Annotated in this window: 61 protein-coding genes and 3 pseudogenes (1 of these 64 cut by a window edge); 33 read left to right on the plus strand and 31 right to left on the minus strand. The window is 65.0% G+C overall.

The features are described 5' to 3' along the window. From ACLQI9_RS11590 to ACLQI9_RS11610, 5 genes are all read left to right on the plus strand, one after another. A partial coding sequence (locus ACLQI9_RS11590) for a carboxymuconolactone decarboxylase family protein (RefSeq protein WP_442391698.1) occupies positions 1-284 on the plus strand: 284 nt, incomplete at its 5' end. Positions 285-305: 21 nt separating this feature from the next. Next, a complete protein-coding gene (locus ACLQI9_RS11595; protein WP_442377746.1) occupies positions 306-1,655 on the plus strand; it encodes a glutamine synthetase family protein in 1,350 nt (449 codons plus the stop codon). 2 nt (positions 1,656-1,657) lie between these two features. Beyond that, a complete protein-coding gene (locus ACLQI9_RS11600; protein WP_442377744.1) occupies positions 1,658-2,812 on the plus strand; it encodes an amidohydrolase family protein in 1,155 nt (384 codons plus the stop codon). Between the two features lie 48 nt (positions 2,813-2,860). Continuing rightward, on the plus strand, positions 2,861-3,181 hold the full coding sequence (locus tag ACLQI9_RS11605; RefSeq protein WP_442377742.1) for a hypothetical protein: 321 nt from the start codon (positions 2,861-2,863) through the stop codon (positions 3,179-3,181). 177 nt (positions 3,182-3,358) lie between these two features. Beyond that, positions 3,359-3,736 carry a hypothetical protein gene (locus ACLQI9_RS11610; RefSeq protein WP_442377740.1) on the plus strand — a complete coding sequence of 126 codons (378 nt, stop codon included), beginning with the start codon at positions 3,359-3,361 and terminating at the stop codon, positions 3,734-3,736. Positions 3,737-3,745: 9 nt separating this feature from the next. Here ACLQI9_RS11610 and ACLQI9_RS11615 read toward each other — a convergent pair. Both ACLQI9_RS11615 and ACLQI9_RS11620 read right to left on the minus strand, forming a co-directional pair. Then, positions 3,746-3,862 (minus strand): annotated as a pseudogene (locus ACLQI9_RS11615) (nuclear transport factor 2 family protein); the annotation flags it as partial. 96 nt (positions 3,863-3,958) lie between these two features. Next, on the minus strand, positions 3,959-4,480 hold the full coding sequence (locus ACLQI9_RS11620) for a hypothetical protein (protein WP_442377739.1): 522 nt from the start codon (positions 4,478-4,480) through the stop codon (positions 3,959-3,961). A gap of 544 nt (positions 4,481-5,024) precedes the next feature. Here ACLQI9_RS11620 and ACLQI9_RS11625 point away from each other — a divergent pair. After that, a complete protein-coding gene (locus tag ACLQI9_RS11625) occupies positions 5,025-5,333 on the plus strand; it encodes a hypothetical protein (protein WP_442377737.1) in 309 nt (102 codons plus the stop codon). Between the two features lie 300 nt (positions 5,334-5,633). Here ACLQI9_RS11625 and ACLQI9_RS11630 read toward each other — a convergent pair whose 3' ends face one another. After that, positions 5,634-6,077 (minus strand): nuclear transport factor 2 family protein, encoded by a 444-nt coding sequence (locus tag ACLQI9_RS11630; protein WP_442377735.1) that lies wholly within the window; start codon positions 6,075-6,077, stop codon positions 5,634-5,636. 278 nt (positions 6,078-6,355) lie between these two features. Here ACLQI9_RS11630 and ACLQI9_RS11635 point away from each other — a divergent pair, with 278 nt between their 5' ends. The 3 genes from ACLQI9_RS11635 to ACLQI9_RS11645 are packed head-to-tail and all read left to right on the plus strand — an operon-like array spanning position 6,356 to position 9,245. Next, positions 6,356-8,119, plus strand: a complete 1,764-nt coding sequence (locus ACLQI9_RS11635; protein ID WP_442377805.1) for a CocE/NonD family hydrolase — start codon at positions 6,356-6,358, stop codon at positions 8,117-8,119. 56 nt (positions 8,120-8,175) lie between these two features. Next, entirely contained in the window at positions 8,176-9,069 is an 894-nt protein-coding gene (locus ACLQI9_RS11640; RefSeq protein WP_442377733.1) for a dienelactone hydrolase family protein, read from the plus strand. After that, positions 9,045-9,245, plus strand: coding sequence for a hypothetical protein (locus ACLQI9_RS11645; protein ID WP_442377731.1), 201 nt, complete (start codon positions 9,045-9,047; stop codon positions 9,243-9,245). Before ACLQI9_RS11640 ends, ACLQI9_RS11645 begins: the two co-directional genes overlap by 25 nt. A 13-nt stretch (positions 9,246-9,258) precedes the next feature. Here ACLQI9_RS11645 and ACLQI9_RS11650 read toward each other — a convergent pair whose 3' ends face one another. From ACLQI9_RS11650 to ACLQI9_RS11665, 4 genes and pseudogenes are all read right to left on the minus strand, one after another. Continuing rightward, positions 9,259-10,575, minus strand: coding sequence for a cytochrome P450 (locus tag ACLQI9_RS11650; RefSeq protein ID WP_442391703.1), 1,317 nt, complete (start codon positions 10,573-10,575; stop codon positions 9,259-9,261). A 78-nt stretch (positions 10,576-10,653) separates the two neighbouring features. Further along, complete coding sequence (locus ACLQI9_RS11655) at positions 10,654-11,157, minus strand: nuclear transport factor 2 family protein (RefSeq protein WP_442377729.1); 504 nt, start codon at positions 11,155-11,157, stop codon at positions 10,654-10,656. Positions 11,158-11,182: 25 nt separating this feature from the next. Further along, complete coding sequence (locus ACLQI9_RS11660; RefSeq protein ID WP_442377727.1) at positions 11,183-11,638, minus strand: SRPBCC family protein; 456 nt, start codon at positions 11,636-11,638, stop codon at positions 11,183-11,185. Positions 11,639-11,734: 96 nt separating this feature from the next. Next, positions 11,735-12,158: pseudogene (locus ACLQI9_RS11665) on the minus strand (DUF6188 family protein). A gap of 403 nt (positions 12,159-12,561) precedes the next feature. On the opposite strand from ACLQI9_RS11665, the gene ACLQI9_RS11670 reads away from it, so the two are divergent. Both ACLQI9_RS11670 and ACLQI9_RS11675 read left to right on the plus strand, forming a co-directional pair. Then, complete coding sequence (locus tag ACLQI9_RS11670) at positions 12,562-12,957, plus strand: helix-turn-helix domain-containing protein (RefSeq protein ID WP_442377801.1); 396 nt, start codon at positions 12,562-12,564, stop codon at positions 12,955-12,957. Beyond that, entirely contained in the window at positions 12,950-13,531 is a 582-nt protein-coding gene (locus ACLQI9_RS11675; RefSeq protein ID WP_442377725.1) for a hypothetical protein, read from the plus strand. Before ACLQI9_RS11670 ends, ACLQI9_RS11675 begins: the two co-directional genes overlap by 8 nt. A 28-nt stretch (positions 13,532-13,559) precedes the next feature. On the opposite strand, the gene ACLQI9_RS11680 is transcribed toward ACLQI9_RS11675, so the two are convergent. Next, positions 13,560-14,540 carry an esterase family protein gene (locus tag ACLQI9_RS11680; protein WP_442377723.1) on the minus strand — a complete coding sequence of 327 codons (981 nt, stop codon included), beginning with the start codon at positions 14,538-14,540 and terminating at the stop codon, positions 13,560-13,562. Between the two features lie 324 nt (positions 14,541-14,864). Between ACLQI9_RS11680 and ACLQI9_RS11685 the strand changes: the two genes are divergently transcribed. Next, the gene (locus ACLQI9_RS11685; protein ID WP_442377721.1) at positions 14,865-16,079 is read left to right on the plus strand and encodes a DUF7159 family protein; all 1,215 of its coding nucleotides are present in this window, start codon (positions 14,865-14,867) and stop codon (positions 16,077-16,079) included. A gap of 101 nt (positions 16,080-16,180) precedes the next feature. On the opposite strand, the gene ACLQI9_RS11690 is transcribed toward ACLQI9_RS11685, so the two are convergent. The 5 genes from ACLQI9_RS11690 to ACLQI9_RS11710 form a co-directional block, all read right to left on the minus strand. Beyond that, positions 16,181-17,047 carry an SAM-dependent methyltransferase gene (locus tag ACLQI9_RS11690; RefSeq protein ID WP_442377799.1) on the minus strand — a complete coding sequence of 289 codons (867 nt, stop codon included), beginning with the start codon at positions 17,045-17,047 and terminating at the stop codon, positions 16,181-16,183. Positions 17,048-17,210: 163 nt separating this feature from the next. After that, the gene (locus ACLQI9_RS11695) at positions 17,211-18,083 is read right to left on the minus strand and encodes an LLM class F420-dependent oxidoreductase (protein WP_442377720.1); all 873 of its coding nucleotides are present in this window, start codon (positions 18,081-18,083) and stop codon (positions 17,211-17,213) included. 12 nt (positions 18,084-18,095) lie between these two features. Then, entirely contained in the window at positions 18,096-18,635 is a 540-nt protein-coding gene (locus ACLQI9_RS11700) for a YceI family protein (protein ID WP_442377797.1), read from the minus strand. Between the two features lie 5 nt (positions 18,636-18,640). Beyond that, a complete protein-coding gene (locus tag ACLQI9_RS11705) occupies positions 18,641-19,654 on the minus strand; it encodes an alcohol dehydrogenase catalytic domain-containing protein (RefSeq protein ID WP_442377718.1) in 1,014 nt (337 codons plus the stop codon). A gap of 16 nt (positions 19,655-19,670) precedes the next feature. Next, on the minus strand, positions 19,671-20,930 hold the full coding sequence (locus ACLQI9_RS11710) for a cytochrome P450 (RefSeq protein WP_442377716.1): 1,260 nt from the start codon (positions 20,928-20,930) through the stop codon (positions 19,671-19,673). Positions 20,931-21,263: 333 nt separating this feature from the next. On the opposite strand from ACLQI9_RS11710, the gene ACLQI9_RS11715 reads away from it, so the two are divergent. Together ACLQI9_RS11715 and ACLQI9_RS11720 are read left to right on the plus strand one after the other, a co-directional pair. After that, entirely contained in the window at positions 21,264-21,701 is a 438-nt protein-coding gene (locus ACLQI9_RS11715) for a hypothetical protein (protein ID WP_442377714.1), read from the plus strand. A 45-nt stretch (positions 21,702-21,746) separates the two neighbouring features. Continuing rightward, the gene (locus tag ACLQI9_RS11720; RefSeq protein ID WP_442377712.1) at positions 21,747-21,974 is read left to right on the plus strand and encodes an Rv1893 family protein; all 228 of its coding nucleotides are present in this window, start codon (positions 21,747-21,749) and stop codon (positions 21,972-21,974) included. Positions 21,975-21,996: 22 nt separating this feature from the next. On the opposite strand, the gene ACLQI9_RS11725 is transcribed toward ACLQI9_RS11720, so the two are convergent. After that, on the minus strand, positions 21,997-23,127 hold the full coding sequence (locus tag ACLQI9_RS11725) for a nitronate monooxygenase (protein ID WP_442377710.1): 1,131 nt from the start codon (positions 23,125-23,127) through the stop codon (positions 21,997-21,999). 91 nt (positions 23,128-23,218) lie between these two features. Beyond that, on the minus strand, positions 23,219-23,692 hold the full coding sequence (locus tag ACLQI9_RS11730; RefSeq protein ID WP_442377708.1) for a hypothetical protein: 474 nt from the start codon (positions 23,690-23,692) through the stop codon (positions 23,219-23,221). 87 nt (positions 23,693-23,779) lie between these two features. On the opposite strand from ACLQI9_RS11730, the gene ACLQI9_RS11735 reads away from it, so the two are divergent. Continuing rightward, entirely contained in the window at positions 23,780-24,517 is a 738-nt protein-coding gene (locus ACLQI9_RS11735; protein WP_442377706.1) for a glucose 1-dehydrogenase, read from the plus strand. A gap of 3 nt (positions 24,518-24,520) precedes the next feature. Here ACLQI9_RS11735 and ACLQI9_RS11740 read toward each other — a convergent pair. Both ACLQI9_RS11740 and ACLQI9_RS11745 read right to left on the minus strand, forming a co-directional pair. Beyond that, positions 24,521-25,416, minus strand: a pseudogene (locus tag ACLQI9_RS11740) (TIGR03619 family F420-dependent LLM class oxidoreductase). Beyond that, positions 25,416-26,180, minus strand: a complete 765-nt coding sequence (locus ACLQI9_RS11745; RefSeq protein ID WP_442377795.1) for an HAD family hydrolase — start codon at positions 26,178-26,180, stop codon at positions 25,416-25,418. The pseudogene ACLQI9_RS11740 and the gene ACLQI9_RS11745 overlap by 1 nt, the downstream one beginning before the upstream one ends. Positions 26,181-26,256: 76 nt before the next feature. Between ACLQI9_RS11745 and ACLQI9_RS11750 the strand changes: the two genes are divergently transcribed. The 7 genes from ACLQI9_RS11750 to fadD1 are packed head-to-tail and all read left to right on the plus strand — an operon-like array spanning position 26,257 to position 32,743. Then, positions 26,257-27,435, plus strand: a complete 1,179-nt coding sequence (locus ACLQI9_RS11750; protein ID WP_442377704.1) for an acyl-CoA dehydrogenase family protein — start codon at positions 26,257-26,259, stop codon at positions 27,433-27,435. A gap of 13 nt (positions 27,436-27,448) precedes the next feature. After that, positions 27,449-28,579 carry an acyl-CoA dehydrogenase family protein gene (locus tag ACLQI9_RS11755; protein WP_442377702.1) on the plus strand — a complete coding sequence of 377 codons (1,131 nt, stop codon included), beginning with the start codon at positions 27,449-27,451 and terminating at the stop codon, positions 28,577-28,579. Beyond that, positions 28,576-29,076: a MaoC family dehydratase gene (locus ACLQI9_RS11760; RefSeq protein ID WP_442377700.1), complete on the plus strand. Its 501-nt coding sequence runs from the start codon at positions 28,576-28,578 to the stop codon at positions 29,074-29,076. The genes ACLQI9_RS11755 and ACLQI9_RS11760 overlap by 4 nt, the downstream gene beginning before the upstream one ends. 8 nt (positions 29,077-29,084) lie before the next feature. After that, a complete protein-coding gene (locus ACLQI9_RS11765) occupies positions 29,085-29,552 on the plus strand; it encodes a MaoC/PaaZ C-terminal domain-containing protein (protein WP_442377698.1) in 468 nt (155 codons plus the stop codon). After that, the gene (locus tag ACLQI9_RS11770; protein WP_442391699.1) at positions 29,549-30,751 is read left to right on the plus strand and encodes a thiolase family protein; all 1,203 of its coding nucleotides are present in this window, start codon (positions 29,549-29,551) and stop codon (positions 30,749-30,751) included. The genes ACLQI9_RS11765 and ACLQI9_RS11770 overlap by 4 nt, the downstream gene beginning before the upstream one ends. Positions 30,752-30,753: 2 nt before the next feature. Further along, entirely contained in the window at positions 30,754-31,173 is a 420-nt protein-coding gene (locus tag ACLQI9_RS11775; protein ID WP_442377694.1) for a Zn-ribbon domain-containing OB-fold protein, read from the plus strand. Further along, entirely contained in the window at positions 31,166-32,743 is a 1,578-nt protein-coding gene (gene fadD1, locus ACLQI9_RS11780) for a fatty-acid--CoA ligase FadD1 (RefSeq protein ID WP_442391700.1), read from the plus strand. The genes ACLQI9_RS11775 and fadD1 overlap by 8 nt, the downstream gene beginning before the upstream one ends. Before the next feature lie 9 nt (positions 32,744-32,752). Here the strand turns inward: fadD1 and ACLQI9_RS11785 are convergent, their stop codons facing one another. The 3 genes from ACLQI9_RS11785 to dtd form a co-directional block, all read right to left on the minus strand. Next, positions 32,753-33,649, minus strand: a complete 897-nt coding sequence (locus tag ACLQI9_RS11785; RefSeq protein WP_442377690.1) for a class I SAM-dependent methyltransferase — start codon at positions 33,647-33,649, stop codon at positions 32,753-32,755. Positions 33,650-33,659: 10 nt separating this feature from the next. Next, entirely contained in the window at positions 33,660-34,565 is a 906-nt protein-coding gene (locus tag ACLQI9_RS11790; RefSeq protein WP_442377688.1) for an anti-sigma factor RsbA family regulatory protein, read from the minus strand. Positions 34,566-34,766: 201 nt separating this feature from the next. Further along, positions 34,767-35,198 carry a D-aminoacyl-tRNA deacylase gene (gene dtd / locus ACLQI9_RS11795; RefSeq protein WP_442377686.1) on the minus strand — a complete coding sequence of 144 codons (432 nt, stop codon included), beginning with the start codon at positions 35,196-35,198 and terminating at the stop codon, positions 34,767-34,769. 39 nt (positions 35,199-35,237) lie between these two features. Between dtd and ACLQI9_RS11800 the strand changes: the two genes are divergently transcribed. Then, positions 35,238-35,555, plus strand: coding sequence for an MTH1187 family thiamine-binding protein (locus ACLQI9_RS11800; protein ID WP_442377684.1), 318 nt, complete (start codon positions 35,238-35,240; stop codon positions 35,553-35,555). A 110-nt stretch (positions 35,556-35,665) separates the two neighbouring features. Continuing rightward, positions 35,666-36,946, plus strand: coding sequence for a competence/damage-inducible protein A (locus tag ACLQI9_RS11805; protein WP_442377793.1), 1,281 nt, complete (start codon positions 35,666-35,668; stop codon positions 36,944-36,946). A 10-nt stretch (positions 36,947-36,956) separates the two neighbouring features. Here the strand turns inward: ACLQI9_RS11805 and ACLQI9_RS11810 are convergent, their stop codons facing one another. Next, a complete protein-coding gene (locus ACLQI9_RS11810; RefSeq protein ID WP_442391701.1) occupies positions 36,957-38,243 on the minus strand; it encodes an MFS transporter in 1,287 nt (428 codons plus the stop codon). 42 nt (positions 38,244-38,285) lie between these two features. After that, positions 38,286-39,200 carry an alpha/beta fold hydrolase gene (locus ACLQI9_RS11815; RefSeq protein ID WP_442377680.1) on the minus strand — a complete coding sequence of 305 codons (915 nt, stop codon included), beginning with the start codon at positions 39,198-39,200 and terminating at the stop codon, positions 38,286-38,288. Positions 39,201-39,362: 162 nt separating this feature from the next. Between ACLQI9_RS11815 and ACLQI9_RS11820 the strand changes: the two genes are divergently transcribed. Both ACLQI9_RS11820 and ACLQI9_RS11825 read left to right on the plus strand, forming a co-directional pair. Next, positions 39,363-40,430: an amidohydrolase family protein gene (locus tag ACLQI9_RS11820; RefSeq protein WP_442377678.1), complete on the plus strand. Its 1,068-nt coding sequence runs from the start codon at positions 39,363-39,365 to the stop codon at positions 40,428-40,430. A gap of 177 nt (positions 40,431-40,607) precedes the next feature. Beyond that, positions 40,608-41,192 (plus strand): XRE family transcriptional regulator, encoded by a 585-nt coding sequence (locus ACLQI9_RS11825; RefSeq protein WP_442377676.1) that lies wholly within the window; start codon positions 40,608-40,610, stop codon positions 41,190-41,192. A 19-nt stretch (positions 41,193-41,211) separates the two neighbouring features. On the opposite strand, the gene ACLQI9_RS11830 is transcribed toward ACLQI9_RS11825, so the two are convergent. Further along, complete coding sequence (locus ACLQI9_RS11830) at positions 41,212-42,429, minus strand: acyl-CoA dehydrogenase family protein (protein ID WP_442377674.1); 1,218 nt, start codon at positions 42,427-42,429, stop codon at positions 41,212-41,214. 113 nt (positions 42,430-42,542) lie between these two features. Between ACLQI9_RS11830 and ACLQI9_RS11835 the strand changes: the two genes are divergently transcribed. Beyond that, positions 42,543-43,784: an esterase/lipase family protein gene (locus ACLQI9_RS11835; protein ID WP_442377672.1), complete on the plus strand. Its 1,242-nt coding sequence runs from the start codon at positions 42,543-42,545 to the stop codon at positions 43,782-43,784. A gap of 4 nt (positions 43,785-43,788) precedes the next feature. Here the strand turns inward: ACLQI9_RS11835 and ACLQI9_RS11840 are convergent, their stop codons facing one another. From ACLQI9_RS11840 to ACLQI9_RS11860, 5 genes are all read right to left on the minus strand, one after another. After that, positions 43,789-44,292 (minus strand): hypothetical protein, encoded by a 504-nt coding sequence (locus tag ACLQI9_RS11840; protein WP_442377670.1) that lies wholly within the window; start codon positions 44,290-44,292, stop codon positions 43,789-43,791. Between the two features lie 40 nt (positions 44,293-44,332). Next, positions 44,333-44,791 (minus strand): STAS domain-containing protein, encoded by a 459-nt coding sequence (locus ACLQI9_RS11845; RefSeq protein ID WP_442377668.1) that lies wholly within the window; start codon positions 44,789-44,791, stop codon positions 44,333-44,335. 188 nt (positions 44,792-44,979) lie between these two features. Further along, positions 44,980-45,474 carry an SRPBCC family protein gene (locus tag ACLQI9_RS11850; protein WP_442377666.1) on the minus strand — a complete coding sequence of 165 codons (495 nt, stop codon included), beginning with the start codon at positions 45,472-45,474 and terminating at the stop codon, positions 44,980-44,982. Next, positions 45,474-46,115, minus strand: coding sequence for a nitroreductase family protein (locus tag ACLQI9_RS11855; protein WP_442377664.1), 642 nt, complete (start codon positions 46,113-46,115; stop codon positions 45,474-45,476). Before ACLQI9_RS11855 ends, ACLQI9_RS11850 begins: the two co-directional genes overlap by 1 nt. 41 nt (positions 46,116-46,156) lie before the next feature. Next, complete coding sequence (locus tag ACLQI9_RS11860) at positions 46,157-46,639, minus strand: carboxymuconolactone decarboxylase family protein (protein ID WP_442391702.1); 483 nt, start codon at positions 46,637-46,639, stop codon at positions 46,157-46,159. Positions 46,640-46,767: 128 nt separating this feature from the next. Between ACLQI9_RS11860 and ACLQI9_RS11865 the strand changes: the two genes are divergently transcribed. The 3 genes from ACLQI9_RS11865 to ACLQI9_RS11875 are packed head-to-tail and all read left to right on the plus strand — an operon-like array spanning position 46,768 to position 49,652. Continuing rightward, on the plus strand, positions 46,768-47,466 hold the full coding sequence (locus ACLQI9_RS11865; RefSeq protein ID WP_442377660.1) for a hypothetical protein: 699 nt from the start codon (positions 46,768-46,770) through the stop codon (positions 47,464-47,466). Positions 47,467-47,473: 7 nt separating this feature from the next. After that, positions 47,474-48,919, plus strand: coding sequence for a class I adenylate-forming enzyme family protein (locus ACLQI9_RS11870; RefSeq protein WP_442377658.1), 1,446 nt, complete (start codon positions 47,474-47,476; stop codon positions 48,917-48,919). A gap of 19 nt (positions 48,920-48,938) precedes the next feature. After that, positions 48,939-49,652 (plus strand): hypothetical protein, encoded by a 714-nt coding sequence (locus ACLQI9_RS11875; protein WP_442377656.1) that lies wholly within the window; start codon positions 48,939-48,941, stop codon positions 49,650-49,652. Here the strand turns inward: ACLQI9_RS11875 and ACLQI9_RS11880 are convergent. Further along, positions 49,638-50,660, minus strand: coding sequence for an NAD(P)H-dependent flavin oxidoreductase (locus ACLQI9_RS11880; protein WP_442377654.1), 1,023 nt, complete (start codon positions 50,658-50,660; stop codon positions 49,638-49,640). The genes ACLQI9_RS11875 and ACLQI9_RS11880 overlap by 15 nt on opposite strands. Then, positions 50,657-51,049 (minus strand): tautomerase family protein, encoded by a 393-nt coding sequence (locus ACLQI9_RS11885; RefSeq protein ID WP_442377652.1) that lies wholly within the window; start codon positions 51,047-51,049, stop codon positions 50,657-50,659. Before ACLQI9_RS11885 ends, ACLQI9_RS11880 begins: the two co-directional genes overlap by 4 nt. Positions 51,050-51,286: 237 nt before the next feature. Here ACLQI9_RS11885 and ACLQI9_RS11890 point away from each other — a divergent pair, with 237 nt between their 5' ends. The 3 genes from ACLQI9_RS11890 (at position 51,287) to ACLQI9_RS11900 (ending at position 54,770) form a co-directional block, all read left to right on the plus strand. Then, positions 51,287-52,561 carry an acyltransferase family protein gene (locus ACLQI9_RS11890; protein ID WP_442377650.1) on the plus strand — a complete coding sequence of 425 codons (1,275 nt, stop codon included), beginning with the start codon at positions 51,287-51,289 and terminating at the stop codon, positions 52,559-52,561. A 240-nt stretch (positions 52,562-52,801) separates the two neighbouring features. After that, positions 52,802-53,494 (plus strand): Rv0518 family GDSL lipase, encoded by a 693-nt coding sequence (locus ACLQI9_RS11895; protein WP_442377791.1) that lies wholly within the window; start codon positions 52,802-52,804, stop codon positions 53,492-53,494. Positions 53,495-53,606: 112 nt separating this feature from the next. Then, on the plus strand, positions 53,607-54,770 hold the full coding sequence (locus tag ACLQI9_RS11900) for an LLM class flavin-dependent oxidoreductase (protein WP_442377647.1): 1,164 nt from the start codon (positions 53,607-53,609) through the stop codon (positions 54,768-54,770). A gap of 12 nt (positions 54,771-54,782) precedes the next feature. On the opposite strand, the gene ACLQI9_RS11905 is transcribed toward ACLQI9_RS11900, so the two are convergent. Beyond that, positions 54,783-55,255 carry the 3' portion of an FAD-dependent monooxygenase gene (locus ACLQI9_RS11905; RefSeq protein WP_442377646.1) on the minus strand. Its footprint extends 1,090 nt past the window's final position, so only the last 473 of its 1,563 coding nucleotides appear in the window; the start codon falls outside the window, past its right edge; the stop codon is at positions 54,783-54,785.

Consider the following 55,255-nt stretch of genomic DNA (forward strand, 5'->3'; position numbering starts at 1 on the left):
CCGGTGTCGATGAAGAGCTGTACGAACATGCGCGCGAGTGGCGCACCTGGCCCGGATACACCGACCAGGAGCGGTTGGCCGCCGAGTTCGCCCACCGATTCGGCACCGAGCACACCGTGCTGCGCGACGATGAAGATTTCTGGGATCGCTGCCGCGAACACTTTTCCGAAGAGCTACTCGCCGACCTGGCGTTGTCGTGCGCGCTGTGGATCGGAATGGGACGGGTGCTGCGGACGCTGGACATCGGCCAGACCTGCAAGCTGACGCTGCCGAGTCGGGTCTGATCCACCGGGCCCGCCCGGCACATGACTACACCGCTCGCCGCCGCCACGATCGCCCAACTCGAGGCCGAAGGGGTAGACGCGGTCATCGGCACGGTGGTGAACCCGGCCGGGCTCACCCATGCCAAGACCGTACCGATACGCCGGACCAACGCATTCGCTGATCCCGGTCTGGGCGCCAGCCGGGTCTGGCATGGCTTCGCCATCGACCAGACCGGCATCGCGTTCACCGAACACATCGGCGTCGTCGGTGATCAGCGCATCCGGATTGACCTGTCCGCGTTGCACATCGTCGGCGATGGACTGGCCTGGGCGCCTGGCTCATTCTTCGAGCAGGATGGCACACCGGTGCTCGCCTGCAGCCGCGGAACCCTGGGCCGGATCGAGGCGGCCCTCGCCGAAGCCGGTATCGAGGCGATCGTCGGCCACGAGATCGAATTCCTGTTGGTCAATCCGGACGGCCATCGGCTGCCCTCGACGCTGTGGGCGCAGTACGGCCTGGCCGGTGTCCTTGAACACGAGGCTTTCGTTCGCGATGTAACCGCAGCAGCGGCCGTGTCCGGTGTCGTCATCGAGCAGATTCACGCCGAGTACGGGGCCAACCAGTTCGAGATTTCACTGGCACCGCAATCGCCGGTCACCGCGGCTGATCAATTGGTGCTGACCCGGCTCATCGTCGGCCGCGTTGCCCGCCGCTATGGGTTGCGTGTCAGCCTGTCACCGGCGCCGTTCGTCGGCGATGTCGGATGCGGTGCGCACCAGCACTTCTCGCTGACCAACTCGGCCGGGCCGCTGTTCTCCGATGGCGCAGGCACCGGCGGTATGACTAGCAAGGGCGAGAACGCGGTGGCGGGGTTGCTGCGCGGCCTGCCGGAGGCCCAGGGCATGTTGTGCGGTTCGATCGTGTCCGGGTTGCGGCTGCATCCCGGTAACTGGGCCGGGGCGTATGCCTGCTGGGGGACCGAGAATCGAGAAGCAGCGTTGCGCTTCGTCGTTGGTGGGCCCGGTAACCCGTACGGGGGCAACGTTGAAGTCAAGGTCGTCGATCCGTCGGCCAACCCGTATCTCGCCACGGCGGCGATTCTCGGATTGGCGCTGGACGGAATCAAGGACAAAGCCGTGCTGCCGCCGGAGACCAAAGTGGACCCCGCAGCACTGTCCGACTCGGATCGCAGTCGTGCCGGCATCGTGCGGCTCTCCGGATCCCAAGCTCAAACCATTGCCGCACTGGATAATTCGACGCGATTGCGCGCTATTCTCGGTGATCCTGCCGTCGACGTGGTGGTCGCGGTCCGCCGCTTCGAGCACGAGCAGTACTCCCATCTCAACCGGGAGCACCTGGCAGACAAATTCCGTATGGCCTGGAGTGTGTGACGGTGGCGGAATCGGTCTCCCACGCCGCCGATTCGGCTCTGGCAGACCACATCGCGGCTGTGCCGCTGATCGACCAGCATGTGCACGGTTGCTGGCTGACCGCGGGGGACCGGCAGCGGTTCGAAAACGGCCTCAACGAGGCGAACACCGAACCGCTCGCCGACTTCGACTCCGGATTCGACTCACAACTTGGCTTCGCAGTACGCGCGCACTGCGCACCGCTACTCGGGCTGCCCAAACACGCTGACTCAGGCGACTATTGGCAACGACGCAGCCAGCACACCGAAGCCGAGTTGGCCCGAATCTTTCTGCCCGCTGCCGGCGTCAGCGACTGGCTGGTGGACACCGGGTACGCCGAGGACGTAGCGGACGTCGCGCAACTCGCCGACTGGTCGGGCGGCCGGGCTCACGAAGTGATTCGTCTCGAGCAGGTGGCCGAACAGGCTGTACACGCCCCTGGGGACTACGCGTCGGCGTTCCAGGAGATCCTGCACCGGCGCGCGACGACGGCGGTGGGCACCAAATCCATCCTGGCCTACCGCGGCGGGTTCGACGGCGACCTGACCGAACCGTCCGCGGCCGAGGTCGCCGGGGCTGCCGCCCGATGGCGCGACAGCGGCGGCGTGCGGCTAGAAGATCGAGTTCTGCTGCGCTTCGGGCTGCATCAGGCCCTGCGGGTGGGTAAACCGTTGCAATTTCACGTGGGTTTCGGCGATCGGGACTGCGATCTGCACAAGGCCAATCCGCTGTATCTGCTGGACTTTTTGCAACAGTCCGGAGAGACGCCGATCGTGCTGCTGCACTGCTACCCGTACGAGCGCGAGGCAGGCTATCTGGCCCAGGCGTTCAACAACGTCTATCTGGACGGCGGGCTCAGTGTCAACCATCTGGGCGCCCGTGCGCCGGCATTCATCGCGCGGTTGCTGGAGCTGGCGCCGTTTCGCAAAATCGTGTACTCGTCGGACGGGTTCGGCCCGGCTGAGCTGCATTACCTCGGTGCAAGGTTGTGGCGCAACGGCATTCATCGCGTGCTGAGCGGATTCGTCAACGACGGCGACTGGAGCGCGGCTGATGCCATCCGCGTGATCGACCTCATTGCTTGTGGCAACGCCGCCCGCATCTATCGACTGGCTCCAGGGCAGCCCGCCTCGACGTAAGCAATGTTTTCCCGAAACGCTTTCGGACCCTTCGCCGATAGTCGGGGCATGAGCACCGACTCTGGGCCACACATCTCCGCCCTGCTGACGCTTCACTGCAAGAACAATCATTTCCTCGGAGAACTGATCACCCACCTACCCCACGCGACCATCGGCTACGTCAACCCGAGCGGGGTACGCCGTCCCTGGACAGACCACTTCCACTGTGGCTTCTTTAGCCTGCCGGCGTGTCCCGGTGGCTGCGAATTTGAAGTCGCGGAGACGCTGGACAAGCTACACGCGAAATTGGCGGAGCTGGCGGCGGACCCGGATAGGCGCGAGGACACCTACACGCTGAAATTCCTCGGGCCAGCCAGGGAAGCGCGATGAATTGCCCGTCGATCAGGCTAGTCCTGTAGCGTTTGGCGGCACATGCCGCTCCTTCACCGGCTCGTAACGCGGCATCCTCCTCGGGTCTGACATTGCCGTCGACCTACTCGCGTGAATCGAGGAGGCGGAAACATTGTCGGGGCTTGCGGCGATTCTCGAGGCGGAAGGAGGCACGGCGTGACGGAGCTAGGCAAGCTAGCCTCACACCTTGGCTACTGGGTGGTGTATCGAAACTGGTATGGGACGGTCAGCTACCTGATCTATCGCTGGGACGAGCCCCTTCCCGTTTTTGGCCAGTCATTCCCAACGGCGGAAGAGGCACTCAAGTTCTTGACGCCGATCAAGAACCAACCGCGGTGGCGCCTAAAGCTTGACGACCCCAGCGTCAAGGTCGACCGTGCGCCCTACGGCGTCAGCGTGACTGAAAATCGAGCCGGCGGCCGGAGTTTCTCGGCGCCGGTTCTGACGGAGGCTTCCTATATAGACGTCCAAGGCGAGGACGTCCCCACGATCGGGAACTGGGAACGCCTGCCTGCCATGACCACCGAGAGTTAGCCGGCACGCTCAGATGAGCCCTGTCGCGTCAAATACCCAGCTAGTATCCGCCGTCGCGAGGTGCTCCAGCCAGGTGGGCGGCGCCTGAGCAGTCATGCCGCCCATGTCCCAATAGTCTTTCCCTAGATCGGAGCAAGCACTGTGCCCTGACCTGGGAAAACAAGGTAAATTGCGAGCACTGTTGGTGCGCCTATTTGGACTTCAGCAACCATAATCGGCCCGCTACGACTGCGGCACCTGTTGTCCGCCGAACTGAGAGGCATAGGCGTTTAAGGCGTCGATATAAGGCTTCTCCTGTGGCTTGGCCTGGGAGACGAGACCCGGAACGTCCGCCGGAGTCTTGCCGCCGAGGTTCGCCGCCGCGCCATTGATGCTGTCGTAGCTGGAGGCGAGGGTATTAGTGGCCTGCTGCAAGCTCGCCAACACCGCGGGGCTGTAGCACCCGAAGAACTTCTGTGTGGCGAACATGTCGACGTCAGAAGAGATTTCGCTGTAGAGCGTTCGGGCTGCGTCCCCGATGTCCTTCGGATCACCGGACGCGACGGCGCTGTGGTACGCCGCCAGATCTTTCGTCAGCGGTTTGGCAACAGACGGGTCGTACTGCTCCTGATAGAACTCGCGGGCCGCTGGGTTTGCACCCGCGTTCCCGTCGCACTTCACGTCCGCCCTGGCCGTCGCAGCTGACACCCAAACCGCCGTCACCACCGACAGGCCGGCGACAACCGTTGCTGTGATTCTTCGCATGGCCGTATGTTTACCCACTACGTTTCCGTGATGGGCGGCGGGGGCCGCGACTAGGGGGGAGGTTGTTTATCGAAATCAAGATTCCCAGCACCGGAAGCCACCGACTCGACTGGTTCATAGTCCTAGCGGTGGTGATCGTTTTGTTGGTGATCTTCGTCTGACTTGCGCGCGGTCACCCGGCCAACACGCTCCCCACCATGCGAACCGTGGAGACCATCGACAGCGAGCTGCGGTTGCTCGCCGCCGTGCGCCGGGTGTGCCGTGAGCACGGTGGCGAGCGGTCAAGTCGTCGCGCCGATGAGCTGCTCGACGCCTAGCGCACCGCAGCCGGGCCGGCGGGGACACGGCAGTCGAGACGTAGTGGCGCGGCCCGTCCGCATTCTCGTCAATCGCGAAATGGATCAAGCCCCTCGCGCGCCTAGAACAGAAGGAAGCCGGCGCGTTCGCCAGTGGGAAAAGACGAGTAGTCAACTACTCGTGCGCGCACCATCGAGGGTGGTCGAGGATTCCGGGGTGTGAACTTCACAGAGAAAGGTCGGGGAATATGACGATTGTTAGCGTGGTGGCGATCCACCCGCGTTCGGGTGAGGTGTGGGACGAGCTGCAGAAGCAGCTCAAGAAGGCAATCCAGATCGTCAAAAAGCACGGCGGCGAGAACGTCACCCTGCTGGTGACCGTGATCGGCGGTCAGCAGACGAACGTTCTGACGATGCTCGTCACCGCCGAGAACTGGACCAAGTTCGGCCAGATCCAGGAGGCGGTGTACGGCGACCCCAAGATGCAGGCGCTGCTGGCCGAAACCGGGAAGATCGCGACGTGGGAGATCTACGCTGCGCAGACGCTCGAGCTCTGATCCCAGAGCCAAAAACGCTGCCCGATCCGCTGCGGCCGTATTGTCCGGGACTCGACAGATAGGGGGTGGGGGCCGGGTGGAAAATCTGTGAAAACCACCCGACCCCCTTGGCGCGAGGCTAGGAGGAGAAGCCTCGCGCCGATTGCGGCGCAGCGGCCCAGAAGGGGGCACCATTCTGGGGCGCAGCGGCAAAGCATTGAAGATTTGGGGGCCGAGGGCAGCCCACTGGTCGACGGCCAATAGCGAAACGACAAATAACTCCATTGGTTTATCTACGAATAAAGCCGGATCGGGCACCGATCAGACGAGCCCGGTTGCATCAAAGACCCAGCTCACATCTGCTTTTGACAGGTCCTCTAACCAGGTGGGCGGCGCCTGAGCGGTCATGTTGCCCATGTCCCAATAGTCTTTCCACAGCGTCACTTTGCCGTCTTCGACGCGGTGCACCGACACGAATCGCAGCAGAGCCGTCTCGCCGCTCGACCACCGCCAGGTCTCGGAATGCTCGTACATGACGTCGGCACCGGTAGCCACCAACACCCCGTCGTGGTTCTCATAGCCTGCCAGCGGTTCGAGTCCGACCTTGAGTCGCTTCACAATGTCGTCGGGACCACGCGCCGCCAGGGTCGGTCCGACCGGCATGTCCACATAGATGCAGTCCGCCGACAAGAACGTCTTGACTGCGTCCCAGTCCCGTCGCGATAGGGCACGCCACAGCCCGAGTACCGTGTCGTCAACCGGCATGGGCCAGCTCGCGTTTCGCCACGGATGTCATCGAACCGGGCTGCTCAACTGGTGTCAATCACTTGCAGGCAACCCCCGTGTCGAGCAACGATCGGCGAATCCTTACAGTCGCCGCAGGCAATCAACCACGCAGGAGGTGGGGGATGGCGACGGTGCGATCCCGACGCAGAGCCGGCACGACAGATGCCCGCAGGACCAGTCCGTCGCCGTTCACGCCGTCCTGGACACCCAGGCCGGCGCAGTTCGGGGCGGGTGTGCACCACAACGTCGCGATACCGATGAGCGACGGCGTCGTGTTGCGCGCCGACATTCATTACCCCACGGTGCCGGAGACCGGCCGGCCCGCCGCCGGGCCGTTCCCCGTGCTGTTGTCCATGACGCCCTACGGCAAGAAGGCCCCGCCGCCCGCCGCGCAGATCGGGGGTGGCGCCACCCCGTATCTGATCAAGCGCGGCTACATCGAGGCGATGGTCGACGTCCGGGGGAGCGGCGTGTCCGGCGGTTCGTTCGAGATGTTCGGCGAGCGGCAGACGCAGGACGGGATCGAGCTGGTCGAGTGGGCGTCGAAGCTGCCGAACGCCAACGGACGTGTCGGCATGTTCGGAACCTCCTACCTGGCGATCAACCAGCTGTTCACCGCCGCCGCCGTCGGGCCGAACTCGCCGCTGAAGGCGATTTTCCCGGTGATGGCCGCGCGCGATTTCTATCGCGACGCGGCGACAATGGGCGGGGCGCCGCACCTGCGCACGGTGCGGGCTTACGGGGCGGTCTACCGCTTGCTCAACATCTTCAACCCGGCACTGGAGGTGATCAACTTCGGCAAGCATCCGCGGCCGCGGGCCGGCGGGTTCGCCGGGGTGCGGCAGCGTGGGCGTGATCAGCGGGGGTATTTCCGACCGGTGATCGCCGACGCCGTCGCCGGCGGTGAGACGGCTTTCGACGGGCCGTTCTGGGATGCGTCGCGGCCGGCCATGGTGCTGCCGGGCATTGTCGCCAACGACGTGGCGGTCTTTCTGGTCGGCGGCTGGCACGATGCCTTCCAGCGCGGCGCGCCACTGAACTATGCGGCGTTGCAGAACGCCTTCGCCGGGCGGCCCGACGAGTCGCCGATGCAACCCGGCCAGCCGGTGTCCGAGCGATTGCGGCTGATGATGGGTCCCTGGTATCACGTGTCCAACTTCGGCGGCCTGCACCTCAACGCGCTGCAGCTGCGCTGGTTCGACCATTGGCTCAACGACGAGGCGGGAGCCGCGATACCCGGATCGCCGTTCACCTTCCAGGCCATCGGAAGCCCGCGATGGTTCCACGCCCGCGACTATCCGCTCGCCGAGGCGACGCCGACCCGCTTCTACCTGTCCCAGTCCGGCCGACTGTCCATCGAATGCGCGCCGGAAACCTCCACGGCGACAATCAAATACGTGGAGCGCGGTCCGCTGGCCGGCCGAAGCGTCGAGCAGTGGACCCTCGGGATGACCAGCTTCATCCGCACCCAGCGCGGCGGCCAAACCCGCTACGACCAGGACAACCGGCGACTGCAGCGCGGCGCACTGACGTACACCACCGAACCATTCGGCGCGCCAACATTGGTCGCCGGACCGATCACGCTCACCGTGCATGCGACGGCCACCACCGGCGAGGCGCTGTGGGTCGCTCACCTCGACGACGTCGCGCCCGACGGCACCAGCCGCCCGTTGACGGAGGGCGCACTGCTCGGTTCGCACCGCGCGCTGGATCCGGATCGGACCTGGTACCTGCCCGACGGCACCGTCCTGCGGCCGCATCATTTCAGCACCCGATCGGCGGTAAAGCCGGTGGTTCCCGGCGAACTGACCCGCTACGACGTCGAGATCTTCCCGACCGCTGTATTTCTCGAGCCGGGCAACCGGCTGCGTCTCACGGTGACCACCTACGACTTCCCGCACCTGGTCCCGACCAAGCCTGCGCGCCGCGCCTTAATCGGCGGCAGCTACCAGCTCCATCAGGGCGGACCGACCCCGTCGCATCTGCTCATCCCGGTGGCTGACCCGAACAGCTTCAGCTGAACTCGGTCGCAGCGACCGCCGCGCGGCACAGCGGTTTTCGGCGCATACTCCCCAAGGTGACGTCGCTACAGCAATACATCGCCGAAGAGATTGCCACCGACCACGTCGACGGCCTGCTGACACGACGCGAAGCCTTGCGCCGGCTGGCGCTGCTCGGTCTGGGCAGCGGGGCCGCGGCCGCATTGATCGCCGCCTGCGGCGGCCGCCAACCACCGCGTCCGGACGGGTCATCGGGCACGACGGGGACACAGCCACCGGGGATGGACCGGGCGCTACCAACCGAACCGATCTCCTGGGCCGGGCCACACGGACAGCTTCTGGGCGCTTGGGCGCAGTCCCACAACACCCGTCGCGGGGTGTTGGTCATCCACGAGAACAAGGGTCTGAACGATTGGGTGCGGTCGGTGGCCGGACGTTTCGCCGGTGCCGGCTATTCGGCATTGGCCATCGACCTGCTGTCCGAGGAGGGCGGCACCGGGCACTTCGCGGACCCTGCTCAGGCCACAGCCGCATTGAGCGCCGTTAAGCCGGACCGCTTTATCGCGGACCTGAATTCCGGTATCACCGAACTGCAGATGCGCGTTCCGGGCCGGAAAATCGCCGTCGTCGGTTTTTGCTTCGGCGGCGGACTGGTATGGCAATTGCTGGCTTCCGGCGTGCCGGACCTGTCGGCCGCGGTGCCGTTCTACGGACCGCTGCCGGACAACCCCGACTTCGCCGCCTCCAAGGCCGCCGTGCTGGCGCTCTACGGGGCCCTCGACACCCGTGTCACAAGCTCCGAGGCGGCGGCCAAAGCCGCCCTCGACCGTGCCGACCTGATCAACGACATCGTCGTGGAACCCAACGCCGACCATGCGTTTTTCAACGACACCGGACCGCGATACAACGCTGCCGCCGCGGCCGATGCCTGGGGCCGGGTGCTGGATTGGTTCGGTCACCACCTGGCCTAGCGGAAGAGCGGTTTCACCGGCCGCCCGGCTTGTCGGATTGGCTTCTCTACGAACAGCATTCACCCAACGGCATCGGTGGTCGCGGGCTGGCGCAGGGCACCATGTTCAACCGCTCCGGTCAGCTAGTGTGCACCACGATGTTGGAGGGCTACTTCGGTCGTACGCCGCGGGGCTAGGCCGGGCGTTCAGTCATCGGGTGGCCATCGACCGCGCCGGACCCAGCGCTACCGGCAGCGTCGACCAACCATACAGAACTCGGGTGTCACGGCGGCTGCCCGCGCCGGCAGACCGCACGTCGGGGAAGCGGTCGAAAAATGCTCGCAGCCCCACTTCGCCTTCGGCGCGGGCCAGGGCCGCTCCCAGGCAGAAATGCCGACCGCCGGAGAACGCCAGGTGTTTACCGGCGTTGTCGCGTTCGATGTCGAAACGGTTCGGATCGGCGAACACGGCAGGATCCCGGTTGGCCGCGGCGACGTACACCACCACCACTTCGCCTTGTTTGATTAAGGTGCCGGCGACCTCGGTGTCGTTGAGCGCCAGCCGCGCGGTGAGCTGCACCGGTGATTCCAAACGCAAGATCTCTTCGACGGCGTTAGGCCACAGCTCTGGACGCTGACTCAGTGTGTGCAGATGCTCAGGAGTGTCCAGCAGCATGCGAATCCCGTTGCCCAACAGATTCACCGTCGTCTCGAACCCGGCGGCTAACAGCAAACCGGCGACCGCACGGAGTTCAGACTCGTCCAGATATGTTTCCTTGGAACCACTTTCGGCCTTCTGGATCAGCTGGCTCATCAGGTCGTCGCCGGGGTTCCGCCGCAACTGTTGCAGATGCTCAGCGAGCCAGAAGTTGAATCCCGCGATCCCGTGCTGCACACGCCGGTATTGCGGCCAAGTGAGGCCGAAATCCAAACTGGGCGCTGCGAGTTCGCCGAACTCGAGAATCCGCCGTCGATCCGCGTCGGGCACCCCCAGGATGTCGCTGATGATCGCTGCCGGCAGCTGCGCGCAGTACCGGTCGACGATGTCGACGACACCCGGTTCGCGGGACAGTTGATCGAGCAGTGTCACCGCAGTCTGCTCGACCCCGTCCCGCAGTGCCGCGACCGCCCTCGTGGTGAACACCGACGACACCGTCTTCCGGTAGCGGGTGTGGTCTGGCGGCTCTACCGCCAGCAACGACGGCGGACGCAGCGGATGGAGCAGCTCGTCGCGGGCGCGACCCTCCAGCCACCGCAGCGGCGCCGGTAGGTTCGATCCGATCGAGAGCACCCGGAAGTCGTCGGATCGCAGCAGTTCATGCCCGACTGCATGGTCCGCGGTGATGTAGCCGATTCGTGAACGCACCAGCGGACCCCGGGCCCGCACCTCCTCGTAGAACGGCACCGGGTCCGCTTTGACGGTCGGGTCGGCGATCAGCCGAGCCTGCAGGTCACCCCGTCGGGCGCCGATCGATGCGCCGCCGCGCACGAAGCCGTGCAGCGCCAGCCAGTGCAACCTCTGCTTCAATGCGATGTCCACGTGTAGGGGCCTCCACATCGTCGGGCAGTGCTATCGCCAGCCTACGACCAAGGCCAGGGTCAGCCGTTAAGCCAGTTCCCAGTTCATGTTTTTCGCGAACGCGATCGCGTCGTCGCTGGCGGTGCCGAGCGCGTGACACCGCTGGATGTAGTCGCGGACCATCGGCAGGAAGTTCATTGGGTTGTAGGCGTCTTCCTCATAGCTCCACAGGCCCTCACCGGCGTACTTCATGACCGACAAGTTGGCCGCCTGGTGAATGCTCCCATCACCGGGATCCCGCATCCGATTGAGGAACTCGCAGAACACCCAGCCGCGGTCCTCGTCGATGGAGTGCCACGACGTCGGATACAACGGCATCTCACTTCCCGGGAAGACATTCATTGTCGAGACGATCCAATCGCGGATCTGCTCGCGGCCGTTGAAGGTTCCGTAGGTGTGCTCAACGTAGGTTGCGTCCTCGGTGAACTGATCGGCGAACCGTGACCAATCCCAACTGGAACCGATCTCTACGACGACTTGTTTGTGATGCTCGAACGCCGACTGGATCTCACTGCGCGACCACTGTCCCATGACAACCTCACTCAGCTCGATCGCTTCACGCCTCGGCCACATCCTTGATGCGGCGCAGCGTCTTGGCCATGTCACGCACGTTGCGTCGCTGACGCAGGTAACCGCCAAACAGCCAGTAATACAACGTGGTGAACGGAGAGGCATTCATCCGAAATGATTCGGTGACGTCGGTGCCGTCGCCACTGGGCGTCAGTCGGTAATGCCAGTTGTTCACCGGCCTGTCGCCAACGAGCACCTCGAAACCGAATTCACGGCCCGGTTCGCACGCAGTGACTCGGCAGGTCGTCCAGTACACCGGCCCGATTTCGTTGCGCTTGACGTGGCCGCGGAATCGCGCCCCGAGCGCCGGCCCGCTAGCTCCGTCAAGCCATTGGGCCTCGAACGTTTCGGGGGAGAACCGCCCGATGTTGCGGACATCCGCGATCAGGTTCCAGATCTTGTCCGCGGGTGCCGCCATATGAACCGTCGCCGAACCCTGCATGGGCCGATCCAAGCATGCGCGCCCCGGACCGGTGACCGGAAACGCCGATCTTCACCGACGCGACAATCTCCGCAAGGTGAGTCTCACCGGTCGACGCTAGTCCTCGCTGCCGTCCGGCACGTCGTGCCGCACCACCTTCACCTTGCCACCCGGCAGGCAGACGGCGTAGCCGTGGTATTTGCCATACAGCTCCCACGCGGTGACGTGATCGTCGGGCGGCACGTCGATCCGATGTCCGTACGAGAATTCCAGGTGCAGGTCTCCGGCGTCATCCCAGACGATGTCGGTGCACGTCGCTCCCGAGAAATCAAAAAGTGGTCGCTCGTCGACAGCTGGGTCATGGGTCTACGGATACAACCTCAACAGGAGAGTTCGCGGTGGCCGGCAGGGTCAGGGTTATCGGTGTCGAGATGACGAGTTCGTTGTAATCCTCAAGGTTCAGCACCAGACCGTCATGGAACGTGATCCGCTGTACCGCACAGCCTCGAATCCAGTGCTCAATCAATTTCTGTTCGGTCATGCATTTACTCTTCTCGCGACACGGCACCTTCACAAGACCTGCAATGCGACCCCCGCGGATATGCGATAACACATCGTTCTTTTGGGCAGCAAAGAACGATGTGTGAATATATCTTTCGACGTTGCCAGCGGCCTGGTGGCGGCCGCAGCCCGCAGATTTTCGGGTAATGGCGCTGCGGTTCTGCGCCATCGGCGGATACGCGGACCTAATCGCCCTCAGCGGGTCCAACCCTTGTCCCGACGATGAATCCGCGCTAGCGTTTCGACGTCTTCTATCTCGATCAAGACGGGTGGTCATCATCGACGCAGAGTTCACTGATTCCCTCCAAAGCACAAAGCGTTCCAAGGGCGGCGGACCGGATGACGGCGAGGCGCCGGTCATCGTCAGCTTGGTCGAGGCGGCGATGCAGATGTTCAGCGCAGCGATCGACGCCTTGCCCGACACCAACGACCCGGAGTTCTCCGGACGCGCCAACGTGATTCTTGCCGGGCTGCGGAAGCTGCAGACGGCACTCACCAAAGCAGCGTCTCGCGGTAGGGCAACGCCGTCGGTCATCGTCTCGCTCAGCGGAGTTCGAACACGCTACGACGACCTGATGGCCGTGGCCGCCGACGCGCCCGGCGCGACGTTGGGTCAACAACTGTATGCCGTCCGTCGGCGGGCCAAACTGTCGGCGCAGGAAACCGCCAACGGCGCGGGGCTGACGGCCGATCTCCTCGACGCCATCGAGGCCGAGGAAATCCCGACGGATGACGAAGCGGCCCGGATCAAGGAACTCCTCGCCGCCTTGGGTGGCTGACTCTCCGTCCAGCCCCGCAGAGCGGCTTCGCTCGCCGGCAGCTCGGGTGCTGCTCGCTGGGGCACTGGGGTCTGTGCTCTTCCTTGGCGGCGCGTTTTTGGCGGTGGGTCGGCTGCATTCATCCGCCGCTGACGCTGTTGAGCACCCGACCCATACCGCCACCGACGACGAGACCAAGACCGAGGTCATCGAGCAGACCAGAAGCCTCGTCGCCGCCGCTCGGCTTCAGCAGCCGACGGCGGGCTATCTGCTGATGTCGTGCAAGAACCGCGACGACCCGCCCTATCAGGGGGCGGTCTACCTGACCTTCACGCTGCCCGCCGAAGCTCGTCCCGACGAATATTTCCAGACCATCACCGCGGCCATGGTTGCCCACGGCTGGAACGCGGGCCTACCGTCTAACCAGCGGTTATTCAGCAAATCCCTGTCGAAGGACGGCGTCACCGCGATCCTGTACCAGGACGGCGACTCGGCGAACCATGGAATCGCGCGGATCTACGGTCGATGCCGCGACATGAACGACCACCGCAACGACACGACGGGATGGGTCGATATCAGCAGCCAACTGCACTAAGGCTGCCGGTGCAGGACGCGAGCGAGTGTCAGCCGGCGTGGGCGCCCAGAGCCCCCTGTAAGTCACCCTTCATGGCGTTCAGCTGTGCTCCCCAGTACTCCCAGCTGTGGGTGCCGTAGGGCGGGAAGTTGAACACGGCGTTGTGGCCGCCGGCGGCGTTGTAGGCGTCCTGGAACTTCTTGTTGACGCCGATCATGAAATTGCTCTCGAGGAACGTGGCCGGCAAATTGGCACCGCCCAGTTCGTTCGGAGTCCCGTTGCCGCAGTACACCCAGAGCCGGGTGTTATTGGCGACGAGTTGGCCGACGTTGACCAAGGGGTCGTTGCGCACCCATGCCGGGTCGCTGTCTGGCCCCCACATGTCTTCCTTCTTGTAGCCGCCGGCATCACCCATTGCCAGGCCGATCCAGCCCTGCCCGGTGGACGGGCTGAGGGAGCCGGACAGCGAACCGGCGTAGATGAACTGACCAGGGTGGTAGATCGCCAGATTCATTGAAGATGCACCGGCCATGGAGATCCCGACCGCGGCGCTACCGGTCGACTTCACGCTCTTCTGCGAGGCCAGGTATCCGGGCAGCTCGCTGGTCAGGAAGGTCTCCCACTTGTAGGTCGAGCAGCCGGCCTTGCCGCAAGCCGGGCGGTACCAGTCGGTGTAGAAACTGGACTGTCCGCCGACCGGCATGACGATCGACAGCCCGGACTGGTAGTACCACTCGAAGGCGGGGGTGTTGATGTCCCAGCCGTTGTAGTCGTCCTGGGCTCGCAGGCCGTCCAGCAGGTATACGGCCGGCGAGTTGTTCCCGCCGCTCTGGAACTGGACCTTGATGCTGCGGCCCATACTCGCCGACGGCACCTGCAGGTAGTCGACCGGAAGACCGGGCCGGGAGAACGCCCCGGCCGTCGCCGCTCCGCCGAGAAGGCCTACGAGGCCCGGGAGTGCGGCGGCCGCGATCGCGGCGACCATGAGCCGCCGCAGCCAACCACGCGTCTTTTCGCTCACGTATGTCATCCATGCCCCTTACCCGAAGCGCGCTACTGGCAAAAACTTACCGCGTGGTACTCCATATGTCGATTAGGACGCAAAGACATATCAATTCGGCACCGGCCGCCGCCATCTGCGCAGAGCAGGCCAGGCAGTCGTTCGTGGCAACTTTTTGATGCGCAGGGGTGTCTATACCCGTTCGGCTGTTGTCGCGATGAGCGCGTAGGCTCACCCGGGGTAGACCGACGAGACCACGCTGTCCCGGTCCTTTCGCTGCGCACGAACCAACCGCTTCGACGGTCTGGCGCTGGTGGCGGCGCATGGGCATTGGGCCACGATTGAGGTGCAAATTTGGACACGGTACTGGGGCTGTCGCTGACATCCACGTCGGTCGGCTGGGTCCTGGTGGAAGGCCGCGATGCCGACGGCACCATCCTGGATCACGACGATTTCGAGGTGGTTACCGGCGGTGGGGTGCGCACGGTTACCACCTCAGAGCAGACGACCGCGGCCCTGTTGGACGCGCAAGCGGCGGCCGCCAGATATGGCCACCGGCTGCACGTTATCGGTGTCACCTGGAGCGACGAAGCGGCCGCGGAGGCCGCGCTGCTGCTGGAGTCACTGAACAATGCCGGCCTCGACAATGTTGTCCCGATTCGGTTGCATGAGGCTTGCGACATGTTGGCCCGGGCGATCGCTCCGGTCATCGGCTACGAGCAGGCCGCCGTCTGCGTATTGGACGGCGATTCGACGATCGTCGTCATGGTCGACACCTGCGACGACGAACCACAAACCGCCATCAAGCAGCTGTCGGGCGGGCCCGTTCGCCTGGTCCAGTGGCTGACGACCCTGTTCGACCGGAGTTCATGGCAACCGGGCGGCATCGTTGTCGTCGGTCCTGATGAGGAGCTCGAAGCGGTGTCGTGGCGGCTTGAGACAGCGGTGCCGGTCCCCGTCATGACGCAGACCGGCGCGCAGTTGGCCTTGGCGCGGGGCGCCGCCCTCGCGTCGGCCGCGAGCACGGAATTCACCGACACCGAGATGCTTGAAACCGTCAACAGCATGCGGGGAGAGCGGGGAAGCTCCCGACAGCACTCCTCTGCGGGGGCGTTGACGATGCTGGTGGCCGGCGCGGTCACGTTCGTGGCATCGCTGTCACTCGCCATGGGCCCGCATCTGGTTCCCGACCGAGCTACCGGACCGGTCCAACATGTGGTCCACCGGGCGGCGCCTCCGCCCGTCGTGCGAGCCCCGGCTCCGCGGCCGGCAGCGGTCGAGGCACCGGTTGCGCGACCAGCGCCGGCGCCCGCACCCTCGCAAGCTCCGGCGGCTGCCCAGCCACAGACTGTCGTTTCCGAGGGACCGTCGGCTGAAGTTCCCGTCGCCCAACCGGTCCCGCCGCCTGCGCCGCCGCCACCGGCCGCTCCACCGCCGCCTCCGGAACCGAATCCACATCCACTGCTCACCAAGCTGCTCGAGCGCCTGCATGGTCAGCAGAACCCGCCGCCGGACCAGCCGGCACCGGGCCAAGCCCCGCCGGCTAATCCAGGCGCACCACCGCCTTAGTCACCCCTGATACAGCGGATTACCTTGGGCCGGAAGCGATTTAACCCCCGGCTCCGAAGGTCTCGGGCCCTGCGACCCCAGTATTTGCCGGGATTCTCCGATTACAGCGTCGCCGCGCAGTAGTAGTTGCTGGCGAATGACGGCTGGCCGTCGGTGGGCGGAATCGCCGGTAATCCGTTGTCGGCCAGCAACGTACTCAATGGCGTGCGCACCACACGCCACCCGTGCTCATCGAGGTATGTCGCAACGTCATGGCGCTCGCCGTCGTAGCCAAGCGCAGAGAGCTCGATATCCAGACCGTGTTCGCGCCACCGCGCCGTCGCCGAGTCCAACAGATTCGCGGACTGCCCGTTGTCGGCGTCCGGCGCGTTGATGAAAATCTCGGCCGCCAGACGGCTGCCGGTGGCGCTGAGCGCAGTGATGTTGTCCAGCAGCAGGTCCTGTGCCGCGGGCGGAAGAAACCCCACCAGCCCTTCGGCTATCCAGGCGGCGGGTTGGCCGGCGTCGAAGCCTGCCTCTTGTAACGCTTTTGGCCAGTCATGACGCAGGTCGATGGGTACCGCTCTCAGGTCAGCGGTCGGCTCGGCACCCAGACCCGCAATCGTCGCAGTCTTGAACTCGATGACTTGCGGCTGATCGATCTCGAACACCTTCGTACCGCTCGGCCATGCCAACCGGTACCCGCGCGCGTCGAGGCCCGAGGCCAGAACCACCGCCTGACGGACCCCGGCTTTGGTCGCGTCGAGGAGAAAATCGTCGAAATACCTTGTCCGAGCTGCCATCAAATCGGCCATCGGCCGCATGCCCCACGCCGTGTCGGGTGGGTCGACTTCGGCGGGATCGAGCTCTCCGATGGCCCATCGCGTGAAGAAATCGACGCCGACCGCGCGGACCAGTGGCTCGGCGAACGGATCGTCGATAAGACCGTGAGGCGCCTTGCTGGCAACCGCCCGGGCAGCGGCCACCATCGTCGCGGTCGCTCCGACGCTGGTGGCCAGGTCCCATGTGTCGTTGTCTGTGCGCAATGTTCTCCCTCTCCAGGCGGCGGGTCCTACCCGGGTTAGTTAGCCGAGGTAATGACCGACCTCTCTCCCAGAGTACACCGCCGTTGAGATGACAACCGGATTGGCGCTAAGCCGTGAATTCCCTGGCGGTTTCGGCAGCGCTAGTCAACGCACGAAGGTGGTCGTCGACCGACGCCAGCCCTGCGCCCATGGTGTTGATCGACACATGCGAGGCGCCCGCGTCGGCCCAGACCCGAAGGCCGGCGGCAAGGTCGTCGGCGTTGCCGTCCCAGGAGACCCGGCCCTCCATCGCGATCTGGGCGGGGTCTCTGCCGGCCTCCCTTGCGGCTTGCGCTACTTCTTGCAGCGCCTGCTCGAGTTTCGGGCCGGGTCCCACCATCGGAAACCAGCCGTCGCCGAGGCGACCGGCGCGCCGGCATGCGCGTGGTGAGGATGCCCCGAACCACACCGGAACCGGCCGCTGTATCGGCAGCGGCGCCAGTCCGGCTCCGGTCACCTGGTGATATGTGCCGTGGTAGGTAACGGTCTGTTCGGTCCACAGCGTGCGCATCAGGTCCACCTGCTCTTCGCTGCGCTTGCCGCGGTTCGAAAAGTCTTCTCCCAGTGCCTCGTACTCGACCGCGTTCCAGCCGAGGCCGACACCCAGGCGTAGCCGGCCGCCACTGAGCAGGTCCACCTCGGCCGCCTGTTTGGCAACCAGGACGGTTTGCCGTTGCGGCAGGATCAGGATGCCGGTCACCAGCTCGAGTGAGGTAGTGACGGCCGCGAGATAGCCGAACGTCACCAGCGGCTCGTGGAAGGTGTTATGCAGGTCGTACGGGCCGTCCCAGCCGGCGTGAACGTTAGGATCGGCGCCGACGACGTGGTCATAGGCGAGCAGGTGGGTAAACCCGAGCCCTTCGACGTGCTCGGCGTAGGCGCGCACTGCACCCGCGTCGGCGCCAATCTCGGTCTGCGGGAACACCACTCCGATCCGCATATCAGCTCCTTGTCAGATGTCTTTGGCCCGCTGTGCAGTAAACGACACGGTGACGTCGTCGGCGACCTTCAACGAGCCCATCACCAACGAGTATGGCTTGACGCCGAATTCGGATTGGCGAACGACGGCCTGGGTGGACAGCCACCATGTGTCATCGAGATCGTCGGTGCGCAGGTCAATCACCTGATCGCGGGTCGTTCCGCGGATCTGCAGCGTCCCGGCCAGACGGTAGCCGTCGCGGCTCTTTTCAATGGTGTCGGCCTCGAAGCAGATCCGGGGGAAGCGCCCAGCGCCCAGCTGCCGTAAGGCGTTCGACCTAACCAGGATTTTCTCCGGCCCGGACAGCAGTGTGAGCCCACCTTCGCCCCGCAGAACTTCGAACGAATCCACGTCGACTGTCAGCTGCGCCGCGACGGGTTTATCGCCGGACCACCGCACGGTGGCCTCCCACCGCTTCATCGCGATGGTGAGCCGGTGGCCCATTTTCGCCGCCCTGCCGGCAACTCCGGTGCGGACCAACAGCTCGCCGTCGTCCGGATTGAGGGTCCACACCTCGGTCACATGGTGAGAACGGTGCGGTAGTGCGCCCGCCCCTGTTCCAGCGCCGCGTAGCCTTCGGCGGCTTGCGACAGAGGTAGCTCATCGATCCAGGCTCGCACGCCCGACAAGACCGCGAACTGCATTGTGTCTTCGATTTCTTTCGCGGTCCCGGAGGGATGCCCGACAATGCCGATCCCCGGCGTTATCAGCTGAATCGGGCTGATCGGCAGCGGCTCAGGCGTGACACCGATAGTGACGAGCTCACCCTCGGGCGAGATACCGCCGACCGTCGCTGCCATGGCCCCCGAATTTCCCGCGGTAGCCAGCACGACCGCGGCACCGCCCAGGGCCTTCAGCGCTTCGGAGGGGTCGCCGGCGGTGGAGTCGATGTAGTGATGAGCGCCCAACTTCCGGGCATCCTCGGCTTTGGCGGTTCCACGGGCGACCGCGATGGTCTCGAAGCCCATCGCCCGGGCGAACTGCACCCCGAGATGACCGAGCCCACCCACGCCGAGGATCGCCACCCGGTCACCGGGCAACGCCTTGGTGTGCCGCAACGCGTTGTAGGTGGTCACGCCGGCGCAGCCCATCGGGGCGGCTTGTGCGTCGGAGAGCTCGGCCGGTACCCGAGCCAACGCACTGGCCGGCACGGTCACCGACTCGGCATATCCGCCCGGATATTGCCAGCTCGGGATTTTCCCGTTCTCGCAGTGAATGAATTGGCCTTTGCGGCACTGATCGCAGTAATAGCAGCACCCGCCGAACCACCCGACCGCGACACGATCGCCGACCGCGAAACCCTCGACGCCCGGCCCGAGTTCGGCGATTGTTCCGGCGATCTCATGCCCGGGAGTCAACGGCCACGACATGCCGGGGAATCCGCCCGCAACAAAGTGGGCGTCGGTGCCGCAGATCCCGCATGCGGTCACCGTCAGCCGTGCCTCATCACGACCCGGGGGTTTGGTTTCGACGTCGACCAGCTCTAAGGCTGCGCCTGCGGACTCTACGTGGACAGCTCGATGGGTGGTCATTGCTTGAATATAGGTCTCAGTGCGCGACTGGGCATTTCGCAGCGGGGCTGCGGTAGTCGACTTGCCAGTGTTTGATGCCGTTGAGCCAGCCCGAGCGCAGCCGCTCCGGCGAACCGGCGGACGTCAGATCGGGCATCTGATCGGCGATCGCATTGAACATGAGGTCGATCGTCATCCGCGCCAGGTTGGCCCCTATGCAGTAATGCGCGCCGGTACCGCCGAATCCCACGTGCGGGTTGGGATCACGCAGGATGTTGAAGGCGAACGGGTCGTCGAACACCTCTTCGTCGAAATTGGCCGAGCGGTAGACCATCACCACCCGCTGGCCCTTCTTGATCTGCACGCCGGACAATTCGTAGTCCTCCAAGGCGGTCCGCTGGAAGGACGTGACCGGGGTGGCCCACCGGACGATCTCGTCGGCCGCGGTGGCGGGCCGCTCTCGCTTGTACAGCTCCCACTGGTCGGGGAAGTCGGTGAAGGCCATCATGCCCTGGGTGATCGAGTTGCGGGTGGTCTCGTTGCCGGCCACCGCGAGCAAGATGACGAAAAAGCCGAACTCGTCATCGGAGAGCTTGTGGCCGTCGACGTCGGCCTGGACGAGCTTGGTGACGATGTCGTCGCCCGGATTCTTGGCCCGCTCGGCGGCCATCTGCATGGCGTAGGTGATCAGTTCGACCGAGGCGGTGAGGCCGTCATTGCTGGCGAATTCGGGATCCTGGTCGCCCACCATCTGGTTGGACCAGTGGAACAGTTTCATGCGGTCTTCCTGGGGCACACCCATCAGGCCGGCGATGGCTTGCAGCGGCAGTTCGCAGGAGACCTGTTCGACGAAGTCTCCCGAACCTTCGGTGGCCGCTGTCGCGACGATCTGCCGTGCCCGCTCGTTGAGGTCGTCGCGCAGTCGCTCGACGGCCCGTGGTGTGAAGCCGCGGGAGATGATCTTACGCAGGTGGGTGTGTTGCGGGGCGTCCATATTGAGCAGCACGAACTTGCCCGTGTCGCGCTGCTCGCGCACGGTGCCCTCTTTGTAGCGCGGCAACGCGGTGTTCTCCAGGCTGGAGAAGACGTCGCTGCGCAGCGACACCTCTTTGACGTCCTTGTGTTTGGACACCACCCAGAAGCCGCCGTCGTCGAACCCGCCCACCCCGTCGGGCTGCTCGTTCCACCAGATCGGCGCGGTCCGCCGCAGCTCGGCCAGTTCTTCGACCGGCAGCCGCTCGGCGTGGACGTCGGGATCGGTGAAATCGAACCCGGGCGGGAGATTTGGAGTCGGCATCGGGGGCACTCCTATGAATATGAATACGACGTGAAGACCTCTAAAGGTGAAGCGTTCTGGCTCAGTAAAGCATCGCGACCGCCCAGATGGAACGCGTTCTCACTGGTTTGTCGGGCGACGGATTGAAACGTGTTCTCACGACCTGCGTGGGCGGGACGGCAAGGCACTGCAGGTGATGGGCAGTACATCGCTGGCTGCGCAGTTGATCACCGACCCGATCTCCCCATGTGGCCGGAGCAAAACGCCCTTGTGGTCGAGGCGGCACTGGCTATGCTTGCCCCAGGCCGCCGGGGGCGATGAATGGTCCCCGCACCGCGACACCGAAGGTGGGTCATGATTCGCCAAGTGTTCATCGCCGCTGCGATCACGGGTTCCGCTGTCGGCCTGGCGCCCGCCGCCGCCGCCGACAATGGCCACTACGACGGCGACGTGCCGGGGATGAACTACGACGCGACGGCGGGTGCGCCGTGCGACAACTACGAGCGGTTCATCTTCGGACGCGGCCCGGGCGGTCAGGCCGAGGCATGTCATTTCATCGTCAACCAGTTCCCGGCCGCGCAGTCGGGATTTTGGGTGATCACCTACCCGCTCAACGGAGTTCAGCAGGTCGGTGCGCCGTGCCAAAATCCGCGCGGGTCATCGGCCCAGACGCCCGACGGGCTTCCTATGCTCTGCACCGAACACGGCTGGCAGGTCGGGCAGTTGACCGGCGGCGGGTTCCCGAACGGTATTGGCGGAGGCTTCCCGTCGGACACGGGTGTCACCGGCTGACCGCCTGACGGATATACCGCCTGACGGATATAGAGGGAGACTGCAATGGGCTTCAACGCCAAGGATGCGCTCGACGCCGCCAAAGACATCGTGACCAACGCCGTCGAGCGGTCGTCGGACATCGTCGAAGACGCCGGCCACATCATCAAGGGGGACATCGCCGGCGGAACCGGTGACATCGTGCACAACTCACTGGACATCGCCACCTACGCCTTCGGGAGAGCCAAAGAGGTCTTCACCGGCAACTACGCCGACGACGACGGCGACGAATAATCCTGGTGTCCAGGACCGTTCGTCAGACGGTGGCGGCCTCGTTTAGCTCGTCCAGTCTGTTCGTGGCCTCCAGGTATTCCTGCACCCACCGCTCGATGACCGTCGACGTCTTTTCCACCTTGCTGAACTGCCCGACCACCTGACCGACCGGGTTGAACGCCACGTCGACAGACTCGTTGGGGTACCTGTTCGTGGCCCGCACCGCCATGCCGGACACCATGTACTGCAACGGCATACCGAGCGGCTTCGGGTTGTCCGGCTGGTCCCAGGCTTCGGTCCAATCGTTGCGCAGCATCCGGGCCGGCTTACCGGTGAACGAGCGGCTGCGGACGGTGTCGCGGCTGCCGGCCTTGACGTAGGCCGCCTGCTGCACCGGGGTGTTCGAGGATTCCTCGACCATCAACCATTGCGAACCGGTCCACGCCCCCTCGGCGCCCAAAGCCAGTGCCGCTGCAATCTGTTCGCCGCTGCCGATACCGCCCGCGGCCAGCACCGGTACCGGGGCGACCTCCTTGACGACCTGTGGCCACAACACAATCGAGCCCACCTCGCCGCAGTGCCCGCCGGCCTCGCCGCCCTGCGCGATGATGATGTCGACGCCCGCGTCGGCGTGCTTGCGAGCCTGCGAGGGGGAGCCGCACAGCGCGGCCACCTTCAGTCCGGCTTCATGGATGTGCTTGATCATGTCGGCCGGCGGGGTGCCGAGCGCATTGGCGATCATCTTCACCTTCGGGTGTTTGAGCGCCACCTCGACCTGGGGCGTGGCGGTCGCCTCGGTCCACCCAAGCAGCTGCAGGCTGTCGCCGTCGCTGTCCTCGATCGGGACACCGTGATCGGCGAGGATCTTCTTTCCGAAATCCAGATGCTCCTGCGGCACCATCTTGCGCAGCGTCTCGGCCAGTTCTTCGGCCGACAGATGCGAGTCCATGCCCTCGTACTTGTTCGGGATGACGATGTCGACCCCGTACGGATGATCGCCGATGTTCTCGTCGATCCACTTCAGCTCGATCTCGAGCTGCTCGGGCGTGAAGCCGACAGCCCCCAGCACGCCAAAACCACCGGCCTTGCTCACCGCGACGACGACATCGCGGCAGTGCGTAAACGCGAAGATCGGGAACTCGATGCCGAGCTCGTCGCAGATGGGAGTGTGCATGCTGATTCCTTACTGGTCTGCTTGCGGGCGACGTAACTGGAACGTGTTCTAGTTTAGTACGGATTTCTCCCGCTGTGACCCCCGGCCCTGTTTAGACCACCTCGGCGTGGGCCACCCACAGCGCCAGGAAAGCCAGCATGGCACCCGCGCACACCAGGTGATCACGCCAGATGGACCGCGCCATAGCGGTTTGGTCGGTCGGGCTGCCCGAACGGTTGCCGAGCCGGACCGCGTTGGGAACCGTGTGCGTCAGTGCCAGCAGCACCGGGGCGCCCGCGAGCAGAGCCGACACCGCCATCAACCAGCCCGGGTCGTGGCCTCGAACCGCTCGGAACCCCAACGCTGCCAGTAACACCACCATGACGACGGCGATCAGCCGGCTCATCGGCCGGGATCCGGTGACTGCGCGCTGGTAGTAGCCCGCGATGGAGGCCAGTACGTATTCGGGCAGGTCGCCGCCGGGATGTCGATCGCTGAGAACCTGCGCGTCGAACATGAGGTCCATCCACAACACGGCGAACAGGAACCCGCTGCACGCGGTGAGTAACGAGGTCGCGACGCTCATCGCTCGATTGTTGCCCAGTGCGCGGTCGCCGGTCCCGCAGTGGAACAAGTTCTAATTCTGCGCCGGGCTGCGGTAGCCTGACGCCTCATGGGACGTGTGGACGGAAAAGTTGCATTGATCAGCGGCGGCGCTCGGGGGATGGGGGCCGCTCACGCCCGGGCGCTGGTCGGTGAGGGCGCCAAGGTGGTGATCGGCGACATCCTCGACGACGAGGGCAAAGCACTCGCCGATGAGATCGGTGACGCCGCGCACTACGTCCACCTCGACGTCACCCAGCCCGCCGAATGGGACGCCGCGGTGTCCACCGCGGTCGACGACTTCGGCACGCTCAACGTGTTGGTCAACAACGCCGGCATCGTGGCGCTGGGCCAATTGGGACAGTTCAACTTGGACAAGTGGCACAAGGTCATCGACGTCAACCTGAACGGCACATTCCACGGCATCCAGGCCGCGGTCGAGCCGATGAAGGCCGCGGGCGGCGGCTCGATCATCAACGTCTCGTCCATCGAGGGCCTGCGCGGGGCCGTGATGGTGCATCCTTACGTCGCCTCCAAGTGGGCGGTGCGCGGCCTGTCGAAATCAGCCGCCCTGGAGCTGGCCCCGCACAATATCCGGGTCAACTCGATTCATCCCGGCTTCATCCGCACCCCGATGACCAAGCACTTCCCGGACAACATGGTCACCGTCCCGCTCGGCCGCCCCGGCGTCTCCGACGAGGTCGCCAACTTCGTGGTGTTCTTGGCCAGCGACGAATCCTCTTATGCCACCGGCGCCGAATTCGTGATGGACGGCGGCCTGATCAACGACGTTCCCCACCGGCTCTAGCCGCTAGCGGCACTTCTCGATGACGGTCTGCGCGAACCGCTCGATCGACGGTCGGTAGCGCTCGGCTGGATGCGTGGACGCCTGAAATGCCTCGTGGTCGCCGGCCAGGACGTGCTGCGCACCCGCCCACAGCGCATCACCGCCGTCACCCCAAGGTCTTCGGCGCGCCGGAAAAGATCGGCGGACGGCGGCTCCAGCAACGCCAGCATGATCTCGAACGGTTCGGCCTGCCGCCCGTACTCGCGCCGCAACGCGGTCAGCTTCTGCACATAGCCAACCGCGTCGTCCCACACGTAGGCCGTGCCAACCCACCCGTCGCACAGCCGCGCCGCCCGGCGCAGCGCCACCTCCGATTCGCCGCCACACAGGATCGGCACCGGCGTCGTCGGGTGCGGCTCGAGCATCAACTCGGGTACCCGGTAGTAGCGGCCGCTCCACGACACCCAACCGCCCTGCCACAGCGCACGTAAGGCCGGGATCATCTCGTCGAGCCGCTTGCCACGGTTGCCGAAATCCTGTCCCAACAGCTCGAATTCCTCGCGCATCCAGCCGGCGCCGACCGCCAGCGACACCCGGCCCTCGGAAATGACCGCCGCGGTGGCCACCTGTTTGGCGACCTGCAGCAGCGGACGGGCGGGTGCGACGTAGACGGCATTGGAGAAGCGCAGCCGACGGGTCACTGCCGCCATGGCACCGATGAGGATCCACGAGTCCGGCCACGCAGTCTCAGGCGACCACGGCGGACGCTCCGCCCCGGTGGGGTATCGCGACTGCAGAGCACGCGGATAAATCAGATGGTCGGCACAGATCACCCCGTCGTAGCCGGCCTCGTCGAGCATTCTCGCGACCGCCAGCGCCTCCGCCGAGTCCATAAATGCTGTGCCAGACCAGAATTGCATCAGGTGCCTTTCCCGATCAGCGACCTGAACCGCATTCGGCCGCTCGAAGCCGCCACCCGAAGCACCGGCCAGCCGCGTTCAGCGGCCACCGCCGCAAGCCGCGGTCTAGGGTTGACCGGTCGGGGATGGCCGACCAACGCCATCAACGGCACGTCCTCGCCGCCGTCGGCATAGAAGTAACTACCTTCCAGCGCCACGGTGTTGTCGGTGCAAAAACGTTGTACAGCGGCCGCCTTCGTCGGCCCCCAGACGATAGGCCTGACGATATCCCCGGTCAGCCGACCGCGATCGTCGACCGCGAAGTAGTTGCACACCACGTGGCTGATGCCCAGGAAGCTCGCGACGGGGTGGGCGTGGATGCTCAGCGCCGACGAGCAGAGCACCACGGTATGTCCACGCTCCTGATGCGCTTGCACGACCGCTCGCATGCCCGGTAAAACGCGCGTCGCGATGCGGTCGACGAACAGCCGCTCACCAGTCTCTTGCAGCTCCGCGAGGGATTCGCCGCGCAGGTAGCCCGCTCCCCGCACCACCAGCCGCTCGAACTCCATGCGGCCGAACCGATATCGCATCATGGCTTCCGCGACACCGAGGATCTCGCCGATGCTGGCCTGCCGCCGACGGAGCCGGTCGGCAGCGTGAGCGGTGGCCGTGAAGCCGGCAACCAATGTGCCGTCGAGGTCGAAGAACGCACCTACATCGGGACCCGCCGAACCGGCGGCGATATCCGCGACCGCGGGGGACGCCGCCAGCGGATCGTCGATGCTCACGTCGTAGTACTTTAATGTTCCTTTTCGAAATTCCGGGCGCAGGCGGGTAGGACGCGCTAGGAAGTGGATGGTGGAATTCGAACTCGACGCAGCGCAGAACGCCTGGTTGGCCCAGGTGCGTGCCTTTCTGGGGGAGAACGTCACGCCTGCGCTGAGGGCCGAGCTGGCCGAACACGGGCAGGAGTTTCCCGACGGGGAAGTCTCGTCGTTCCGGCGCAAAATCGGCGAGCGGGGATGGTTCGGGCTGAACTGGCCGCCGGAATACGGCGGTCTGGGACTCGGCGCGACCTATCAGCATCTGTTGATGCGCGAGTTCGAGTATTGGGGCGTTCCCGGGCCGGATCTCACCGTGACCTCGGTGGCGCCGATGATCATGCGACACGGTACCGAACAGAACAAGCTCGAGTTCCTTCCGCCGATAGCCCGCGGAGAACTGACCTGCGCGGTGGGCTATTCGGAACCCGATGCCGGCACCGACCTGGCCAGCTTGCGCACCCGCGCGGTGCAAGACGGTGACGAGTGGGTCATCACCGGATCCAAGATCTGGAACAGCGGCGCACAGCGAGCGACCCATGAATGGCTTTGTGTTCGCACCGATCCCAGCGCCCCACGGCACCGGGGAATTTCGGTCATCATGGTTCCCGTCGATCTGCCCGGTGTGACGATCCGTCCGCTCTACGCGTGGTCGGGGTATCGCACCAACGAGGTGTTCTTCGACGAGGTTCGCGTGCCCGTCGGCAACCTGATCGGCGAAGTGAATCGGGGCTGGACCTACATCACCGGCGCGCTGGATCTCGAACGAGGCGCCCTGACCAACGCGGGCGATCTGCGCCGCGCACTCGACGAGCTGATCGAGCTTGCCGGCCGTCCGCGCCGCGACGGCTCGATACCGCTGCAAACCTCCAGCTTTCGCCGTCGGCTCGCCCACGCCGAAGCAGACGTCGAAGCGGCACTGCTGATGGGATACCAGGCGGCGTCACTGCTGGACAGCGGTGTCATCCCGACCGTGGAAGTCAGCGTCGAGAAAGTGTTCACCAGCGAACTGCGCCAGCGGATCGCCGATTTGGCCATCGACCTGCTCGGTCCTGACGGCCTGCTGGCCTATCGCAGCCCGGGCGCGCCTGCCGACGGGAAATTCGAACGGCTCTACCGGGTGGCGCCGCTGATGCGGTTCGGTGGCGGCACCAACGAGGTGCTGCGCGACGTCATCGCCCAGCGTGGCCACGGCATGCCGTCGTATGGCCGCTGATGGTTGACGCCCGATGAAGCTGCTACCCGATGACGACGAACGAGCGTTGACGTCGATGCTGAACGCGCTTTTCCTCGCCGAGTGCCCGACGAGTCTGGTCCGTCAGCTGCGCGACTCGGACCGGCGGCCGATGCCGGACAGGTTGTGGAAGGCGTTGGCCGATGCCGGGATATTCGGACTGTTGCTTCCGGAGGCCTACGGCGGCGCCGGTGGCACGCTATCCGACCTGGGCGTGTTCTGTGTGGAAGCCGGTCGGGCTCTATGTCCCACGGTCGTGCACGCCACCCTGCAGGCGGCACTTGCCATCCACCTGCTCGGCGGACCGGACCAACATGCCGAGTGGCTGCCTGCACTTTCCGCCGGAAAGCTCTGCGCCACAACCAGCTTGTGGAGCGCAGCGAATGCCGCGCTGATCGCTCCAACGCTACGGGTGTGTGCCGCAGCTGAAGGCGGCTGGCGGCTCAGCGGCGTGGCCGACTTTGTCGCAGACGCCGACCTGGCCGGTCACATCGTCGTATCGGCAGCCGACGCGGGGTCCGAACGGACAATGGGCTTTGTCGTCGCGCTGCAAACAGAGGGCGTGCACGTCGACACCATGCCGCTCATCGGCGGCCACCGCGCGTCTCGTGTCCGGTTTGACAATGTTGAGGTGGCGGATCGGAGCGCGGTGCTTGCCGGGCCGGACGGCTCGGGGTTGACCGATCACGACCTGCGCCGGGTGGCCAACGCCGCGGTGGCATTGCTATCGCTGGACTTGGTCGGCGTCGGCGAGGCGGTGCTGCAACGCACCGTTGACTACACGGTGGCGCGCCGACAGTTCGGCCGACCGATTGCGTCGTTTCAGGCGGCGCAGCATCTGGTGACGAATATGCACATCGCGCTGGCCGCGGCTCGGCTCGCGGCTCACTCGGCGGTGTTCTGGATCGGGCGGGGTCGCACCGCGACTCGTGAAACCGCGATCGCCAGAATGCACGCGGCCAGCGCAGCGAAATCGATCACGCTTGACGCGCACCAACTGCACGGTGGGATGGGTTATGTGGTCGAGACCGATCTGCATTTGTTCTCCGAGCGGGCCCGGGTGCTGTCCACGCTAGGCGGCGGGGCGGACGTGGCCGGAGCGTGGCTGGAGGAGGAAGTCTTATGACCGAGGACAGTTTGATCGACGCCAAGTCGGCGTCGCGAGTGGGCACCGTCGCCGCAACAGCAACAGGCGAGGCCAACCGGCGCGACTGGCAACGCTGGGCCGCGGCGGTCGATGATCACAATCCATTGTGGTTCGAGCCCGAATACGCTCGCGCCCAAGGCTACCGCGACATCATCTGTCCGCCGCTTTTCCTGCAGTACGCGGTGCTGGGAGTCACCGCACTGGAGGGTTTGCGGCTGGATGGTTCTTCCGGAGCGGCATCGGGCAGCCTCGCGTTTCCCCGTGCACCCAGGCGCATGGCCGGCGGGGAGAGCACGACGTTCTTCGGGCCGGCTTATCACCGCGACGAAATCGAGATGGTGCGCACGATCGAGTCGATCGTGGAGAAACAAGGTCGCTCCGGCCGGTTCGTTCTGGTGACCTGGCGAACGGTATACCGCAATCAACGGGGTGAATTGCTTGCCGAGGCAACAACATCGATGATCGCCCGGCCGTGAGGAGCGCCATGGGTAGCGAGCAGGTTTTCTACGAGGACGTTCAGACCGGCGACCCGTTGCCGACGCTGACGGTGACGGTCGACGAGAGACAGCTGTTCTTCTTCAGCGCCGCAACGTACAACGGCCACCGCATCCACTACGACAAAGACTGGGCACGAACGGTCGAGGATTATGAAGACGTCATCGTGCAGGGCCCGCTGCAGGCCGCGTTGCTGGCCCGCGCGATCACCGACTGGATCGGCGGCCGCGGCCGGTTGGTCGAGTACGCCGTGCAGAACCGGGCGATCGCATTTGCCGGTAAAGAACTGAGTTTCGGCGGGGTGGTGACCGGAAAGCGGTTGGCTGACAGCACCGGGCTGGTCGATCTGGAGATTGCCGGGCGACGAGGTGACACGGTGCTGATGCCGGGGACGGCCACGGTCGCACTGCCATTGCGCCGAGAACCCTGCGGAGAACCCCAAGAAGAGCAATTGTGACGGGCCTGCGGGGTGAGGCGGCCATCATCGGTATCGCCGAGCTGCCTGCCGAGCGCAAGCCGACCCGCCCGCCCTCGTTCACCCTGGACCAGTACGCGCTGCTGGCCAAGATGGTCGTCGAGGATGCCGGTGTCGATGCCACGGTGGTCAACGGCCTGCTGTGCCACGGCTTGGCGGAATCCGACATGTTCGCCCCGGCCACCTTGTCGGAATACCTCGGCCTGCCCGTCGATTTCGGGGAACGGGTAGACCTGGGCGGCGCCACCGCAGCCGGGATGGTGTGGCGGGCCGCCGTCGCTGTCGAACTCGGGCTTTGCGACGCGGTACTCGCGGTCGTGCCCGGGTCCTCGGTGTTGCCGACGTCCGCACGCCGACCGTGGCCACCGCCGGGCTGGCATGGCGCGTCGAGTAACAAGTACGGGTCGCCGCAGGCCGAGTTCGAGATCCCCTACGGCAACGTCGGCCAGAACGCGCCGTATGCGCAAATCGCTCAGCGGTACGCGGCTGTTTTCGGTTACGACGCAGCAGCTCTGGCGAAGATCGCGGTGGACCAGCGCACGAATGCGTGTGCGCATCCCGGCGCGGTGTTTCACGGCAAGCCGATCACCGTCGACGACGTGCTGACCAGCCCGATGATCGCCGATCCGATCCACATGCTCGAGACGGTGATGCGGGTACAAGGCGGTGCGGGTGTTCTCGTTGCCAACGCGGACGTGGCGCGGCGCGCCCGGCATCGGCCGGTGTGGGTCAAGGGATTCGGCGAGCACATCGCTTTCAAGACGGCGACATACGCCGAAGACCTGATGACGACGCCGATATCGCGTGCCGCCGAGAAAGCCTTCGCGATGGCGGGGCTCACCCCGGCCGCCGTCGATGTCGCGTCGCTGTATGACTGCTACACGATCACCGTGCTGATGACGCTCGAGAATGCAGGGTTCTGTGGCAAAGGCGAAGGCATGGCCTGGGTCAACCAGCATGACCTCACCTTCGCCGGCGACTTCCCACTCAACACCGCGGGCGGGCAGCTTTCGTTCGGGCAGGCCGGCATGGCCGGCGGCATGCATCACGCTGTCGACGCCGCGCGTCAAGTGATGGGCCGAGCCGGCCAGGCGCAGGTGGCCGACTGTCACCGGGCGTTCGTCAGCGGCACGGGCGGCATCATGAGTGAACAGGTCGCGCTGGTCTTGGGGGGTGACTGACCATGACCGAGCCGCGACCACTTCCCGAGGCCACGCCGGTCTCGGAGCCGTTCTGGCATGCGCTCACCGCACACCGGATTTTGGTGCAATATTCGCCTTCGTTGGGACGGTACGTGTTCTATCCGCGCACGCTGGCTCCGGGCACGCTGGCCGACGACCTCGAATGGCGTGAAATCGACGGCGCCGGTTCGGTGTACACCTTCGCGGTGGCGCAGCGACCGACCGGCCCGCCGTGGGCGGATGCGGTACCGCAGATCCTCGCGGTGGTCCAGTGGGACGCCGGGCCCCGGTTCAGCACCGAGCTGGTGGGGGTCAATCCCGCCGACGTCCGGATCGGCATGCGGGTGAGCCCGGTGTTCTGCGACATTCCCGATACCCGGGTCACCCTATTGCGGTACCGACCGGAGCCAACCGATGTTTGAGACCGTCCAGCAGTTGCTGCGGGCCCGCACGCATGAGGACACACCCGCCGTCATTCACGACGACCGGACCTGGACCTGGCGCGAGCACCTCACCGAGGCAGCAGCCGAGGCATCGACGCTGATCGGGCTGGCCGACACCACTCGTCCGCTACACGTTGGCGCCTTGCTCGGCAATTCCCCGGCCATGCTGCGGTCGATGGCCGCCGCCGCGTTGGGCGGTTACGTGTTGTGCGGCATCAACACCATCCGGCGCGGCGCCGGGCTGCTGGCCGACATCCGGCGCGCAGACTGCCAACTGCTGCTTGTTGATCCCGACCACGTGCCGCTGCTCGACGGGCTGGATCTGGCGGACGTCACCGTGCTCGACGTGTCGTCGCGCCGTTACCTCGACGCGGTCGCGGCCGCACCGCCACTGGTACCGCACCGCGAGGTCGGGCCGAGCGATACCTTGATGATGATCTTCACGTCGGGAACCTCCGGCGACCCGAAGGCGGTCCGGTTCGCCCACGTGGCGGCAATCCTTTGCGGCGCAAGCCTGATCGCGCAGTTCGAAATCACCGAGAGCGACGTGTGCTACTTGGCCATGCCGTTGTTTCATTCCAATGGCGTGGCCGCCGGCTGGGCGGTGGCGATTGGAAGTGGTGCAGCGATGGTTCCGGCCCGGTTCTCGCCCTCGCGATTTCTGGCCGATATCCGCCGCCACAACATCACCTATATGAACTACGTCGGCAAGCCGCTGGCCCTGGTGCTGTCTACGCCGGAGAAGCCCGACGATGCCGACAACACACTGCGGGTGGCGTTCGGCAACGAGGCGACCGATCGCGACATCGCAGAATTCACCAGACGATTCGGCTGCCGGGTTGTCGACAGCTTCGGATCGAGTGAGTTTGCGGTCATCGTCACTCGCGAAGACGGCACCCCGGCCGGGTCCATCGGCAAGGGATATCCGGGCGTCGCGGTGTACAACCCGGAAGCTGTTACCGAATGCGCGCCAGCGATTTTCGACGAGAACGGTGCCCTGGCCAACTTCGACGAGGCGGTCGGGGAACTGGTGAATACCCAAGGTGGCGGCCCGTTCTCCGGGTATTACAACGATCCGACGGCTACCAACGAGCGGATGCGCCACGGCATGTACTGGTCCGGCGATCTGGCGTACCGGGACGCAGACGGCTGGATCTACCTGGCCGGTCGCACCGCGGATTGGCTGCGGGTGGACGGCGAGAACCTGGCAGCAGTACCCATCGAGCGAATCCTGCAGCGGCTGGCCCCGATCAACCAGGTGGCCGTTTATGGGGTGCCGGACGAACAGGTCGGCGACCAGGTGATGGCCGCCGTCGTTCTGGATGAGGGTCAGTCCCTGACGCCAGAAGCATTCGAGAAGTTCCTCGCCGCGCAACCCGACTTGTCAGCCAAGGCATGGCCCCGCTTCGTGCGGATCAACGAGGAGCTACCGAAAACAGCGACCAACAAAATCCTGAAACGCGAACTGATTCACGCGGGTGTGACCGCAGCCGGCGGCGTCTTGTGGGAGCGGGTGGGCCGCGGCACAACCTACGTCGCGGCCGAGTAGCGCGCGAGCTCAGCGGATCGCAGTGATGTATTCGGAGTGCATGATCTGGTCGACTTGCCGATCGACTTCGGGCGGGGTTCGGCCATAGTGGGCCTGCAATTCGGGGTTGGTACGGACAAGCTCGACCGCCCAATCATGTTCGGCCAGCCATTCTGCGGGTTTGGTTTTCTCCGCATCGCCGTAGGTCAGCGTGGAGAAATTCACGTCCCCGGACAGGCTGACACCGGGATAGCTCTTTTCCAGAGCGGCGAGGCGGTCTTGGTCGAGGCACGAGCCCAGGGCACCGATCGCGAGCCGGCTGCCCGGCGCGGACAGCTCACCGATGCGGGTGAACAGGGTGTCCTGCGCGTCGCCGGTCAAGTAGGGCAGTATCCCCTCCACCGACCAGGCGGTGGGCCGTTGCGGATCGAACCCCGCCGCCCGCAACGGTATTGACCAGTCGTCGCGGAGATCGGCCGGGACCTCTTCACGATGGGCGGTGGGTTCGGCTGCCCGCTCGGCGAGCACGCGTCGTTTGAACTCAAGGACTTTTGGTTGATCTACCTCGAATACTGTTGTGTCACTTGGCCAGTTCAGCCGATAGGCTCGAGAATCCAGACCGGCTGCGACGATGACTGCTTGGCGGATACCGCGGTCGGCGGCGGAGGAGAAAAATTCGTCGAAGAACCTTGTCTGCACCCCGTAAAGCCGCGGGAAGGCCGTCGCCCCCTCGGAGGTTCCCGGATCGGCAAGCAGACCGGTCAGATACGGGTCGGCCGAAGCGGTGATGAAATCCTTTGCGTAGTCGTCTCGCACCAGCGGCTGCTCGCTCGTGGCGTGGAGCGCACGCCATCCGGCTACCAGCAGTGCGGTATAGCCCACGCTGCTGACGATGTCCCATTCGTCGTCGTCGGAGCGAATTGTCATCCGGTCCCTCTCACAAGGGAAGGTAGGCGTGGATCGTCGTCTCGTCAGCAGTGCTATGGGTGAGCACCAGGTCTGCCACGGCGTTGACCACATACAGCCCGCGCCCCCGATCGCTGTCGCTGCCATACGCTCGACGCCCGGCGAGCGGATCGTCGGGACATCCGTCATCGCGGGCTTCGCAGACCACATGGCCATCATGTCGCCACAGCGCGAGCCGACACGTCCCGCCCACGTGCGTCAGGCTCGCGGTTGCCAGCTCACTGGCGACCAATTGCAGATCCGCGGTTTGGTCCGCGGACAAGCCGAACCACTCCGCGTAGGCGCCGGCGAAAGCTCGCGCGCCGCCAAGATCGGTGAGCTTCCGGGCCGTATACCTGACTGCGGAGGAGTCGCTCGACAGCGGTTGGTTGTAGCGAGCCAGCATCGCTTCCGGGGCGTATGCGGCGTTGTCGTGTTCGAACACCCCGTTCTGCCACAGCACCGGATGGGTGCGACGGGCATCGGCGATGACCTCGGGATCGAGCTGCGAGACGTGATACGGGCAGACCACCGTGACGTCCCGGCCGGTGAATGCCCAGTTGAGCAGCACCTCGTGTTGCACGCAGGCGGGGTATTCGACTTCAGATCGACTCGGCCAGATCGGTTCGCCGATCATCCGCACCGGTTGATCTGGATGCTTCTCGACAAACCTGCTCAGCACCTCGCCCAGGATGCGACTGGGGTTGCGACCCACCTCGGTCATGTCGGTCATCACCACGTGGGCGGTCAATGGGCCCAACCCGTCGGCCAGCACCGCCAGATTGGGTCCCGGTGCAGCGACAAGTACTGATTGGTCTGCCTCGAGGGCGTCGGAGATAAACGGCAACAGGCAATCGAGGTACTCCTGCTGTGTGCGGTAGAGAAGAGCGGGGTGCACAAAGGATCCATGAGAGGTTTCGTGACCACTCTGTGCGTACGTCACTCACCAGCTCCACAAACACCGGGGCGGCTCTCCCACCGGCCGCCTTCGAATCACGCTACGCCGCCCAGGCGCCACAGATGCAACATGCCGAGTTTGATGACGTGGTGTCGTCGCCGGCCACCGAATGCCCGCCGTCGGGCCGCGAGAACTCGCCAATCACAGCTCCAGCAGTACGGTCACCGGGCCGTCATTGACCAGTTCGACCTGCATGTGGGCGCCGAATGTGCCGGTCTCCACGTCGGCGCCCAATTGCCGCAACGCTTGTACAAACGCCGCTAACAGCGGCTCGGCAAGGGCCCCCGGCGCGGCGGCATTCCATGACGGTCGTCGCCCCTTGGCGGTGTCGGCGTACAGGGTGAACTGGCTGACCACCATGATCGGCGCGTTGACGTCGGCTGCGGACTGATCGTTGTCGAGAATTCTTAGCTGCCAGAGCTTTTCAGCGAGCCGCTGGGTTTTACCGATATCGTCGTCATGGGTGACCCCGACGAATGCCAGTAGCCCCTGGCGGTCCGGCCGAATCGATCCGACGACATGCCGATCGACTGACACCGTCGCCGACGAGACCCGTTGCACCAGAACCCGCATGCGCCCGATGCTGCCATGCGCCGCGAGTAGGGTCGTGGTGTGTCCGTGCTGGTCGCATTCTCCGTCACACCGCTGGGAGTCGGCGAAAGTGTCGGTGAGATCGTTGCCGAAGCCGTCCGTGTGGTCCGGGATTCCGGGTTACCGAATAAGACCGATGCGATGTTCACCGTGATCGAAGGCGACGACTGGGGCGAGGTGATGGCAGTCGTGCAGCGCGCCGTCGAGGTAGTTACCGCTCGGGCATCGCGGGTCAGCGTGGTGATCAAGGCCGACTGGCGATCGGGTGTCACCAACGCGATGGCCGGCAAAACCGCGTCGGTGGAGCGTCATCTTTCCGGGCGGCGCAGCGATCCCTGAGCCGACCGGCGGCTCATTGCCCGGCCGCTGCGTGAAAAGCGAGCTTGGTCACGTCGGCCGCAAGCACCTCTAACTCGATCATCGACGCATCCTCCTGCACGCCTAGTGTCATAGCGGTGAGCGCACGCGCGGGCATTGTCGTCACCGGAACCGAGGTGTTGACCGGTCGGGTCGCCGACCGCAATGGTCCATGGATCGCGGACCGGCTACTCGAGTTGGGAGTCGAACTCGCCCACATCACCATCAGCGGCGACCGCGCATCCGACATCGAGGCGCAGCTGCGCTTCCTGGCCGGCGAGGGCGTGGACCTGATCGTGACCAGCGGCGGCCTGGGGCCGACCGCCGACGATATGACCGTCGCGACCGTGGCGCGGTTTTGCGGACGTGAGCTGGTGCTGGACGCCGAGCTGGAGAACAAAATAGCGGCGATCTTGAAGAAGTTGATGGCCCGTATCGGGGGCGGTGATTTCGAGGCGGTGCGGGCGGCCAACCGCAAGCAGGCCATGGTTCCGGCCGGGGCGCTGGTGATCGACCCGGTAGGGACCGCGCCCGGTGTCGTCGTGCCCGGTACCCCGACCGTCATCGTGCTGCCGGGTCCGCCCCGCGAATTGCAGCCGATGTGGCGGACCGCCGTGCAGACACCCGCCGTCCAGGAAGCCATCGCCGCCCGCACGATCTACCGCCAGGACACCGTGCGGATGTTCGGGTTGCCGGAGTCCGGCCTGGCCGAGACGCTGCGCGACGCCGAGCAGCGCCTCGCGGGTTTCAACGACCTGGAGATCACCACCTGCCTGCGGCGCGGGGAGCTGGAGATTGTCACCCGCTACGAGCCCGATGCCGCAGGCGGGTACAGCCAACTGGTCGAATTGCTGCGCGATCGGCACGGGCAGCACATCTTTTCCGAAGACGGCTCGCAGATTGACGATTTGGTGGCACGGCTGCTGGCCGCTCGCCGGATCGCGACGGCGGAGTCCTGCACCGGCGGGCTGCTGGCTGCACGGCTCACCGATCGGCCAGGTTCGTCGGCCTATGTCGGGGGCGGGCTGGTGGCCTACGCCAACGAGGCGAAAACCGAGTTGCTCGGCGTGGATGCGACGCTGATCCAAGTCCACGGCGCGGTGTCCGAGCCGGTCGCCGAGGCGATGGCCGCGGGTGCGCTGCGCCGCTTCGACGCCGATACCGCGGTGGCGATCACCGGGATCGCCGGACCGGACGGGGGAACAGAAGACAAGCCGGTCGGCACCGTCTGCTTCACCGTGGCGCTCGCCGACGGCGAGTCGTCCACCCGAACACTTCGACTGCCCGGCAACCGCGCCGATATTCGGGAGCGCTCGACAACCGTGGCGATGCACCTGCTGCACCGGGCGCTGGTCGGCGCGCCTTCAGCGTGATCGGCCGAGCCTATCCGTCGTGATCCTCGTCGGTGGACGCGACGACGCTGCTTTGCTTTGTGCCGAAACGGATTCCAGTGGCGTCCTTGCCGATCGCCGTCAGCATGGCGACGACGATCAGTACCGGCACAATCGTCGCCGCCAATGCGAAGGGATAGCCGTGGGCAGCGGCCAGCCGTTCTTGAATCGGCAGGTTGAACGCCGCCAGCAGATTGCCGAGCTGATAGGTGACTCCCGGGTAGAAACCTCGGATGGCATCCGGCGACATCTCAGTCAGGTGCGCGGGGATGACACCCCACGCGCCCTGCACGACGAGTTGCATCAGAAATGAACCGAGGCACAGCATCGCCGCGGTGTGCGAGTAAGCGAACAGCGGCACGATCGGTAGCCCCAACACCGCACAGAACACAACGGTGTACCTGCGGCCGAATCTTTGGGAGAGGGTGCCGAAGGTCAGCCCGCCGACAATGGCACCGACGTTGTAGGTCACCACGATCCACTTGGCGGTGGTGCTCGACAGCGCAGCGCCGCCGTTGTGTGTGGCCGACAGAAAGGTCGGGTACACATCCTGGGTGCCGTGGCTCATCCAGTTGAAGGCGGCCATCAGCAGCACCAGATAGATGAACCGGCGGATGATGGCGGCGTCGCGCAGCACATCGCGGATTCTGGTCTGGGTCACCCGCATTCGGTCCTGCTCGGCCTCCCAGACCCCAGATTCCTTCACCCGGTACCGGATGATCAGACTGATCAGCGCCGGGACGATGCTCAGCCCGAACAGCCAGCGCCATGACAACCCGAGCCGGTCCATCACCAACAGCGACGCCAACGTTGCGAGCAGATAGCCGAATGCGTAGCCCTCTTGCAGCAACCCGGAGAAGAAGCCGCGTCGTTCGGCTGGAACCTTCTCCATCGCGAGCGCGGCACCCAGACCCCACTCACCGCCCATCCCTATGCCGTAAAGCAGTCGCAGGATCACCAGCACAGTGAAATTCGGCGCGAACGCGCACAGGAAGCCGACCACGGAATAAAACCCCACGTCCACCATCAGCGGTAGCCGCCGACCAACGCGGTCGGCCCACAGCCCGAACAGCAATGCGCCCACTGGCCGCATCAGCAGGGTGGCAGTTGTCAGGAATGCCACTTCGGTTTTGGTGTGGTGGAAAGTCTTCGCGATATCGGCGTAGACAAGCACGACGAGGAAGTAATCGAAGGCGTCCATTGTCCAACCGAGCAGTGCCGCGATGAACGAGTTGCGCTGATCGTTGGTGAGTGGCTGTTGTCCGGGCACTCGCACCATGTATCACACGGTCGGATACGACGGGGCGTACACGGGGGGAATTCAGCTCTTGTCGATGGTGTCCCACAGCTCGACCATGGTGTGCAGAATTTCCTCGGCAAAGCCCAGGCCGGCGAGATGGCTCTCCCCGGGCAGGTGGTACAGCTCCGCGTCGGGCAACCTGTCGACGACGTGCTGAGCATGGGCGAACGGGACGATGTGGTCGCGGTCGCCGTGCCACCAGCGGACCGGGATCTTCACCTGCTCGAGCCGGAATCCCCAGTCCCGGGCGAAGACGATGACATCGGCGAACGGCGCCGCCAGCTGCTTGCGGGCACCGTTGAGCAGATCGTCGAGGAACATCGCCTTGAATTCCGGGCGTACCAGCAGACGCCGATCGGCTTCGGGGGAGACATGCGCGTAGAGGTACAACGCGGGCTCCGCGATCGGCTTCAGCAGACGGATGAAACCGACCGCCGCCCACCGGATCGGAAATCCGGCCACCTCGAACAGCGGCGCCACCACTGAGCCGAGCGCCATCACCCCGCCGCCGATCGCGTCCATGCCGACAGTTGGCGCGACGCCGCCGAGCACCCCGACCGCCACGATGCGATCGGGCATCGCCGCCGCGCAGCCGAGGGTGTAGGGACCGCCACCGGACAGGCCGATGACGGCCATCTTGTCGATGCCGAGCGTGTCCGCCACGGTGCGCAAGTCATCGGCGAACGCGACGACGGTGTCGTATTGGTAAGGCGTCGAGGCCCCGATTCCGGGCCGGTCGATGCCGATCAGCCGGATGTGGTTCTCCTCGGCGTAGACCCGAGCCTCGGTCGGGATCTGCCGTCGCGCACCGGGGGTGCCGTGCAGCCAGAAGATGGCGCGTCCCTGCGGGTCGCCGAACTCGGCGAACCCGAGCTGACGGTCGTCGCCGACCGCGATGTTGCCTTCCAGCTTGGGACGAGCAATAGCGATAGCCACTACCGCAGTGTTACACGGACGCCCCATGGCCAATCCGGCGTCCTGCGGTTTTCAGGCCAGTGCGTCATATCAACAACACACCGTGGAAGCCGCGGACGGCGGTAGGGTTTCGGACGACAGCCCGGTGCTGTCGAAGCCTGGAGAGTACCTCTGGAGTGACGCATGCAGATCATCGATGCCGACGGACACGTCGCCGAGAACCCCTCTTTGGCGATCGAGGCCATGAAGCGCTGGCCGGACCACGTCACGGCCAGCGCCGACAGGAAGCCGAGGCTGTTGATCGAGGGTCGCAAGTATCCGGAAGACACCGGCCCGGGCGCCGGCTGCCCGCCGGAGCATGGGATCAGCACGGCGCCGAACATCAACTGCAGGTCAGCCGAGGGCGTGTTGGGCGACGCCGATCGCGACCACATCAACACCATGGTGCTGTATCCCAGCCTCGGCCTTTGCGCGCCCAGCCTCGAAGATCCGGAGTTCGCCGCCGGGTTCGCCCGCCTCTACAACCAGTGGATCGCGGATTTCTGCGCACCGGCGGGCGGCCGACTGCGCGGCGTCGCGGTGACCCCGATCGAGCATGGGCCGGTGGCGGTCGACGTCATGCGGGAAGCCAAAGACCTCGGGCTGGTGGCCACCCTTGTCCCGCCGGCGCTCAAGACGCGCAACCTCGACCACCCAGACCTCGATCCGTTCTACGCGGCTGCGGTCGAGCTCGACATGCCACTCGGCATTCACGGCGCGCCGGGCATCCATCTGCCGAAGATCGGTGTCGATCGCTTCACCAACTACATCCAGGTGCACTGCATCAGCTTTCCTTTCGACCAGATGACGGCGATGACCGCGCTGGTATCCGGCGGTGTTTTCGATCGGCATCCCGGATTGCGGGTGGCCTTCCTCGAAGCGGGTGTGGGATGGGTGCCGTTCTTCATCGACCGGCTGCACGAGCATTTCGAAAAGCGCGGCGACTGGATCGACCATGGTTGGCAACGCGATCCACAGGAGTACGTGCGGGCCGGCAACATCTTCGTGACCTGCGAGCCGGAAGAGCCGATCCTGCCCGGCGTCATCGACGTGCTCGGTGATAACTTCATCATGTTCGCCAGCGACTATCCGCACTGGGACGGCGAGTGGCCCGAAAGCACCAAGCACCTGCGCACGCGCCCGGACATCAGCGAAGCCGCGCGGGCAAAAATCGGCGGGCGCAACGCGCAGCGCTTCTACGGCCTCAACTGAGCCAATCGGCACGGGCCGAGCATTGCGGGAGCCGAGTCCGGCTACTGAACGCGTGCGCACTACCCCTATAGCGGGTCGACGCTGTTACCGATACCCTCGTCCATGCAGCCGTCGGGACGGAAGTTTGGTAACGGGCCGCCGAACCTGAGCTGAACACCACCACAGAATTGAGGGGCCATGGGCGAATTCGATCCACATGAAGGCGAAGCGCAAACAATTGTGAATCTCGCCGAGGCTGCGATGCACATGTACCGCGCTGCCATCGATTCGTTGCCTTTTCCTGAGGACAAGAAATTCCAGAAACGGGCCGAGGTGGTTCTCACCGGTATGCGCAAATTGCGCGCGGCACTGACCGAAGCGGCCAGTCACGGCAGGTCTACCCCCACGGTCATGATGGCGCTCAGCGATTGCCGGCGACGCTACGACGATCTGATGGAGCGCGCCGCATCGGCTCCCGGATCGACTCTCGGACAACAGCTTTACACCGCACGCGTCTACGCCAAGCTGTCGCCCCAGGAGGCGGCACATGGAGTGGGACTTCGGCCGGAGCTGCCCGACGAGCTCGAGTTCGGCGGGACTCCGTCCGACAACGAGACGCCGCTAATCGAACAGCTGATTTCCGCGATACGCGCGGTGGCCGGTCTGGAGAACCGCGAACACCCGGAGCACCATCAGCCGCCCGCCGACGAGCATCTCAACGGCTGGGAAGAAGCCTTGGTCGTGAACGGCGCCGACGACGAGGCTAACGCGGCAGCTCACTAGTCCTCCGCGCCCGCAGGTCTCACCGAATGGTGAGGCCGGTGAGCGCCCTCGCGATGACGAGTCGCTGAATCTCGCTGGTGCCTTCGAAGATGGTGAAGATCTTGGCATCCCGGTGCATCCGCTCGACCGGGTAATCGCGGGTGTAGCCGTTGCCGCCGAGTATTTGGATCGCTTCATCGGTGACGTACACGGCGGTCTCACTGGCGAACAACTTGGCCATCGAGCCCTCCGCTGAGCTGAACGGCTTGTCGTTTCGTTGCATCCAGCTGGCCCGCCAGACCAGCATTCGCGACGCGTCGATGCGGCTTTTCATGTCGGCCAGCTTAAACGCGATGGCCTGGAATTCGGCGATTTTGCGGCCGAACTGTTCGCGCTGGCGAGAGTACTCCAGCGCGTACTCGTAGGCAGCGCGCGCGATTCCCAACGCCATCGCACCCACAATCGGACGGGTGCGCTCAAACGTCATCATCGCCACCTGACTCGATGTGCGATGCCCTTCCTTGATTTTGGCGATCCGGCGCTCGAAACGCTCTCTGCCGCCAAGGATCAACTCACCGGGGATGCGCACATCATCAAGCACCACCTCGGCCGTGTGGGATGCCCGAATACCGTGCTTTTTGAACTTCTGCCCCTGAGACAGACCCGCTGTGCCGGGAGGCACGATGAACGTCGCCTGCCCCCGCGTGCCCAGGTCGGGCTCCACCGACGCCACCACCACATGGACATTGGCGATTCCACCGTTGGTAGCCCACGTCTTGGTGCCGTTGAGCACCCACTCGTCGGCGGCTTCGTCATACTTCGCCCTGGTGCGGACGGCTCCGACGTCAGAACCGGCACCGGGTTCCGAGGAACAGAACGCGGCAAGCTTGGGATCGCCCGGGCTGCCGAACATCTGCGGCAGCCACTCACCGAGTTGCTGCGGGGTTCCGTTAGCGGCCAGGGCGGCCGCGGCAAGCCCGGTGGCCATGATCGACAAGGCAATTCCGGCGTCACCCCAGAACATTTCCTCGAACACCGTCGGCATGCCCAGACCGCTGGATTCGACCGCCATTTGGCCGAACAGGTCGGGGGTGTACAGCCCGACCTTGGCGGCTTCTTGGATGATCGGCCACGGGGTTTCTTCCCGCTCATCCCACTCCGCGGCGGCCGGCCGGATGACCGACTCGGCGAATTCATGCACCCAGTCACGGACGTGCACCACTTCCTCCGACAGGTCCATCGAAAAGGTGGCGTCCATTAGCGCTCCTATCAGCGGTCTGTGCCGCGAAGTCTTGGCGTAGGTAGCTGACCCATACAGTAAACGCTTGTATACTGAAACGACAAACGGGCAGCTCAGCCAAAGGGGGCTACATGCAGCGCAGTGATATCCGGGCGCTCGGCGCCCTGGCGGGGGAGGCGTCGTCGGTGGTGACGACGTTGGTGCGGGGGATGCACGCGGGAATCGCCGGCCGCGTTTTCGGCTCCATCGGACCGTCGGCGGCACCGACGAGGACGATCCATGACGGGCTGACGCGGGCGATCTACAGCAGCGTGGACCGAGGCCTGCGCGGCGTAACGCACGCCGTGGGCACGGTGGCCGCTGAAATCTGGGGTGACGACGGCCACGAGGCTCTCGAATCACGCATCGGGCCCGCCGCAGCCATCGCCGCAGTGAATGGCATCTATGGCGATGAGCTGACCGAGCGCGACAACCCGCTAGCCGGCGCGATGGCCATCCGACAGCACGGCAAACCGGTTCCGCTGACGACCGAGTCGCTGGCAGCCGCATTTCCGACGGCCACCGACCCGGTTGTCGTGTTTGTACACGGCTGGTGTCTTACCGAGCGGTCATGGTCTCGGAGGCCACCCGAGGGCGAGGACAGCCGCAGCTATGGCGAACGGCTCTGTGACGACCTTGGATTCAGCCCCGTTCATCTGCGGTACAACAGCGGGCTGGACGTGTCGGTGAACGGCCGAACGCACGCCGAAGTGCTGGACCGGTTACACACCTACTGGCCGGTCCCCATCACCGAGCTCGTGCTGGTGGGCCATTCGATGGGCGGACTGGTGGCGCGCAGCGCTTGCCATTACGGCGCCCAGTTGCAGCATCGATGGACCGACGCGGTCAGTCATGTCGTGTGCCTCGGCTCGCCGCATCTGGGAGCCGATCTGGAAAGGGGCGTAAGCATCGCGTCGTGGGCGTTGGCCCGGTTGCCCGAGACCCGGGCCATCGCAGCCTTTTTGAACGTCCGCAGCGACGGAGTCAAGGATCTGCGGTTCGGTGCCTGTCTTGACGAGGACTGGTGCGACGCCGATCCGGACGAGTTCTTGCGCGATCGTTGCCATGACGCGCCGTTTCTGCCTCATGCCACCTACCATTTCGTGGCTGCAACCGTCACCCCGTCGCTGCTCGGGATCATCGCCGGCGATCACCTCGTGCGGTCGCAAAGCGCAGCGGGCCGCGGTAGGTCGCGGCACATTCCCTTTGACGTTGAGCAGGGACTGACGCTGACCGGGTTGAACCACCTCGACTTGCTGAACCATCCGCTGGTCTATGCGCAGCTGCGCGACTGGCTTGCGCAGTCCCCGGCCAGCTCTGCGGGCCGGCTTTAAGACGTCACGGCTTCGGCGGTGGGGGTGCCTGCGCTCCGCCGATGAGTGAGTTGAGGATGCCCAACGTCAGGTTGACGTCCGCTGGCGATTTGCCCGGGTCGGGGGTCGCCGCGTCGTCCTTCTGCCACGGCTGGCAACCGTCGGTCTTGAACGCCTTGTCGGTCGGGTCGATCCGCACCACCTGCGGCTTTTTGCTCATCGCGTTATCGACCACCTGTTTGCCGTCGTCGCCGGGGCCGAGCCTCTTCCAGTAGCAAACGCCCTTATCGAGCGGCCCGGCCGAGGTGTAGGTCCCGGGCACGATGTCGGTTCCCACCGCGTAAGTGCCGTCATGGTCGATGGTCGTCTTAGGTCCGGGCGCCTGCGGTCCGGGCGGCGGCGCGGGAGCCGGTCCGGGAGGCGGCGCAGGTGGATCGGCACTGGCGAGGCCGGCAGCCGCACCCCAGCTCAGCGCAGTGAGCGCCGCCGCGGCGATAGCGGTTGACTTCGACCTCACGATTAGCAGCATACGGGGTTTGCGCAGGACGCGCCGGAGCCTGATTGCGCTGCTAGGCGGTTTTAGTGAGCAGCGGCAGCAGCAACCGACGGCGTGCAGAGTTGGCGTCCGCGAGGTGGTGCAGCGCCTCGTGTACCGAGCCGAAGACGGGAAAGCTGGATTCCTCGCGGGTGATCAACAGCGCCGTGGTCACTTCTTGGTTGGGGATCATCGACCACTCCAGCCCGGCGGCGCTGCAGACGGCATCGACACGGTGGAGAAGTCGAACAGCTTGTGTTGCAAAACAATCCAGGCCGGACAAGTCAAGGACAAATGCCTTGTCCGGCAGGATGAAGCGCTCGGAGTACGCACTCACCTGATCGACATTGGTCGCGTCGACTGCGCCGCTGATCGTCACGACGGTCGCCAGGTGGCGGCACTGGGCCCGCACCGCGGCACCGTTGCAGTCAAATGGAAGATGCGCGTGACGCGGCGTCGAGTACGAAGTCGCCGAAGCAATCGAATCGGTCATGAGCGCCCCCAGTTCTCACACATGTTTGTGCGATACGGGTCGAGGAATTACCTCAACCTGTTTGAGACGCTAATTTGTTACTCTAAGGTCACTGGGTGCGGCCTTTAATACTTTGCTAAGAAACAATTTTCAGGTACCGACCGAAAGGCTGCATAACCTGCTGACAGCCTACTGGCGGGTACAGCCGCCTAGGTCAGCCGCTTGACCGACCCCGCATAGCTGAGCGCGTGCTCGTAGATCTCGAGGTTGTCGCGAGAAATCTTCGCGTGCACCGGACGTTCGAGAAGGAATCGCAGCACGGGATTGAAGGCGTGGTAGGTCTCGTGGAAGGTCAGCACGGTGGTGCCGTCGGGTTGTTCCTCAAGTTCGTGGTAGCCCTCGGCGCGCGACCACAGCGGTTTGCCGATCGCCACGTAGCGCGAGAGCTTGTTGATCTTCGCCTCGGTGACCGTCTCCCACGATCGCCCCTTGCCACCCGACAACAGGTAACTGGGCACGGGGAAGACACAGGTGCGGACCAAGCCCTCACCGGCGTCGTCGCCTTCGTTCAGGATCTCCATGCTGCCGGTCGCCCACTCGAGCACCCGCGGCTTGGGCGAGTTCGGCGGTGCCGGTGGATGCAGCACCCGCCATACCTTTTTCGGGGGTGCGTCGACGTGGAATCGCACGGTGTAAGACTGCATCAGCTTTCTCCAACAGGCTGTTCCCAGCTATCCCAGTAAGTGACGGTCTCCGCGGGCGGCCGGGCCGCCGGCCGGAAATCCGTGCCAATCGTGTACGCCACCGGGAACAGCGCGGCCTGCGTGACCGTGGCCGGGATTCCGAGCAGTTCGGCCACCTCCTGCTCCTTGGCTAAATGCATTGTCGTCCAGACCGATCCGAGACCGCGGGACCGCAGCGCAAGCAGGAAACTCCAGCCCGCCGGGATGATCGACGCCCAAGCCGACGCGGCGGTCAACACGCTGGAGTTATCGATGCGGTTCTCCAGGCAGGGGATGACATGCACCGGAACTTGGGCCAGTGTGTCAGTGAGGCTGAACGCGCTGGCGTACACGCGCTGGGTTTGCGGGTCGGACGTGTCCTTGGCGGCGAGTGCAAGATACTCAGCGCCGATGCTGCTGTAGATCTCCGCGATGGCGGCGCGTTTGTCGGCGTCGGTGATCACCAGCCACCGCCAATCCTGCGTGTTGCTTGCCGTCGGCGCTTGCATCGCAAGTTGTATGCATTCGAGGATCACCTCGCGACCGACCGGTCGGGTCAGGTCAAGACGTTTGCGTACCGACCGGGTGGTGGTGAGCAATTCGTCGACCGATGCGATGTCCACTCTTTCTCGACCGTTCCTCTCAAACCGTGATGTCCACTCGCTCAGAGATCGATTGCGCACGACTGGTCGACGCCGAGCACGGTCAGCGAACGTCCCAGACCAAGGAAAACCGCGACACACAGTGTGAGATCGAGGATTTCCTCGTCGGTGAAGATTTCATGCAGCCGTCCGAAGAACGCGTCGTCGATCGATGCATGGTCATTCGCGAATCGCTCGGCGTATTCGATGGCAAGACGTTGCCGCGCCGTGTAGCCGGGGTAGGTGGCGTAGGCCGCGACATTCTCATACAGCTCCGGCGCGACGCCCGCCTCGAGCACCGAATCCGCGCGGAAGTCCGCGCACGCGACGCAGTCGTTGATCTGCGCGATCCGCATCCTGGCCAGTTCGCGCTCGTCCGGGGGCAGAATGCTCTGCTGGTAAGCACCGCGAATCATCCGCTCGACCATGTCGCCGAGTTGCGGTCGCAGCGTCCAAATCATTGCGGCCTCACCACCGGGGCCGTCCGGCACATCAAGCCTGGCCATGGATGCGAGCAAACCAGATGTTTGCCTTGACTGTCCAGGTGTTGCGACCCGTGGACAGGATAGGACGCCGGGATTACCGTCCATTGAGCGAAGGCGCGGTGCAGCGCTCGCACAGGAGGTCTCGCGGCATGCTCTTCATCCACGAGGTACACAAGGTGCGGGGACGCGCCGAGGATGAGTTCGAGGCCGCATTCCGAGACGGCTGGATGGCCATGCTCGCTGCCGGTGACGAAGCCCGGTTGCTCTGGTACGCAAACCAGGCCCACGGCAGCGGACCCGCCTACACCGTCATCACCGTGACCGCCATTCGCGACGGAGCAGCATGGGAGCGCCTGGCCCTACGGATTCAGAAAGGCGCTTTGCGGCGATGGATGCGCGAGCTCGACGAGCTGCGGCACGACGTCGACGCCAAGCTCCTCGTTGCGCTTCCGTGGTCGCCCCTTCTGGACGTTTCATTCGACGAGGTCCCCGTCGATGGACGCGAACACGAGCTGACTCTCTACATGGAGGACACCATGTGGCCCTACGAGGACAAGTTCGCCGAATACATCGACCGGTGCGGTGAGGTGTACGCCAAGGGCCTCGAACGGCCGGCTTCGATGTTGACGATCCAGGCTGCGTTCCAGCCGGCTTTGGGCAGTCACCTGCGCCGAGAAGTGGTGCTGATGCAGCGCATTTGCCAGCCGGAAGCGCTGCTCAACCTCCTTCGGACCGAGATCCCATCGGACTACCGCGCACCGGGAACCTGGATGTACGACGCATTGGACCTGCGCGATCAATGGACCAGCCGGCTGCTGCGCACCTCCTCGTGGTCACCCCTGTATTGAGCCGCGCATGAACATCGGGATGATCATCGACGCCGCCGCTACCGGTGATCCCGACCGCGTCGCGCTCATTATCGGCAAGCGCGTCATCGGCTACGGCCAGCTGGCAGCGGCTGTCGAACGCTGCGCCGCCGGTCTGGCTGCCAATGGTGTGGCACCGGGAACCCGCGTCGCCGTCGTCGACGGCGGCAGCCTGCTTTCCATCGCATCGGTTCTCGGCGCGGCGCACATCGGTGCAGCGGCAGCGCTGATGAACCCCGCGCTCACAACATCAGAGCTGCGGGGCCTGATGCAGAATGCGGGGTGCGCCGACGTCGGGGTTGCAGGAGAGGCACACGCGGACCGGCTCCGTGAAGCGGGCGCGAGCAAGACATTGACAGCGGCTCATCTATTGAGCGACAGCCCGATTCCCGCTGCGAAGACAGTGGAGGAGATCGACGACCGCGACGCCCTGGTCCTGTTCACCAGCGGTACCACCGGGCTCCCGAAGGCGGTCGGAATCACCAGCGGGCAGCTGAGCACCCGGATCCGCGGAATGGGGCAACCGTTCCGCGCGGACTCAGCGCCCACGGTGTCGATGATGTGTGTCCCGTTCTTCCACGTCGGCGGATCCCTGGGCATGCTCGGCACCCTGTACTCGGGCAACACCTCAGTCGTGCAGGAGCGGTTCGACGCTGCAGAGTGGTTGCGGCTGGTGCAGGAGCATCGGGTACGCACCGCATTCCTGGTGCCGACCATGCTCCAGCGGATCCTCGACCATCGCGACTTCGCCGGAACCGACCTAACCTCGCTGATCGCCATCGCCTACGGAGCGGCGACCGCGCCCGTCGCATTGGTGCGCCGTGCAATGGCCGCCCTGCCGCATGTCGCGTTTGCCAACGTGTTTGGCCAGACCGAAACGCTCGGCGCCTACACAACCTTATTGCCGGAGGATCACCGCGATCCCAACCGCGTGGGCTCGGTAGGAAAGCCGCTGCCCGGGGTTGAAGTCCGTGTGGTGGATCCCGACACGGCGGCCGACGTCGAGGCGGGAGTTGTCGGCGAGTTGTGGGTCAACACCATCCAGAACGTCACCGACGGCTGGCTGCATACCGGTGACCTCGCACGGCGGGATGCCGACGGCTACATCTACCCCAGCGGCCGGCTCAGCGACACGATCAATCGCGGGGGAGAGAAGTTCGGGCCGATCGAGGTCGAGGAAGCACTGCGTACCCATCCGGCGGTGAGCGACGTCGCGGTCGCCGGGATTACCGACGAGGAGATGGGTCAGCGGGTGGGCGCGGCGGTGGTGGCTCACCTCCCCGTGACGCTCGAGGAGCTGCGGTCGCATTGTCGTGACCGCATCGCCTATTTCAAGCTGCCTGAGCGGCTGATGATCGTCGACCACATCCCGTACAGCGAGACCGGCAAAGTCAACCGCCGCCGGCTCGCCCTGTTAATCGCAGATAACGCCTGAGCGGCCGAAAGGAGTCACCGTGCTGTTCCTTCACGAAACCCACCGGGTCGTCGGCGCCCGCGAGGACGACTTCGAGGCGGCCTACCGCGAAGGCTGGATGCCCACCCTGGCGCAGGAGGACAACGCTCGGTTGCTGTGGTACACCAACCACGCTCACGGCTCGGGAGTGGCGTACAACGTGGTCACTGTCACCGGCATCGCCGACGGCGCGGCGTGGGAAAGCCTGGCCCGCCGGGCGCAACGAGGCGATCTGGCGCCATGGATGCGCGAATTGGACAACCTGCGCCACGAGGTGATCGGGAAGATCCTGCTGCCGGTCGAGTGGTCGCCGCTGCAAGCAGCGGACCTGATGACCGTGCCCACCGACGGTGCAACGCATCCCCCGAGTTTGTTCATGGAGGACACCGGATGGCCTTACGCCGCGCTGGACGACTACATCCGATCGTGGGATGAGATCTACTACCGAGTGCTTTCCAAGGCCCCGCCCGGGAGACGAGTGCTCGAAATCCAAGCCTGCTTTCAGGTAGCGCACGGGAGCCACAAACGCCGAGAGGCAATGCTGTGGCAGAAGATTGACGCGACCAACGACTACGCCGCCCTGCTGCATCTGCTGACTACGGACATCCCACCCGAGCACCGCGGACCCGGCACCTACATGTTCGAAGCGCTGAAGTACCGCGATCAGTGGGAGAGCCGCTTGCTTCGAACCTCTACGTGGTCACCCCTGTACTGATCGAGGACTAAAACCATTCTCTCCGTTTAAGATTCGATTCGCTTCCGCCGCCATTTCGGCGACGATGCCAGCCGCCGGACGAACGTCGTCGACGCGTCCGATTGCCTCGCCGACGAATATGGCGGCGATGTCGAAGTCCTCGGCTGCGACAGCGGTTTCAAAGGTGTTCACTACATCCGGCAACGACGACAGTAGTTCGGACTCGTTGCCGTGCCAGCCGTCGACGAAGGGGTTGCTCAAAGCTCGCTCGTTGTATTGGGGCGGCCAATCCAGGCGCCGCACAACGTCATAGACCCGCGTGCGGTAGGTGCTGTCTGCACTAGCCCGAATGGCCCGCTGCTGCGCCCGCGGCGACACCAGCGCCTCGGGGGAGGCCCAAAACCTGGTGCCCACCAGCGCGCCATCGGCACCGAGGGTTAGCGCCGCCGCGAGCCCACGGCCGTCGGCGACACCGCCGGCAGCCAGCACAAGCGTTTCAGGCGAACGTTCGGCGGCCAGGTCCACGACGTCGGGGACCAGCGTGAAAGTCGAACGGACAGTCATTCCATGCCCACCTGCCTCGCCGCCCTGGGCCACCAGGATCTCCGCGCCGGCATCCAGCGCCTCACGCACCTGGTCGAGAGTCTGCACCTGTGCGATAAGCGGGACGCCGGCGGCGTGGATGCGCTCGGCGAACGGCTGCAGATCACCGAACGACAACATGATCGTCGCCGGTTGCCGCTCCAGCGTCTCATCTAGCAGCTCGGGCTTGCGGGCCAGACTCCACGTGATGAAGCCGCATCCAACCCGCGTTCCCTCGGCCAGGCCGAATTCGCGCTGCAGCCAGTCCGAGTCGCCGTAGCCGCCACCGATGAGGCCCAGGCCACCGGCCGACGTTACGGCCGCGGAGAGCCGGCCGCCCGAAATCAGTGCCATAGGCGCGGACAAGATCGGATGTTCGATGTCGAAGAAATCGGTGAGACGGGTTTTCAGGGATTTCCGCGATTCACGCGACCCAGCCGCGCTCACGTGAGCTCTCCAGTGAGGAACTGTGCCCGGCCGTGGCCGAAAGACCAGTCCTCATCGCCGTTGTCGGTGATTGAGACGATTAAATCGGCCGGGTCAAGCCCGCATCGCGTGGCGAGGTTGGCGGCCACCAGCTCATAAAACCGCTGCTCCATTTCGGGTGAACGACGCCGGCTTACGACGTGCAGAATCACCAGCCGAGAAGAGCGGTCAATCCCGAGACCGGTATCCCACGCGACGATCTCATGATCCGGGTGGGTGCTCACCACCTGGTAGCGGTCGCGCGGCGGCACCCCGAACGCTTCGACGACGGCGTCGTGCATTGCGTCCAGTAGCGCCCGGATTTCGTCAGGCGATCGGCCCTCGATGAGGTCGACGTACAACAGCGGCATTGTTTTCTCCCGTACTGGCGGGACACGGCGCGCCCGTCGTGATGCTGACGCTAGACGCGCAAACACCACCTGTGAACTGCTCGCATATCAGCGGATTGTGTCCAAGCCACACCGAGTCGCAGACTCGCGATTGGCCGATCGCACTGATACCCTGCCATCGCCGTCGTTTGTCAGGTCGCGTGGAGTGAAACCGCCCGGACAGCCGGCGCAGCAGCACGGATGATGCGGCAGTGGCGAATGAAACACGAGTGGCCTGACGGAAAGAGTGTTGTGCGCAGCGGAGAGATCAAGGCCCTCACAGGATTGCGCATCATCGCCGCCGTGTGGGTAGTGCTCTTTCACTTCCGCCCGCTGCTGAGTGACGCGGCGCCCGGATTCCGCGACGCGCTTTCGCCGGTGATCAATTGCGGAGCGCAGGGCGTCGACCTGTTCTTCATTCTCAGTGGTTTCGTGCTGACCTGGAATTACCTCGATCGAATGGGCTGGTCCTGGTCGACGCGGGCCACCCTGCATTTTCTCTGGCTGCGGCTGGCCAGAGTGTGGCCGGTGTATCTGGTCACCCTGCACCTGGCCGCGCTGTGGGTGATCTTCACCATGCACGTCGGTCACGTGCCGTGGCAGGATCTTAGCGGGTTCAACGCGGTCAGCTACGTGCGTCAGGTTCTGCTGGTCCAGCTGTGGTTCCAGCCGTTCTTCGACGGGTCGAGCTGGGACGGGCCCGCCTGGTCGATCAGCGCCGAGTGGTTGGCCTACCTGATATTCGGCGTGCTGGTGCTGGTGATCTTTCGGATGGCGCACGCGACCCGAGCACGCAGCCTGATGTGGCTGGCGGTTGCCGCGTCGCTACCCCCGGTGGTGATGTTGCTGGTGAGCGGCCAGTTCTATACGCCCTGGAGCTGGCTGCCGCGCATCGTCATGCAATTTACCGCCGGAGCACTGGTCGCGGCCGCCGTCACGAGGTTGCGCCCGACCGATCGCGGCCGCCGCGGCGCCGGGTACATCTCCGCGTTGCTGCTCGCAGGCGTCGTGGGCCTGCTCTACCTCTTCGACGCGCATCCGCTGCACGGTGTTGTGGACACCGGCGGGCTGGTTGACGTGCTGTTCGTGCCGCTGGTGATGACGCTGGCGATCGGCACGGGCAGCCTGCCGGCGCTGCTGTCCACCCGGCTGATGGTCTTTGGCGGCCAAATCTCGTTCTGCGTCTACATGGTCCACGAGCTGGTCCACACCGCGTGGATATGGGCTGCAGAACAGTTCCAGCTCACGCTGCAGGGCACGGTAGGGAAATTGATCGTCGCCGGCCTGCTCGCGATCACCGTCGGCGCCGCGATCGTGCTGTTTCATTTCGTTGAAGAACCCGCCCGGCGCTGGATGCGAAGGATGGTCGACGTCGGCGGTCCGCACGCCGACGCCCGGACCGATCCGGCAGCTCAGGCCGCGACCGGCAAGCTTAAATCGGTCGACCGGGCCCTGGAGGCGCGGTCCAAGTCGATTTCGGCGCGCGCAGGGTAGGGGTGGACTGCGGACGCGAACGCTGCTGCGCCACACACTGATCAAGTACGATCCCTGTGGCACGGGACCATTGACGGCCCGTGCCCGTCGACCAGGTGGGGGCTTCACCTGCGCTGACCGGTCTGGCTCGGCGGTCGAACCGGACAACCGCGCGTCGGCGGCGAAAGGTGTCGTTTTGCTCATACGATGCCGCGTGCATGAGTGCAGCATGCGGTCGAGGGGTGGACAGTGCAGCTAGCAGTGGGTCGTCTAGCCACGTTGGTGATCTCCCTGGCCCTTGCCGTCGGAGTGGTCGGCCACCGCGCGGCCCCGGCGCGGCCTTACCAGACAGCGGCGCGGGGCACCCCGATTGATCACGTCGCTGTGATCGGGGACTCCTATACCACCGGCACGGACGAGGGCGGGCAGGGCTCGAATGCGTGGACCACGCGCACCTGGCTGGCGCTCGCTCACCAGGGAGTTCAGATCTTGCCCAATGTCGCATCCGAGGGCAGAGCCGGCTATGTCGTGCGCGGTGACCACGGCAGCGTTTTTGAAGATCTGACCGGCCGAGCCGTCCACCCCGACGATGCGCTGGTGGTGTTCTTCGGCTCCCGCAACGACGAGGGCGTCGACCCCATGCAGATGGCGGGCATGGCCCACGACACCTTCGATCTGGCGCGCCGCATCGCGCCCTCGTCGAAGTTGCTGGTGATCGGCCCGCCGTGGCCGACTGCCGATCCGCCGTTCGACGTCCTGTACGTTCGCGACACCCTCAGCGGTCAGGCCCGTGACGCCGGGGCAACGTTCATAGATCCGATCAGCGAGGGCTGGTTCGTCGGCAGGCCCGACCTGATCGGCCCCGATGGTGTGCATCCCAACGACGCCGGACATGCGTATATGGCGGAGCAAATCGCTCCACTGATACGTGCTCAGTTGTCTCGGCGGACCTGACTCGCCGCGCGCCTAGTTGCCGGTTCCCGGCGCGCCGAAATGTCCCCTTTGGTGGCCGCAGGTCTTGTGGCAGGTTTAAAGTTCGGGCAACTCGACTGCTAGGGGACCGCAGATGGCCAAGCTCAGGTTTGGGTACTTCATCGCACCGTTTCACCGGGCGGGCACCAACCCGACACTGGCGTTGCAGCGAGATCTCGAATTCGTCCAACACCTCGATGCGCTGGGCTTCGACGAAGCGTGGATTGGCGAGCATCACTCGGCAGGCAGCGAGCTCATCGCCTCGCCAGAGATCTTCATCGCCGCCGCCGCGGAACGGACCAAGTGGATCAAGCTCTGCACCGGGGTCATCTCGCTCGCCTACCACAACCCGCTCTGGGTCGCCGACCGGCTGATGATGCTGGATCACTTGACGCACGGCCGCGTCATCGGAGGAGTGGGACCAGGCTCGCTACCTAGCGACTCGTCGATGATCGGGCTGACGCCAACCGACACCCGTGAGCTGCTGGAAACCAACCTCGACATCGTAGTCCGGCTGCTGGCGGGCGAGACGGTGAGCGCGAAGACCCCCACGCACGAGCTACACGACGCCAAGCTGCAGCTCGCCCCCTACTCCGACGGAGGTGTCCCGCTGGCGGTGGCTGCGGTCGCTTCACCCACGGGCGCACGGCTGGCCGGCAAGCACGGCATCGGCCTGCTTTCCATCGGGGCTACGTTGATAATCGAAGGCTTCAATGCGCTGCGGTATCACTGGGACATCGTCGAAGAGCGTGCGGCGGCGCTCGGCACCAAGGTCGATCGCAAGAACTGGAGCCTGGTCGGACCGTTCCATATCGCCGAAACCGACAAGCAAGCCCGCGAGGACGTGAAATTCGGCCTCGAGCCCTGGTTCCGGTACTTCCAGAAGGTGGCCGCCTTCCCGCAGATGACGATGCCGGGCGAGCAGATCGATGAGATGATCGACGTCATCAACGATAACGGCGCGGGTGTGATCGGCACGCCGGAGCGAGCACGGGCACAGGTGCAGCGGATGTGGGATCAATCCGGCGGGTTCGGCTGCGTGCTGCAGATGGGCCACGAGTGGGCCAATCCGGCCGCGACCAAACGGTCAGCCGAACTGTTCGCAGCCGAGGTGATGCCACATTTCCAGGGTCAGGCACAGCCGACGCTGGATGCGGCCGCGCGCGCCAGCCAGGCGCGGGAAGGCCTCGCGCAGTCGCAGAACGACGCCGTCGCGCACATGACCAAGAAGTATCAGGACGAAATCGCTTCGAAGTAACCAACTTTGGACTTAGGGCGCAGTGATCCCAAACCACTGCGCGAGGACGCCACGAAGCTCGTCAGTTGCCGGCTTCAGCTCGGATGATGCCCACGCCACATAACCGTCCGGACGCACCAGCAACGCCGTCGCCGGCACATCACCAACCGGACGTCCCGCGGCGACGGTGATCCGGTCTGCGTTGCCCGCGAAGGCACCCGCGACCACGGCGCCGTCGGTGAGGTCGATGAGCAGCGGCTTTCCGTTGCGGGCGAGTTCCGCTACCCGTCGCGTTCCGTCGGCGCTGACGACGGCGAAGTCGGGCACCCAGCGGCCGGCTAGCGGATGCGCGTCATCGGCTACGGCGTACCGACTGTCGTTGCCGGACACCAGATCACTGAGGCGGTGCACGGTTTCGGGATTCGTCAACAGTTCGGAAAAGAGTTCGCGCAGCGCAGTGACTTCGGTCCCGGGTCTGATCAGAGCCAACTGAGCGCGGCTGTGCA

Source organism: Mycobacterium sp. (assembly GCF_052143115.1).
GTDB lineage: Bacteria > Actinomycetota > Actinomycetes > Mycobacteriales > Mycobacteriaceae > Mycobacterium.

Coding starts and splice junctions, on each gene's coding strand:
- ACLQI9_RS11660 (WP_442377727.1), bottom strand. CDS start 11,638: ATGCAGGGTTCGGCGACGGTTCATATGGCGGCACCCGCGGACAAGATC.
- ACLQI9_RS11830 (WP_442377674.1), bottom strand. CDS start 42,429: ATGGACGCCACCTTTTCGATGGACCTGTCGGAGGAAGTGGTGCACGTC.
- ACLQI9_RS11890 (WP_442377650.1), top strand. CDS start 51,287: ATGAAACACGAGTGGCCTGACGGAAAGAGTGTTGTGCGCAGCGGAGAG.
- ACLQI9_RS11655 (WP_442377729.1), bottom strand. CDS start 11,157: ATGGGACAGTGGTCGCGCAGTGAGATCCAGTCGGCGTTCGAGCATCAC.
- ACLQI9_RS11775 (WP_442377694.1), top strand. CDS start 30,754: ATGACCGAGCCGCGACCACTTCCCGAGGCCACGCCGGTCTCGGAGCCG.
- ACLQI9_RS11690 (WP_442377799.1), bottom strand. CDS start 17,047: ATGGTGGCCGCTGCCCGGGCGGTTGCCAGCAAGGCGCCTCACGGTCTT.
- dtd (WP_442377686.1), bottom strand. CDS start 35,198: ATGCGGGTTCTGGTGCAACGGGTCTCGTCGGCGACGGTGTCAGTCGAT.
- ACLQI9_RS11720 (WP_442377712.1), top strand. CDS start 21,747: ATGGGCTTCAACGCCAAGGATGCGCTCGACGCCGCCAAAGACATCGTG.
- ACLQI9_RS11635 (WP_442377805.1), top strand. CDS start 6,356: ATGAGCGACGGCGTCGTGTTGCGCGCCGACATTCATTACCCCACGGTG.
- ACLQI9_RS11865 (WP_442377660.1), top strand. CDS start 46,768: ATGCTCTTCATCCACGAGGTACACAAGGTGCGGGGACGCGCCGAGGAT.
- ACLQI9_RS11605 (WP_442377742.1), top strand. CDS start 2,861: ATGAGCACCGACTCTGGGCCACACATCTCCGCCCTGCTGACGCTTCAC.
- ACLQI9_RS11595 (WP_442377746.1), top strand. CDS start 306: ATGACTACACCGCTCGCCGCCGCCACGATCGCCCAACTCGAGGCCGAA.
- ACLQI9_RS11835 (WP_442377672.1), top strand. CDS start 42,543: ATGCAGCGCAGTGATATCCGGGCGCTCGGCGCCCTGGCGGGGGAGGCG.
- ACLQI9_RS11825 (WP_442377676.1), top strand. CDS start 40,608: ATGGGCGAATTCGATCCACATGAAGGCGAAGCGCAAACAATTGTGAAT.
- ACLQI9_RS11705 (WP_442377718.1), bottom strand. CDS start 19,654: ATGACCACCCATCGAGCTGTCCACGTAGAGTCCGCAGGCGCAGCCTTA.
- ACLQI9_RS11625 (WP_442377737.1), top strand. CDS start 5,025: ATGACGATTGTTAGCGTGGTGGCGATCCACCCGCGTTCGGGTGAGGTG.
- ACLQI9_RS11730 (WP_442377708.1), bottom strand. CDS start 23,692: ATGAGCGTCGCGACCTCGTTACTCACCGCGTGCAGCGGGTTCCTGTTC.
- ACLQI9_RS11860 (WP_442391702.1), bottom strand. CDS start 46,639: ATGGCCAGGCTTGATGTGCCGGACGGCCCCGGTGGTGAGGCCGCAATG.
- ACLQI9_RS11715 (WP_442377714.1), top strand. CDS start 21,264: ATGATTCGCCAAGTGTTCATCGCCGCTGCGATCACGGGTTCCGCTGTC.
- fadD1 (WP_442391700.1), top strand. CDS start 31,166: ATGTTTGAGACCGTCCAGCAGTTGCTGCGGGCCCGCACGCATGAGGAC.
- ACLQI9_RS11760 (WP_442377700.1), top strand. CDS start 28,576: ATGACCGAGGACAGTTTGATCGACGCCAAGTCGGCGTCGCGAGTGGGC.
- ACLQI9_RS11845 (WP_442377668.1), bottom strand. CDS start 44,791: ATGACCGATTCGATTGCTTCGGCGACTTCGTACTCGACGCCGCGTCAC.
- ACLQI9_RS11630 (WP_442377735.1), bottom strand. CDS start 6,077: ATGCCGGTTGACGACACGGTACTCGGGCTGTGGCGTGCCCTATCGCGA.
- ACLQI9_RS11810 (WP_442391701.1), bottom strand. CDS start 38,243: ATGGTGCGAGTGCCCGGACAACAGCCACTCACCAACGATCAGCGCAAC.
- ACLQI9_RS11755 (WP_442377702.1), top strand. CDS start 27,449: ATGAAGCTGCTACCCGATGACGACGAACGAGCGTTGACGTCGATGCTG.
- ACLQI9_RS11680 (WP_442377723.1), bottom strand. CDS start 14,540: ATGACATACGTGAGCGAAAAGACGCGTGGTTGGCTGCGGCGGCTCATG.
- ACLQI9_RS11840 (WP_442377670.1), bottom strand. CDS start 44,292: ATGCTGCTAATCGTGAGGTCGAAGTCAACCGCTATCGCCGCGGCGGCG.
- ACLQI9_RS11765 (WP_442377698.1), top strand. CDS start 29,085: ATGGGTAGCGAGCAGGTTTTCTACGAGGACGTTCAGACCGGCGACCCG.
- ACLQI9_RS11785 (WP_442377690.1), bottom strand. CDS start 33,649: ATGACAATTCGCTCCGACGACGACGAATGGGACATCGTCAGCAGCGTG.
- ACLQI9_RS11900 (WP_442377647.1), top strand. CDS start 53,607: ATGGCCAAGCTCAGGTTTGGGTACTTCATCGCACCGTTTCACCGGGCG.
- ACLQI9_RS11725 (WP_442377710.1), bottom strand. CDS start 23,127: ATGCACACTCCCATCTGCGACGAGCTCGGCATCGAGTTCCCGATCTTC.
- ACLQI9_RS11735 (WP_442377706.1), top strand. CDS start 23,780: ATGGGACGTGTGGACGGAAAAGTTGCATTGATCAGCGGCGGCGCTCGG.
- ACLQI9_RS11820 (WP_442377678.1), top strand. CDS start 39,363: ATGCAGATCATCGATGCCGACGGACACGTCGCCGAGAACCCCTCTTTG.
- ACLQI9_RS11620 (WP_442377739.1), bottom strand. CDS start 4,480: ATGCGAAGAATCACAGCAACGGTTGTCGCCGGCCTGTCGGTGGTGACG.
- ACLQI9_RS11850 (WP_442377666.1), bottom strand. CDS start 45,474: ATGCAGTCTTACACCGTGCGATTCCACGTCGACGCACCCCCGAAAAAG.
- ACLQI9_RS11870 (WP_442377658.1), top strand. CDS start 47,474: ATGAACATCGGGATGATCATCGACGCCGCCGCTACCGGTGATCCCGAC.
- ACLQI9_RS11885 (WP_442377652.1), bottom strand. CDS start 51,049: ATGCCGCTGTTGTACGTCGACCTCATCGAGGGCCGATCGCCTGACGAA.
- ACLQI9_RS11695 (WP_442377720.1), bottom strand. CDS start 18,083: ATGCGGATCGGAGTGGTGTTCCCGCAGACCGAGATTGGCGCCGACGCG.
- ACLQI9_RS11710 (WP_442377716.1), bottom strand. CDS start 20,930: ATGCCGACTCCAAATCTCCCGCCCGGGTTCGATTTCACCGATCCCGAC.
- ACLQI9_RS11670 (WP_442377801.1), top strand. CDS start 12,562: ATGCAGATGTTCAGCGCAGCGATCGACGCCTTGCCCGACACCAACGAC.